This window comes from Hymenobacter psychrotolerans DSM 18569, from assembly GCF_900142395.1.
Lineage (GTDB): Bacteria > Bacteroidota > Bacteroidia > Cytophagales > Hymenobacteraceae > Hymenobacter > Hymenobacter psychrotolerans.
Genome location: NZ_FRAS01000012.1, coordinates 1 through 57,671 on the forward strand (window position 1 = coordinate 1; position 57,671 = coordinate 57,671).

The following is a 57,671-nucleotide window of genomic DNA, read 5'->3' on the forward strand; positions in this document are numbered from 1 at the left end:
GAGGCCGATATCACCGGGCTCAAAGCACTGGATCCGCAAGTGCCGGAAGGCAGCGTCTTGTATGCCGATGCCGCCTACACCGACTACGCGCTGGAAGAGGCCTGGTTCGAAGCCGAGCAGGTGGCGCTAACGGTAGACCGTCGCAAGAACAGCAAACGAGCCCATGAGCCGTGGCAAAACTTTCTGATTCAGCACTTTCGCAAAGGCATCGAAACGACCATCCGCCAGATTACCGAGCAGTTCCCCAAGTCTATTCATGCCGTGACAGCGCAGGGATTCGCCCTCAAACTGCTGCTGTTCATCTTCACCCACACCCTCGCTCAACTAGGCGCATAGACCGCAACTTGGGTTAAAAAGTGACAGGTGACAGGTGACAGGCAGTGAAAGGACACAAGGTCCACGTCATTACTTGTCACCTGTCACTTTTTACCATTCACTATTTACCTCATCACCATTCACTTCATTACCGATAATGGTCGAAGATGGGCAAGTGGCTGAACTTGACGGCCAGCAGCGTGAAGGCGGCGCCCCAGAAGGCAGCACTCCAGAGCATGTGCACCACAATGCGCCAGCGCGGCACGTGCAACTGCGTAGCAATAACAGCTCCTCCGATGGGGCTGAACAGAATCGGGGTCAGGAAGGCAATGCCGGCCATGCCGAAACGCCGGAAAATGCCCACAATACGACGGCTCTTGCGGCTGAACAACGGTTTGCCTTTTTCCTCACGCTTGCGGCGCTGGTGCAGCGCCCACATCTTGCCCACGCTCGAAATCAGCAGCACGGTCGTCATCATACCCGCCACCGACAGCACCCAGATCAGGCCCATCGGCAGCCCGGCCGCTATGCCGGCAATGGGCGCGGCCACGAACTTGAACATGCCCAGCAGAAAGACAGACGCGTATTTGAGGAGTTGAGGCAGCACGATTGACAACAGCGGGGGTGGAAACGGCAACAGGGTGGTGCCTAAAATTACGAAAACCCAGCGGCCAGCCAGATGCTCAGATAAGGCTGGCCCACTTAAATGCGTTCCAAACCGAGGTGCGGGTGCTACAGCTTACTCCCGTACGACAGGTCGCCGGCGTCGCCGAGGCCGGGCACGATGTAGGCCTGCTCGTTGAGCTTTTCGTCGATGGCGGCCACCCAGAGCGTGGCTTCCGGAATTTCGCGCGTAACGTGGGCCACACCTTCCGGCGAGGCAATAACGGCGGCAATGTGCACCTGCCGCGGCATCCCGAAGCGCAGCATGGCCCGGTAGGTCTGCACCAGGGATTTGCCGGAGGCCAGCATCGGGTCCACCAGAATCAGCACCCGCTCATCCAGGCTCGGGGCCGACAGATAATCGACCTGCACCTGCACCTGCGACGTGCCCTCGATGCGGTAGGCGGCCACAAACGCACTCGGCGACTGGTCGAAGTAGTTGAGAAAGCCCTGGTGAAACGGGAGGCCGGCACGCAACACCGTCGCCAGCACCGGAAAATCGTGCAGATGCAGGCTCCGCGATTCACCCAGCGGCGTTTTCACCGTTTTTTCCACGTAGCTGAGTTGGGAGCTGATGCGGTAGGCAATGATTTCGCCGAGGCGCTGCAGGTTGCGGCGGAAGCGCAGCGAGTCGCGCTGCACATCTACGTCGCGCAGCTCGGCGAGGAAGTGGTTGGCTACCGAAGGCTCGGCGCATACAACCTGCACGCGGCTTTCGGGAGCGGCGGCAGAGGTAGTGGAGGAGGAAGTCAGCGCATCCATTGCAGAAACCAGGGGCGTTGGGTGAAGGAAAGGGCCGCGTAGGGTACGGGCGTGGCCCCGAAATTGGCAAAAAAACGGGCAATAGACGGTATCATCCCGCCTTCGAAGTCGAGAACCAGCCCCACCGTGCCCGCGTGCTGCCGGATAGCGTGGTCGAGGAGCAGCAACGGGGCCCCGGCTTTTTTGCCCGCCGGTGAGGCTGCCGCGAACAGATAAATCAGCCTGGTGCGGAACAACACAAATAGCGCCCCAGCCAGCAGCTCGCCGGTTTCGGGCTGGCGCACTTCCAGCGGCAGCGCCTGCCCATGCTGCTCCAGCGCGGCATATAAGTTGCGCAGCTGCTCGTAATGCTTGTCTTTGAGGCCGGCCGCCTCGCCGCTGTGCTGCCGGAACAGCGCCAGCAACTCATCCAGGGAAGTCAGCGGCTCCACCCTGAGCGGTACGGCTGCCTGGGCATTCAGGCGCAGGCGGCGGCGGTAGTCGGCCGCAAAACCGGCGTGCAGGGTGGCGTAGCTGGGGGCCAGTGGCAGCTGGTAAGTAATCCGCGCGGCCAGTCCGTACCCAGCCGGCGCGGCGGCCAGCTCCTGCCCGGTGTGCAGCTGCAGATAGAGGCGGGCGTAGCGGCGGCGCGGCAGCACCAGAAAATCCAGCAGTTCGGTGTGGCGGCTAGCGGCCGTGGTCAGCAGGCCCAGCTGCTGCGTGAACGGCGGCTGCTGCACCTCGCGGCCCCAGGGCCGGCGCTGCACGGGCAGCGGCAGCACCGCCCGGTACTCGCCCGGCGCACCGGGCTCCACCACGGCATCCCAGCGGCCGGCCGTGGCGGCCAGCCACCAGCTTTGCGCGTAGGGCACCACCTGCCGGGCCTGCGCCACGCAGGCATCCCAGGCAGCCAGATCAAGTTGATGATGACGGAGCAGCAGCAATAACATGGGCTAAAGGTACGGGGACGGCAGTGCAGGACGCATATTCCGGCCCGGCAGCGCCGCCCGCCGCCCCCAAACTCTCCTCTGTAGCACCCGGAGCCGCCGCCCTACCTCCCGAACCGGCTGCTGCCCCACCCGAAGTCCCGCCCCTGGCACCCGAAGCTCTTCTGGCCGCTCCCGAAGCCGCGCCGCTAGCTCCAGAAACCGTTTCCGTAGGTCCCGAAGCCGTTTCCACTAGCTATTTAGGTGCTTCGGGCATGACACAGACTGTTTGGGGGCAGTAGGGCAGATTTCGGGCATAACAGGGACTGTTCCGGGTGGGGCGGGGCTTGGGGGGCGGCAGCCACCCGATCCGACGGCGGTAGCCGTCCGACCGGGTGGCTTCGTGCTGACGTAGGCACGGTGTCGTTTGGGCGGCGCGGGCGGCGACCGGTCGGACGGCTGGCTCCAGCGGACCGGGGCGAGCCCGGAAGGGCGAGTGTTGCGCCAACTGCGTAGGTTTGCGACCCTGCCGCTGGTTTTGCGTATGCGGCCTTATCCTTATGAAAAAAATTCTCCTCCCGCTGGCGCTGAGTGCGTTGCTAGGTAGCACTGCTTTCGGGCAGAGCATGTCGCTGAAATTCGACGGGCCGGTGCCGCCGCCTGCGCCTGAATCCGGCGAGCCGGCCATTTCGCCGGACTATACGCAGGGCACCACTATGGTGCCGCTCGATGCCGACGTGTACCGCCTGATTGACCGATACGCCATCCTCTACGGCACCGATTCCATCTATCAGCTGCACACCTCAGTTCGGCCCTACCCGCGCGCCGCCGTGGCCCGGCTGGCCGAGCGGATGCTGGCCGATAGCGCGAATCTGTCGGCGGAGGACCGGTTCAACGCCGAGTATCTGCTGCGCGACAACTGGAACTACTCTTCCCGCGCCACGGCCCCCAACCAGCGCGCCCAGCCGATAGTGAAGCATTTCTACAAGCGCAAGTCGGACCTCTACAGCGTTTCGACGCCCGACTTTACGCTGCGCGTGAATCCGGTACTGGGTTTGAGCCTGGGCAACTCCGACGGCTCGAAGAGCTACGCGTTTCTGAACACGCGCGGCGTGCAGCTGGAAGGCACCATCGATAAGCGACTGGGCTTCTACACCTTCCTGGCCGACAACCAGATGGCCGTGCCCGAGTACATCGAGCAGCGCATTGGGCGGGACCTGGCCGTGCCGCACGAGGGCTTCTGGAAACCGTTTAAGAACACGCCCGGCCAGTACGATTTTCTGTCGGCGCGGGGCTACCTCACGTATGCGGCCGGCCGCCACGTCAACATCCAGCTGGGCCACGACCGGAACCAGATTGGCAACGGCTACCGCAGCCTGATTTTGTCGGATTACTCGGCGCCTTACCTGTTTCTGAAGCTGAACACGCGCATCTGGAAGTTCAACTACCAGAACCTGTTTGCGCAGCTGGTGTCCGATGCGCCCAACGTGGATGCCTCCTACGAGCGGAAGTATCTGGCCATGCACCACCTCAGCTTCGATGTGCTGCCCAACCTGAACGTGGGCGTGTTTGAAAGCGTGGTGTACAGCGGCTACTCCAGCACCGTAGACACGATACTCGTGACGCAGGGCGGCCGGCAGCAGCAGGTGGTGCGCCCCCGCCGCCGCGGCTTCGAGCTGCAGTATCTCAATCCCATCATCTTCTACCGCGCCGTGGAGCAGGGCATCGGCTCCGAGGACAACGCACTGCTGGGCCTGGATTTCAAGTGGAACATCAGGCAGCGGGTGCAGCTGTACGGGCAGGTGATTCTGGACGAGTTTGTGCTGAGCCAGATCCGGAGCGGCAACGGCTGGTGGGCCAACAAGCAGGGCGTGCAGCTGGGCGCCAAATACGTGAACGTGGCCGGCATCCGCACCCTCGATGTGCAGGGCGAGTTCAACTACATCCGCCCCTACCTCTACCAGCACGAAGACAAGTACCGCAACTACCAGCACTACCAGCAGCCGCTGGCTCACCCGATGGGCGCCAACCTCTGGGAGCTGATTGGCATTGTGAGCTACCAGCCGCTGCCTCGCCTGAACGTGGTGGCCAAGGGCTTCTACGTGAAGCAGGGCCTCGACCCGGCCGGGGAAAACTACGGCTCCAACCCCAATTTGCCCTATACCAACCGCCCCCTCGGCCCCGACGGCCAGATCCGGCAGTACGATTTCCGCGTCGGCGACGGGGCTACCTCCTACCTGTTTCACGGCGACTTCACGGCCAGCTGGCAGGCGGCGCACAACCTCTGGCTTGATGGTAAGCTGATTGTGCGCCACCGCACCCTCGACCAGCCGGTTTCCTACGCCACCGCCGGCACCAGCGCCCTGGCCTCGGTGGGTCTGCGCTGGAACATCGCCCAGCGCCTGCACGAGTTATAAGCCGAGCCACAATCCAGAACGTCATTCCGAGCGAAGCCGAGGAATCTCGCGTGCTGACGCAAGAATAGTAATCCAGCGTCAGCACGCGAGATGCTTCGGCTTCGCTCAGCATGACGTTCCTGTGTATCGTTTTATCTCCCCTACCATTACCCATGCGCCACGAGCCCGAAGCGTTGCTGTTGTACCGGCCCGTCAATCAGCAGGAGCTGGATTTGATTGCGGCGTCGGGGTGGCTGCGGTTTCCGCCGCGCTTACCGGAGCAGCCCATCTTCTATCCGGTGCTGCATGAGGACCACGCCGCCCGCATTGCCCGCAACTGGAACGTGCCCTACTACGGCGTAGGCTACGTGCTGCGCTTTGCCATAGACGCCGATTATGCCGATACATTCCCGGTGCAGAACGTGGGGCTGCCCGGGCACAACGAGCTGTGGGTACCGGCCGAGGAGCTGGCAGAATTCAACCGCCACATCATCGGCCAGATTGAGGTAGTTTCAGTTTTCAAGGCCGGGTAGGCTATCCAGGCTCATGAAGCGGGCTTCCGTAGCGGCTGGCTGAATGCGCTACCTTTGCGGCTACCCATGAAGACCTACCTCCGCATTCTACAATACGCCCGGCCCTACGCCGACTTCCTGCCGCTGTACCTGCTGTACACCGTGCTGGGCATCTTCTTTGGCATTGGCAACCTCGCCCTGGTGATTCCGATGCTGAATGTGCTGTTTGAGACGACCAATAAGCTGCAGGCGCCGGAGCAGCTGCCCGCCTTCGCGCTTTCCCTCGACTACATCACGGGCACGTTCAACTACTTCTTCGCGCAGGTAATTGCGGAGCACGGCAAGCTCGGGGCGCTGCTGTTTGTGTGCCTGGTGCTGGTATCGTCGGTGTTTTTCAGCAACGTGTTCCGCTACCTGAGCCTGCGCATTGCGGCCCGCGTCCGGTCGCGCGTTATCCGCAACCTGCGCCGCCACCTCTACCACCGCGTGCTGAAGCTGCAGCTGGGCTACTTCTCCACCGGCCGCAAAGGCGACATGATGTCGCGCTTCACCAACGACGTGCAGGAAGTGGAAATTTCGGTGGTGAATACGCTGCAGGGCGTCATCCGCGACCCGCTTTACATCGTGGCCTATTTCGTGGTGCTGTTTTATATGTCCACGAAGCTCACGCTGTTTTCGCTGGTGTTGCTGCCGGTTTCGGGCGGCATTATTGCGGCGCTGGCCAAGCGGCTGCGCACCCAGGCCAAAACCAGCCAGGGCACGCTGGGCTCCATGCTGTCGGTGATTGACGAAACGCTGGGCGGCATCCGCGTCATCAAGGCGTTTAATGCGCAGGAGTACATCACGGGCAAGTTTGAGGACCAGAACGACCTGTACGCCCGCACCTCGCGCCGCATCGACAACACCCGGGACCTGGCCTCGCCCTTCTCCGAGTTTGCCGGGGTGCTGGTAGTGGCCGGGCTGCTGTATTTCGGCGGCACGCTCATTCTGGGCGGTACTTCCGATTTGCAGGCGGCGGCGTTTATCACCTACATCATCATGTTTTCGCAGGTGCTGACGCCGGCCAAGTCGCTGTCGTCGTCGTTCGGCAACATTCAGCGCGGGCTGGTGGCCGGCGAGCGGGTGCTGAGCATCATCGACACCGAGCCGGTCATCCGCGACAAGCCCGACGCGAAGCTGCTCCCCGAGTTCCGGCAGCAGATTGAGCTGCGCAACCTGCAGTTTGCCTACGGCGAGGTGCCGGTGCTCCAGGACATCAATCTGGTTATCGAGAAGGGCAAAACTGTGGCGCTGGTAGGCCCCAGCGGTTCCGGCAAAAGCACCCTGGCCGACCTGCTGCCCCGCTTCTACGACCCCACCGGCGGCCAGATCCTCATCGACGGCCACGACGTGCGCGACTGCACCATTCATTCGGTGCGGGAGCAGATGGGCATCGTAACGCAGGAAAGCATTCTGTTCAACGACACCATCTTCAACAACATCCGCTTCAACACGCAGGCCACCGAGGCCGAGGTGATGGAAGCGGCCCGCATTGCCAACGCCCACGACTTCATCATGGCCACGCCCGAAGGCTACCAGACGCTGATTGGCGACCGGGGCGGGCGGCTGTCGGGCGGGCAGCGGCAGCGCCTGAGCATTGCGCGCGCCATTCTGCGCAATCCGCCCATCCTCATTCTCGACGAAGCCACCTCCGCCCTCGATACGGAAAGCGAAAAGCTGGTGCAGGAAGCCCTGACCCGCCTCATGCAGAGCCGCACCTCGCTGGTAATTGCGCACCGTCTCAGCACCGTGCAGCACGCCGACGAAATCATTGTGCTGAACGAAGGCCGCATTGCGGAGCGTGGCACCCACGAGGAGTTGCTGCGCCAGCCCGGCGGCCTCTACCAGCGCCTGAGCCAGATGCAGGCCAGCAACGCCGCCCTGGCTTAACAGCAGATTTGCCGGCCCGTTAGCTGCTTGTCCCGTTAGAGAGCTACTATTGAGGCCTCATTCACCCGTAGCTTACGTTATTCCATGACTACTCCTGCCCCCAAAGTTCCGTGGTTTAAGTCGCAAGGGTTTTGGGCACTGGCTCTGCTGATGATTGGCCTGCGCTTCGGCTACAAGTACTGGAAGCAGGAGCAGCAGCCCGACTCAGCCACCCGCATGGAGCAGCTAACGGAACGAAGTAAGGCACTGGAGGAGCAGATCCGGGCCAGCCAGGCCGGCAGCACCGCGCCCGTGGTAGTAGCAGATTCTGCCGTGCTGGCCGCCGATACGGCCGCCGCGCGCTAACCCGCTTGGCTGTATGGCTACTTCTCCTGATTCTACTGACTCTACGCGCCGCTGGGTAGCAACGCTCATTGTAGCGCTGCTGCTGGCGCAGGCCGGCCTGTGGGCCTGGCGCAAAATCAGGCCGCCGGAGCAGTCAGTCGCTCAGGCCGGGCTGCAGCACAAAATAGCCGCCAGCATGGCCTACGACACCGCCCTGCTACGCGCCGACTCGCTCCTGACCGCCGCCGATACCGTGGCAGCCTCCCGCCTGCTGGATTCGCTGAGCCGGCAGCCTACGGCCGGCCTGTTCCCGATTGAGCGCCAGAAGCTGCAGCAGCTGCAACAGCGGCTTTCCGGCGGGCGTCCCGTATCGGCAGCGGCACGGCGCGCGCGCAGCAGCGGAAGCCCGGCAGAATGAGAGAAACCCTATATTTAACCCGCCCACCGCTTTTTCGCGTACAGGGGGCCATTGCTTTCTTCACTTAGCTCCGCCGATTCCATGCTTGTTCTGAAACGTCTGGTCACCATTCTGGTGATGCTATATGTCCTGCTGGCGCTGTTGCTTATCCTCAGTCCCGGCTCCCGCGACGGGCTGATGGCCGTCACGACCGGCACCAACGCGGCCGGCTTCTACTACGCCCTCTTCATTACGGGCGCGGTACTGCTGGCCCTGCAGCTCATCACCGAAAACCTCGACAGCACCCTGCTACGCCGCGACATTACGGCCCGCGAAAGCAAAATCAACGAGCTGAAGGCTCGCCTCTACGACCAGCAGCTGGAAATGCGCAGCCCCGCGGCCGGCACGCCCCGCACCGGCACTACGGTGCATCCGGAAGGTTACATCACGCCGACGCCCGTGCCGCCCCCGGCCCCGCGCCGCGACGATGCGCCGCTGGTGTAGCCCGCGTATCTTTGCCGCGTGACTACCACTTCCCCCCTCACCGACCTCATCCGGGCGGAGCTGACTGAAGCCCGCACCGTGCTGGACCGTTTCCTGGCTGATCCGGCCAACCTCGCGGCCATTGAGCAGGCGGCCCGGCTTATGGCGGCCAGTCTGCGTGGCAACGGCAAAATCCTGACCTGCGGCAACGGCGGCAGCCTCTGCGACGCGCAGCATTTTGCCGAAGAGCTGACCGGCCGCTACCGCCAGAACCGCCCGGCCCTCGGTGCCATTGCCCTTACCGAGGCGTCGCATATGAGCTGCGTGGCCAATGACTTCGGCTACGAGTACGTCTTCAGCCGCTACGTGGAAGCCCTGGGCCGCCCCGGCGACGTGCTGCTGGCCATCAGTACCAGCGGCAACTCGCCCAATGTGCTGCGCGCTGCCGAAGCCGCCAAAGCCGCTGGCATGCAGGTTGTAGGCCTCACCGGCAAGGATGGCGGCCAGCTGGCCGCCCTCTGCGATGCAGAAATCAGGGCCCCGCACCAAGGCTACGCCGACCGGGTTCAGGAAATCCACATCAAGGCCATCCACATCATGATTATGCTTATCGAGCAGCTGGTGGCGGAGTAGCCGCTTCCAGCTCAATAAAATAAGGTCCGGCGCTGCGTCCGGGCCTTATTTCGTTAGTAGATTTCCTATATCTTCGTTTCCTACTCTACTATCCTTTTCAGTCGTTATATGCTTACCAAAACCTTCGGCTCGGCCGTGCAGGGCGTCAACGCGTATACTATTACTATTGAAGTAGTTGTGTCGCAGGGTACCAATTTTTACGTGGTAGGCCTGCCCGACAACGCCATCAAGGAAAGCCAGCAGCGCATAGAGGCGGCCCTGAAATTCCGGGGTTACCGGATGCCGCGCACTAAGGTGGTCGTGAACATGGCCCCGGCTGATATCCGCAAGGAAGGCTCCGCCTACGACCTGCCCATTGCGCTGGGCATTCTACACGGCTCCCAACAGCTGAATACGGAAAAGCTGGGCGAGTACATCATCATGGGCGAGCTGGCGCTGGATGGCGGCCTGCGGCCCGTTCGGGGGGTGCTGCCCATTGCCATTCAGGCCCGTAAGGAAGGTTTCAAGGGTTTTATTCTGCCTCGCGAAAACGCCCGCGAAGCCGCCATCGTCAACAACCTCGACATCATCCCGGTCGAGACGATGCAGGAGGCCATCGACTTCTTTGAAGGCCGCCTCGCCATTGAGCCGCTCGTAATTGACACGCGTGACGTCTTTCAGCATGATGCCAACCAGTACGCCGCCGATTTTGCCGATGTGCAAGGCCAGGAAAACATCAAGCGCGCCTTGGAAATTGCGGCGGCCGGTGGGCATAATGTCATTATGATCGGGCCACCGGGCGCGGGCAAAACTATGTTGGCCAAGCGCCTGCCCACTATTCTGCCGCCTCTCACGATACAGGAAGCGCTGGAAACTACCAAGATCCATTCGGTGGCGGGCAAGCTGGGCGCCAACGCCTCGCTGCTGGGCACGCGGCCTTTTCGGGCGCCGCACCATACTATTTCGGACGTGGCGCTGGTGGGGGGCGGCGGCAATCCACAGCCCGGCGAAATCTCACTGGCCCACAACGGAGTGCTGTTTCTGGACGAATTGCCGGAATTCAAGCGCACCGTGCTGGAGGTGATGCGCCAGCCGCTGGAAGAGCGCCGCGTCACGATTTCGCGGGCCAAGGTCAGCATTGATTTTCCGGCCAACTTCATGCTCATAGCGAGCATGAACCCCTGTCCCTGTGGCTATTACAACCACCCTGAGAAAGAATGCGTGTGCGGGCCGGGCGTGGTGCAGCGCTACCTCAACAAGGTCAGCGGCCCGCTCCTGGACCGCATCGACCTGCACGTGGAAGTGACGCCCGTGACGTTTGACCAGATGACGGAAACGCGCAAAGCCGAGAGCAGCCAGCAGATTCAGCAGCGCGTAGATGGGGCCCGGCAGGTACAGGCCCGGCGCTTCACTGACTTCCCCGATATCCATTCCAATGCCATGATGCCGCCGCAGATGGTGAAGGACATCTGCCAGATCAACGATGCCGGCCGCACGCTGCTCAAGACGGCCATGGAGCGCCTCGGCCTCTCCGCCCGCGCCTACGACCGTATTCTGAAGGTGGCCCGTACCATTGCCGACCTGGGCGGTGCTGACGATATCCGTATCGAGCATCTGGCCGAAGCCATTCAGTACCGCAGCCTCGACAGGGAAGGCTGGGCAGGCTAGCTACTCTCTCTGACCCGGACTGCAGGAGACTTGCAGTGGAGCCACCACAGCAATGCGCAAAGAAAAACCCTCACTTGCAGGCTGCAAATGAGGGTTTTGGTGATCCCGCTGGGATTCGAACCCAGGACCCATACATTAAAAGTGTATTGCTCTACCAGCTGAGCTACAGAATCGGTTCCCGTGGCGCTGAAAGTGCTTTCTGCGGAAGGGATTGCAAAAGTACTAGCCGCATTCGTTTTCTCCAAACACTTTCGCTTTCCTGAGGCCATCTATACACTTTTCCCACAGCAACTAAGCTGCTTATCAAGCATATATAAATCAAAATAAATTTCCTGCACAAAGAATGAGACGGCCGTTTTGCCTAACAGAATAAGTAGGAGCTTTGCGCTCGAGAACTTTCGAGGTGCGTTATGTACAAAGCCCTGCTCAAACCCCTGCTCTTCCAGCTCAATCCGGAAAACGCGCATCATCTGGTATTCGATGCTTTGCGGCGGGCACACGGGCTGCCTGGTGCTGCGGCGCTGCTGCGCGGCCTCTACGATTTTCAGGATGCGGGTCTGGAGCGGGAAGTGTTTGGCCTGCGGTTTCGCAATCCGGTGGGGCTGGCCGCCGGCCTCGACAAGAACGCCGAGTTTACCACTGAGTTGGCAGCGCTGGGCTTTGGATTTGTGGAAATAGGAACCGTGACGCCGCGGCCGCAGCCCGGCAACCCGGCCCCGCGCCTGTTCCGGCTCCCGCAGGATGAGGCGCTGCTCAATCGGATGGGGTTCAACAACGACGGCGCTTCTGCCGCCGCCGAGCGGCTGCGCCAGGCCAGGCCCGCCGGCCTTATCATTGGCGGCAACATTGGCAAAAACAAGGACACGCCCAATGAACGGGCCGCGCACGACTACGTGGCCTGCGTGGAGGCGCTGCACGCGGTAGTCGATTATTTCGTGGTGAATGTGTCGTCGCCGAATACGCCGGGGCTGCGGCAGCTACAGGAGCGGGAGCCGCTGATCAGGCTGCTGCAGCAGGTGCAGGAACGCAACGCTATGCTTCCGGTACCGCGGCCGCTGCTGCTCAAGATAGCGCCCGACCTCACCGACTCTCAGCTCGACGATATTCTGCTGATTGCCCGCGAAACCCGGCTCAGCGGCCTCGTAGCCACCAATACAACCATCAGCCGCGACGGACTCCGGACGCCGGCCGGGCACGTGAGCAGCCTCGGGGCCGGAGGCCTGAGCGGCCGGCCGCTGCGGCAGCGGGCCACTGAGGTTATCCGCTATCTGCACCGCCACAGCGAAGGAATGCTGCCCATTATCGGGGTGGGCGGGATACACTCAGCCGCCGATGCGCAGGAAAAGCTGGCGGCCGGCGCTTCGCTGCTGCAGCTGTATACCGGCTTTGTGTACGAAGGTCCGGGGCTGGTTAAGAGCATCAATCGGCAGCTGGCGGGCCGGTAGCGAGCCTGCACTTCTAGGCGGCCTCCGGCTGGATTCTTACTTCTACCATGTCGGTGGGGCGCTGGCTCTGCCGGAATCTGGCTTTGTAGCGGCTCTGCACCCAAACCAGGGGAGGCACCATGACCAGCGTGGGCCACAGGAAATTCCAGGGACCGGGAATGAAGTGCAGGCTGGTGGCGGAAAAGGCGGAAACAGCTGCAATGTAGGAGCCGACAAAGCCTGACATGTGGTTCAGCAGCCACTGGCCCGGCGCGGGCGGTGTGGTGCGCACATACGACCAGAGTTGCCGGCCGGTAGTCAGCAGCCCAATGGCCCCGAATACCAGTGACGGCACGACGCCAGTTCTCAGACCATAGGCCAGCGTACCGCCGAACACCAGCAGCCCGGCTCCCACTCCTGCCCAATCGATAAATGCCGGGCGCTGGCCCTGGCTGAGCTTCTTGAGATACAACGACCGGTAGCCGAACCACGCCAGGTAGAGGCTGAAAACGCCCGTCAGCAACAGAAACGTGAGCCCATTAGCCCAGGCCGACAGGATGGCGGTGCACCCGGCTACCACCATTGCCCAGAAAAACACCCGCCCCCATAGCCGGTGCGCGGGGCCGCCTTTGCGCACGTACAGCGCCACCGGCGCGACAAAAAAGCCCAGAAAGCCTGCGGCAATATGCAGCCAGCGGTTGTAGAGCAGGAAGGTTTCCATAGCGAAGGCGGAAGAAGTGAAAGCGGCGCGTGACCTACACGACGACGGGGGAAATTCCGCGTACAGCCCGCCAGTCGCAACTTTTCCTTTCCCAACCGGCAGTTAAGCCGCCCGAAGCGCTGCAGGGCGCTGCCGAAGTTTTCCGGCGGCTACAGCTTCACGCCCACTTTCCACTCTATCACATCGGCGGAGCCGCGGTGCACTTTCAGGTCTACGGCCCCAAACAGCCGGTCGGTGGCATGGTATTTCAGCCCGATTCGCTCGTAGTAGAAGTTGTTGGACTTGTACGGGTTGTAGAGGTAGAAGCCGAAGTGCGTGACAACGGCCAGCCGCCCGAACAGCAGCTCGTGGCCTACCAGCACGCCCGCCTTTTTCACGTCGGGCAGGTTGTCGGTTGTGCGGGCTGTGTCGCGCTGCTCCTGCAGCAGGCTCCGGTCGTAGAAGCCCTCCAGCCCGACCAGCAGGTTGCTTTTGCGGCCCACGCGCCGCCCGCCCAGCACCGACACCGACTGCACCAGATACTTTTCCCGGTCGATGGGGCTGCGCTGCTTCAGGCCGAAGCTGGTGCTGATATTCAGAAAGTTGCGACCCAAATCGGCGGGCGTATCGTTGGCGGGCCGCACGGCCGGCACAAAGGGGCGCTGCTGGTGGTAGTTGAAGCCCAGGAATACGGTGGGCAGGTTGATGCCGAAGTTGGGCTTGGTGGTTGCGCCGTTGGAATAGTGGTTCAGGCCCAGCCCGACCAGCATGCCCAGATGCTCAGCCACGGCCACATCGTACTCCAGCCGCAGCTGCAGCGTGGCGTTCAGCTTCGAGCTGACGATGGTGTTCTTGTGGTTGGATTCGAGGCTGAACGGATTGGTGAAGTAGGCCAGGCCGGTACCCACCCGGAAGTTCAGCTCGTGCCGGGGCCGGCGCAGAAAGCTCTTGTTGATGTAGGTAGTGGCCGCGTAGGAGCGCCCCAGCACCGGGTTGTGGTAATCGTAGTAGACCAGCGCCACGCCCAGCTTGGGGTAGCGGTACCAGGCGTGCCAGGGCTCCGAGCCATTGGTCTGGCGCTGCAGGTTCAGCTCGAACCCGGTGGGGTGCGACACGGCCAGATGCCGGATGGCCGGAGTATGCGCAATGATGAAGCTGCCCTGCGCGTAAGCCCCCAATACCAAAGGCCCCTTCTGCTGCTTGGCCGGCTCCTCGCCCTGCGCCTGCACCGCGCCAACCTGCCCGACTGCCGGGGCAGACAGGAGCAGCAAACCTAAACCGTATCGAATCATCATAGTGCTACATGCCCACTCTCCAAAAGTAGCAAAAGCCGCCCGATGCCGCACCCGGACTGGGCCGGATGCCTGGGCTCCGGGCACAAAAATCCACTAAAAAAGCCCCGGAAACTTATCCTTGGGCAGAGGCAGGTAAGCCACTAGTACTGACAGGCTTCGCGGAAACGGCTGGAGGCCAGACGTGTAATTCTGCTCGATTCTGGCACTATTCCACAACCTAACCCCCTGATTTCCCGATATGAGTCCCTGAAAACCTTGCCGAACGCGGCTCAGGTGTGCTGCCGGATCAGGTGTTTACCTCACTCCCCCCTCCCTTATGAAAAAGTACATTGCTCTCACGCTGGCGCTGGCGTCAGCGGCTTCTATTGCGCAGGCTCAAGATGCCGGCGGCTTCCGCATCGGCGTAAAAGTTGGCGGTACGTATTCCAACGTTTCCGGCGACAACGTAAGCCAGATTACCGGCCCCAACTACAGCACCGACCTCGGCGACTACAAGCTGGGCTACAATGCGGGTATCGGCGCTATTATTCCGCTGAGCAGCGACGGGTTCTTCTCGTTTGCGCCGGAACTGCTCTACAACCGCAAGGGCTACGAAATCCAGTCGAAGCAGACCACGGGCCTGGCAGCAGGGATTAAATCGGTAGAGCAAGAGCAGCAGCGCGTGCTGCACTACCTGGATGTGCCGTTGCTGGCCCGCATCAACGCGGGTGGGTTGTTCTTCGAGCTTGGCCCCCAGGTAAGCTACCTGTTCGGGTCGAAAAACAAATCGGAAACGACCACCAAGTTTGCTGACGGCACCAAAGACAAGGTGGAAAACAACGGCGGCTTCCTCGACTACACCGGCATCAGCCGCGACGACGCCTACAAGTCCGACCTGGCCCAGTTCGATATCAGCGGGGTGGCCGGCGTGGGCTACATGACCGATGGCGGCCTCAGCCTGGGTCTGCGCTACGCCCGCGGCTTCAACTCGCTCATCGACACCAAAGACACCGACAACGAGCCGAAAGCATTCAACAATGCCTTCACGCTGCAGCTCGGCTACCTGATTCCGACCCGCTAAGCCTCTTACGCACAGCCAAACGGCTCCTCCCATACTTTGGGAGGAGCCGTTTCCTTTTGGGATTGGCCTGGCCCTACGTCTCATGTAGCCTATACCGATGCTGCGCGGGCTTGAAGAGTGCTATACTCCTGGCTGCCACAGCACAACAGTATTAAGTTTATAAAATGATTCATCTGGCATACTGAATTTTTAATAAAACAAATAGTATTTTCAGGCGTTGCGAGGCGTCTCGCACTTCCTCTTTTCCACGCTTAACGGTATCCCGATTATGAAGAAGCTAGTTCTCACTTTGGCCTTGGTCGCCGGCGCGGCCTCCCTTAGCCACGCGCAGGGCGTGAAGCTGGGCGTAAAAGCAGGAGCCTCGTACGCCAACGTCACCGGCGACGACACGGAAGATGCCAAATACAAATTCGGGTTCAACGCGGGTCTGACGGCCAACTTCGGCTTCTCCGACTTGCTGTCTTTCCAGCCCGAACTGCTGTACTCGCAGAAAGGCTTCCAGTTTGAAGACGATGCGATTGACCTGAAAGTAAAGCAGACCTACCACTACGTAGATGTGCCGCTACTGCTCAGAATCAATGCTGATGGTCCGTTCTTCGAATTGGGCCCGCAGGTGGGGGTACTGCTCGGCCAGAAGTCGAAGGTGACAGTTGACGGCGACGACGTTGACTCCGATTCGGACTCTGACCTCGACGGCTACAACCGTGTTGATTTCGGCTACATTGCCGGCCTGGGCTACCAGCTGGAAAGCGGCCTGAGCGTGGGCGTGCGCTACAACGGCGGCATCGGCAGCATCTTCGAAAACAACGACGACTCCGGCAAGGTGCGCAACTCCGTGTTCCAGCTGCAGCTTGGCTACCTGTTCGGCGGCAAGTAAGCCACTTCGCTCCTGCCTGAAAAGCGGCTCTCCTGTTCCGGGAGAGCCGCTTTTTTGCTTCTCAAGAAACAAATACCGCCCTTTGCGCAGATATTTTTGCACTGTAGCAAGCCAGAATATAGAAACAACGCTACCTTTGCGCGCTGCAAAAAAGCAGCACTGTTCTATTCCACACTTTTCAAGAGTATGAAAAAAGTAATTCTTACCCTCGCTATGGCCGCTGGTGTAGCTTCGTTCAGCCACGCTCAGGGTGTAAAAGTTGGCCTGAAAGGCGGTATCAACCTGTCTACGTATGCCGGCGACGACGCTGATGGCTCTGCTCTCAAAGTTGGCCCTCTGGCCGGCGTTGCCCTCAACCTGGGCATCAACGACATGCTTTCTGTGCAGCCGGAAGTACTGTACTCCGTAAAAGGCGCTCAGGACGAGGAAGACAGCAAGTTCAAGCAAAATCTGAGCTACATCGATATTCCGGTGCTGCTGAAGTTCAACGCCGATGGCCTGTTCTTCGAGTTGGGTCCGCAGCTGGGCATCCTGGCTTCGGCCAAAGCCAAGTACGACGACGACGACATGGACATCAAAGACGGCTTCAACACGGTTGATTTCGGCTACGTAGCCGGCGTGGGCTACCAGCTCGATGGTGGCTTCAACCTGGGCCTGCGCTACAACGGGGGCATCACCAACGTAGCCAAGGAAGTTGAGATTCTTGGCGACAAGTATCAGGCTAAAGTGCGCAACAGCGCCTTCCAATTCTATGTAGGCTACATGTTCGGCGGCAAATAAGCTACCCGGCATTCCTGCCAAAAGGCCCGCTTCTCTCCGGAAGCGGGCCTTTTTTGTAGCCGGCGGTTCGGGCACCCGGAGTTTTCCGCGTAGCTTTGGCCGCTTATATTCTCTTACACTTTCGTGGTTTTCACGCATGAAAAAGCTTATTCTTTCCCTGGCGCTGGTCGGATTTAGTACCCTGGGGGCGCAGGCGCAGAGCGCCCGCCTCGGCCTGAAGGCCGGTGGCTCGCTCACTACTTTCACCGGCGACGCGGCCGATGGCGAAGACCAGAAATTTGGGTTCCATGCGGGTCTGTTCGCCAATCTGGGCATCAACAGCACCTTCTCTATTCAGCCCGAGCTACTCTACTCGCAGAAAGGCTCCAAGGAAAGCTTCGGCAACACGGACGTCGTCAACCGCTTCAGCTATATTGACGTGCCGGTGCTGCTGCACATCAACGCGCGGGGGCTGTTTTTCGAGGTGGGCCCGCAGGTGGGCTTTCTGGTGGCGGCCAAAACCGAGCTGGGCAATCTTTCGCAGGACATCAAGAACGACTTCAACACCGTGGATTTCGGCTACGTGGCCGGCCTGGGCTATCAGCTGTCCAACGGCCCCGGCATTGGGCTGCGCTACAACGGCGGCTTCACCAAGCTGCCCAAGGCCGTACCCGTTGGCAATACCACTTACCAGGCTGACCTGCGCAACAGTGCTATTCAGCTCTATGTGACTTATATTGTGGGTAAATAGCCGTTGGTTACAGCTACCCCCCTATTCCTTAAAATACTTGATTTATGAAGAGCGTTTTTCTCGCACTATGCCTGCTGGCAGGCTTAGGCACCGCGGCGCAGGCGCAACAGTCGGCGCTGGGGCTGCGGGGCGGCCTTAACCTGGCCCGCTATGCCGGGCCCAATTCCCGGGGCGGCTCCACGCTGGCCGGCGGGCTGCTGGGCCTCACCGTGACGTCTACGTTCAGCAAGGCGGGCACTACGGCGCTGGAGTTTGAGCTGCTGTATTCGGGCAAGGGCACGAAAGCGGAAGAAGGCAATCAGCAACTCACGCAACGCCTACACTATCTCGATATGCCCGTGCTGCTACAGTTTCGGCCGGGCAAGATGGAGCTGGAGCTGGGGCCACAGTTTGGGTTGCTGGTGGCCCATAGCACCAACTACTCGGATGGGCGCGGCAACCGCCTCCGAAGTGTAGGCACCGGCGGCTTCCGGTCGTTTCAGGTTGGCTACGTGGCGGGCATCGGCTACCGCGCCCCCACCGGCGTTGGATTTGGCTTCCGCTATAACGGGGCCGTCAGCGACATTGGCGCCGGTAGCGGCCTGCGCAATTCGGTGTTTCAGTTGCAGCTGAGCTACCTGCTTCAGTCGCTGCAGCCGGAGCCCGAGTTCAGCAACTAGTAGTAGTGCTGAAATCCGTTGGACTTTATCTAACTTTGCAGTATCATTTTACTATTTAAATATGAAAAAAGCTCTCCTTTCTTTGGTCCTGTTGGGGGGCCTTTCTTCTGTAGCTTCTGCACAATCTGTGCGCTTCGGCCTGAAGGCAGGAGCCACTTTGGCTAATTTCCGCGGCGACGACATCGAAGACACTAAGTCCATTTATGGCTACCACGCAGGATTTGCAGCCAACTTGGGCATCACTGAGCACCTGTCGCTACAACCTGAACTTCTGTATTCGCAGAAGGGTACCAAGCTCGAAGAGGATAATGTGAAGCTAGTACAGCGCCTGCATTACATCGACATTCCGTTGTTGGTGAAATACAATTTTGGTGGCGCTTTCGTGGAGGCAGGCCCGCAATTCGGTTTGCTGGTATCTTACTCTTCCAAGCTCAAGGACGACAACGACGAGTTGGACCTTTCAGACCTGGAGTATAACCCCTACACCCCTTCTGATGTGGGTTTCGTGGTAGGCGCCGGGTATCAGCTAGGAAACGGCCTGACGGCCGGAGTACGTTATAACGGCGGCCTGTCGCGCATAGCGGCCCCCGACTATAACAACAAGCTTAAAGTGCATAACTCGGCATTTCAGGTGCAGATTGGCTATATGTTTGGCAGCGGCGAATAGCCTACCTCCACCCAAACTTTAGTAAAAAGGCCCGCTTCTCTCAATAGAAGCGGGCCTTTTTACTAAAAGCGAGGCTCTTTACTCCTTATGCCTTCATGGCGGCCGCATAGTTGCGGTAGAAGTGCGGAATGGTTTCGATGCCTTTCAGGAAGTTGAATACGCCGTAGTGCTCGTTGGGCGAGTGAATAGCGTCAGAGTCGAGGCCGAAGCCGAGCAGCACGGTATCGAGGCCCAGCTCCGATTTGAACATGGCTACAATCGGGATGGAGCCGCCGCCGCGCGTAGGAATGGGGCGCTTGCCGAAGGTGGTTTCCATGGCATCGGCAGCAGCTTTGTAGGCCACCGAATCAGTTGGCGTCACGACTGGCTCGCCGCCGTGGTGGGGCTTCACGACTACCGTTACGCCGGCCGGCGCAATGCTTTCAAAGTGCTGCTGAAACAGGGCCGTAATTTCTTCGGAGGTTTGGTTGGGCACGAGGCGCATTGAAATTTTGGCGAAGGCCTTGGAGGCAATAACCGTTTTGGCACCTTCGCCGGTGTAGCCGCCCCAGATGCCGTTCACGTCCAGCGTGGGCCGGATTCCGATGCGCTCCACGGTGGTATAGCCCTTTTCGCCGTAGATGTCTTTCAGGCCGATGCTTTGCTTGAACTCGTCGTCGGAGTGCGGCACGCGGTTCAGCTCGGCGCGCTCTTCGGCCGAAAGCACGGCTACGTTGTCGTAGAAGGCGGGGATGGTGATGTGGTTGTTTTCGTCGTGCAGCGAGGCAATCATCTTGCAGAGCACATTGATGGGGTTGGGCACGGCACCGCCGTAGAGGCCGGAGTGCAGGTCGCGGTTGGGGCCCGTCACTTCCACCTCGTGGTAGCTCAGGCCGCGCAGGCCCACTTCGATGCTGGGCACGTCGTTGGCGAGCATGCCGGTATCCGAAATCAGAATCACGTCGGCGGCCAGCTTCTCTTTGTTGGCGCGCACGAAGATGCCCAGGTTGCTGGAGCCGATTTCCTCTTCGCCCTCAATCATCACTTTGATATTGCAGGGCAGGCCGCCTTCCTGGTTCATTACTTCCAGCGCCTTCACGTGCATGTACACCTGGCCTTTGTCGTCGCAGGCGCCGCGGGCGTAGATTTTGCCGTCCTTGATAACGGGCTCAAACGGCGGCGAGGTCCACAGCTCGTAGGGGTCGGCGGGCTGCACGTCGTAGTGGCCGTACACGAGCACCGTGGGCAGGCTGGGGTCGATGATTTTCTCGCCGTAGACGATGGGGTTGCCGGCGGTCTGGCACAGCTCCACGTTGTCGAGGCCTACTTCTTCTAGGCGGGCTTTGAGAAACTCAGCGGCGCGCAGCACGTCGCCGTGAAACTTGGGGTCGGCGGAAACCGAGGGAATACGGAGCCAGTCCAGTAGCTCACTCAGAAAACGGTCCTGGTTCTGTTCGAGGGTAGCAGCCATGCGGGCACGGGGGTTAGTGGGGAATGCGGGGGTAAAGGTAGGAAAGGGCAAGGTAGCGTAGAACTCAGCGCGTACGCTATTCTCCGGGCCGAGAAACGGGCGGCGCGGCTGCTTCAGCCAGCAGGCTTTCCAACAAAGCGGCTTCATGGTCCAAGGCTGAAATACGGGCCTCCAACAGCCGCTGCGGCCCGGCCCCATAGTGCTGGGCAAGGGCCTCCATGGCTTCAGCTTCGAACGTGGCCAGCCACCGTGCTTCCCGCGCCGGGTCGCTGACCGGGCCGGTCCAGGCCCTGAGGGCCGGCACCGCTGCCAGCCGCGCCTCGTAGGGGGCGGCATGGCGGCGCAGCTGCCGTAGCTGGTAGCGCAGCCGGTCGGCATGATGCCGGCAGTAGTCCAGTCGCGCTTCAACAGGCTCCCGCTCGATGGGTGGCGGCGGCAGCGGGGCAATTGCCCGCGACCCGCTGGTGAGGTCCAGCGTACGGCCCGCCATAGCCATAGCCAGCCGGGCATCCTGCACGCCCCGGCCTTGGGGTAGTGCCCGCCGCCCCGTTTCTACCAGCGCCAGGGTAGTACGGTCGATGCCTAGCCAAGCCGCCAGACGCTCCTGAGTGAGGGCAAAAAACTTACGAAGTGAAGCATCCATGGTCTTGGCTTACAGATGCAACACTTTACCAAACAACTCTAGTAATTGTTGCATATAGGCATGCAACACCTGTGGGTGCAACAATTTAAAATTGTTGCACCCACAGGTGTTGCAGAGTGATTTAACCGTTTTCAGCGGCAGCAAACGCTGCTTATTTCCGTTTCCACGGCAGCGGCACACGGCTTTCGGTGCCGGCGCGGAGGCGGCCGATATTAGCGCGGTGGGTGTAGATGAGCAGCCCGGCGACGATGAAGCCGAACCACAGCAGCAGCGGATTCTGCGGGCGGAACGCGGGCAGCAGCTGGAGTAGCGCAAACGTGACGCCAGCCGTCATGGAAGAGAGAGAAACGTACTGCGTGGTGGCCAGCACCGCCAGAAACACCAGAATGCAGACGCCCACCGTGGCCGGAGCAATAGCCAGCATCACACCCAGAATGGTGGCCACGCCTTTGCCGCCCCGGAAGCCCGCAAACACCGGGTAGATGTGCCCCACCACGGCCAGAACACCGCAGGCCAGTTGAAAATACAGTAGCTGCCCGGCCTCAATGGCGCCCTGATTGAGCATCACGGCAGCCAGCGAGGTGGCGGCCCAGCCTTTCAGCACATCAATGGCCATGACGAAGGAGCCGGGCTTTTTGCCCAGCACCCGGAAGGTATTGGTGGCGCCCGCGTTGCCGGAGCCATGCTCCCGGATATCGAGGCCGAAGAAGCGCTGGCCCACCCATAGGGCCGTGGGGATGGAACCGAGCAGGTAGGCCAGCAGCAGCAGACCGAGGATGAGGGGAATATTCATGGGGGCGAGGTCAGGAGCCAAAGATAGAAGTATGCCCCGGTTGGAGACGCCGCACAGTTTCGTGCTGGTCCGCCGCCGTAGGCGTCCGGCCGGTCGTCGTATGCTGCCGTTGTTTCGGGTTGGGGTGTTGCGCGGGTGGCACGCACGTCGACCGGTCGGACGCCTACGGCGGCGGACCGGGGCAACAAAAAACTGCCCCGACCTAAGTGGCCGGGGCAGTTGCGTGGGGGCTTAGGAGCCGCCGAAGGGGTCGTTTTCGTTGGCCTTTTTCTTCTTCTCTTCTTCCTTGGCCTTCTTCTCTTCCTCTTTCTTCAGCTTCTCCGCTTCTTTGGCTTTGCGCTCTTCCTCCTTCTTAGCCTGCTTGGGGTCTACGGCGGGCTCGGTGGCCGCGGGCTCGGGAGTGGCTGGTTTGGCGGGAGCGGGTTCAGTGGCTTTTTCCTTGCTTTTCTTAGGCGCATCGGCCGCTGGCTCGTCGGCTACAGGATCAGCCTTCTTCTCCTTTTTCTTGGTGGTTTCTACCGGTGCGGCCCCGGCATCTCCCCCACCGAAGGGGTCGTTGGGGTCGGCGGCGGCTTCCTTCTTGTTCTTTTTCTTCTTGTCTACCGGTGCTTCCTCTATCGGCATGCCATCAGCATCGAAGGCGGGCTCGTTGCCTTTCTTCTTTTTCTTCTTGGTATCCTGATCGAAGTCGAAGTTGCCGGTGCTCTGCGAGGCGGCCGAAACCGGGGCGGCGCGCTTCTGCTTGGGGTCTTCCCTGAGGTAGTCGCGGCGGAAGCGCACCAGGTACTGCTGCACCTCCTGGTCGTCGCCGAGGTAGAAGCCGTACTGCGTGGCCGTGTTGTAGTCACCCTTGGCGGCACGCCCGATGATTTCGTCGAACGAGCCGTGCTGCGCCTTGGCCAGCATGGCCGTGCCCGAGTACTTCAGGAAATACCACGTCTGGGGCTCGGCCTCCAGGTACAGGTTCACCTCGTCGGTGTTGTTGTCGCCTTTATGGATTTCGATGTGGCCGTCGATGAGCACGTTCAGGTCTTTCTTGCCGATGCTCACGAGGCCAATCTTACCCACCGAGTACCACGCCTTGAACTTCTCGCTCCAGCGCAGGTCCACTTTGTTGAGCACTACGGTGTGCAGCATCTTGGGCGAGAGTTTCTGCAGCGGCTCATACTTGCCACGCCGCGCCGAATACGCCTGCACGGCTTTGTTGCCCATCATTTCGCCCAGCTTATACAACTCTTCCTGCGAGCCATTGAGCGCTTCGGGCGAGCCTTTGGTGTTGGTGGCCATATCCGTAGCCATGGCTTCCACGGCCTTCTCCGGCATGTTGATGTCGAAGGCCATGAAGGTGTCGAGATTATAACGGTTGCTGTCGGGCTTGGCCGTGCCTACCCCGGCCGCCGTGATGCCGTAGTCCTTGTTGGAGTTGATCAGGTTGAGCTTGCCCCGGAAGCTCAGGCCGCCGGTCGAGTCGGTGAAGGTCAGCACCGAGCCCTCGTAGATGTTGGGGTCGGTGAGGTCGTGGTTGGCAATGGTGTAGAGCCCTTTCTTCTGATCAAACGACAGGTAGCCGCCTACCTGGAACAGGTTCCGGTCGATGATGTCCTGCTTGGGGCCCGCGTAAAGCGGATATACCTTGCCGGTGCCTTCCGACATAAACAGGCCCGTAAACAGCGCGCTGGCGTCGCCTACTTCATCGGCCTTACTGCGGGTGGGCGGTGCTACCGGGTCGGGGATGCGCAGCCGGATGGCTTTGGGGTCGATGGAGTCCTGCACCGCAAACCAGTCGGCGGAAGTGGGAAGCTTGCTGAACTCAAGGCGGCCCTGCCCGTCGAAGATGAAGCCGCGCCGCTTGGAGTTCATGTTCACGCCACCGCGGTAGGCAATGCGCGGCGCCAGATGAAACTTGTCCTTGGCATCAATAGAGGCCACGGCCATCGTAGCGGGCGAAGGCGGCGCATCTTCCAGCACGTTGCCTTTCTTCAGCAACCCGCTCTTCTTGCCGCCTTTGGCGCTGGCCAGCATAGCCGTCGAATCGACCTGGAAGTTGGCGAACTTGATGGCGAAGGAGTCGGCGGAAGCATTTTTGTAGCTATACAGCGCGTTGCCGGTGAAAGCCGTGCGCGACAACACCTTGATTTCGCCTTTGTACAGGCTGTGGAACTTGGCCAGCGTATCCATCACGATACCGGCATTCTGGAAGGTGCGCATCTGGGCGTTGGCCAGGATGTACACCTTGTTCGAGTCGGGCTCAATCCAGGCGTCGGCGGCGGCAATGCGCGGCACGCCACCCGCAATCAGGCGGTAGCGGGTGAGGTCGTACTGGCCGGTAGCGGCCCGGAATTTCAGGCCTTTCTGGTCCGGTTTGGTCGAGTAGAAGTAGGAGCGCGTCGAGTCGGCGCCGGGCGCTACTTTCAGCTGCACCAGCTTCTTCTTGAAGTCCCACTTGCCGCCCGACAGCGTGGTTTTGTAGTCGGAGTACGGCAGGTCGATGCTGGACTTGGAGTCGCCCTCTTCGCGGGCAAACGACGTGTTGCCGTTCTTCACGTCGTAGGAGAAGGCCACGTTGTTGGCCGTGAGGGCCGGCTTGTTGGGCTCCGCCGACTTGATGCTAAGCGTGGACTTTTTGCCGGTGTAGCTGGTGGGCTTGAAGGCAATCTGGGTGGAGCGGATGAAGGACTGCGGGCCATCCATGCCCCCGTCGCCGTAGAGGCCGCCGGGCGTGAGCGTGGCCGTGCCCTTGAAGCCGTACTGGTCGCCGTACATCTTCATGGCCAGGCCCTGCGGCTGGGTGCTCAGGTACATCGAGTCCTGCTTCACGGCCCACTTCATCTGGTAGCCGGCCGGCAGCGTCACTTTCGTAAACTCGGTGCCATTGAGCGGCCCGGGCAGAATAACGCCCGATTTGCCTACCGTCACGACGGAGTCTTTGTAGAAGATGAACTGGTCGCTTTGCAGCGTGCTGGTGAGGTACTTGATGTCGCCGACGCCCTGAATACCGCGGTTGCTCATCTTCACTTTGTTGAAGAGGCGGCCCTTGCCGCCGTATACCGGCACGCCTTCCTTGGGCAGGTCGTAGGTGAAGCCCAGCGAGCCATCTTCCTGCAGAATCAGCTTGGTTTTCAGGTCCGGAATGATGCCGCCCGACACAAACGTGCCCTTGAAGCCCACCGCCGAGCGGTTTTTGTTGTTGAGCGAGTCGAGTTTGAACGGCGGAATGTCGAAGTAGACGGTGGTATCGTAGGCGCCGCCCAGCACTTCCGGCTTGTCGAAGTACACGTAGGCACCGGTGGTAGCATCAAACGACGGATACGCGCCCATCTTCTTGCGCCCCGACTTGTTGTTGGGGTGGTTGATGTAGAGCTTGCCGGTGGAGGTTTTCTTCTTGTTGGTGAGCGTGAAGTCGGTGTCCTTGCGGGCCTTCATGACGGAGCCTTTCGAGCCCTTGCCCTTCACGATGATGGAGTCAATCTGGGCCAGGTCGATGAAGAACCCATCATAATCAAACTTGAACTCCTTGCCCTTGAACACGAACGACGAGGCCACCACCGTCCCGTTGAACAGGATTCCCCGGTTCTTCTGAATGCGGATGATGCTGGAGTCCGGCTTTACGAACACCGTCACGGAGTCGTCGGAGAAGTTGAAGCGGTCCACGCCCCGTACAATCAGGTCGTTGGTGTTCAGGTTGAGCGTGGCGTTCTTGCCCGAGGGCGAGAGGCTCTTGATGGCAATATGGTCGTAGTCTTTCTTGCCGCGGCTCGAATTCACGTAGTGCGTGGCCTTGGGGCGCAGCGTAATCTGCTGGGTCTGGGGGTTCCAGTCCACGTAGCCGTCGCGGGCGAGGCCGGCGGCGGCGGAGCGCACGTTTTCGGGCTTGAGCTTGCGGAAATCAGCCACTTCCTGCACCGTGAAGCGCCGCTTGTTGCCGTTTTCAGCGCTGTAGCCCACCACCATCTGCAACGGGTGCAGCTTGTTGATGGCCTTGATCTGCTGGTAGCGGGTGTTGGTGTAGAATTCCTTGCTCTCGAAGTTGGCCGTCACCTGGTTTTTGGCCGTGAGCATGGAGAAGTTGATGTCGGGCGTGCGGATGGGCCAGGTGAGCATCTCCGCCGTAATTTCCATCTGGTGGTAGCTGTCGAAGTAGGGCGTGGCCTTGTAGAGGCCAGCCTCGCGGGCCAGCTGCAGCACCTGGCTTTTCTTCGTGTATTTCAGCTTCACCCCGGGGTGCGTGAGCGAGTCAATCTTGTCCTCGAAAATGGTAACAGCCGCCCGCTCCGCCGTAATCAGCGAATCGCCGAGCACGTAGGCCCGCGACGAAGCCCGGAACTTGGGCTTGCCGTCCAGGTCCACGAAAATGCGCGACAACGACCCATCCAGCGCCGCCGACAGCATGCGGCTGCCCGCCAGCGAGAAGCCGCCGTAGTAGCGGATATTGTCGCCGATGTTCTTGATGCGGGCGTCGTTGGTGAGGGAGATGAAGCGCGGATAGCCGGAGTCGGTGGCGCCGGGCTTTTTCTTCAGGCTTTTGTAGGAAAGGGCCCCTTTCACGGGCGCTTCCAGCACCGCCGGATAGGTCAGCGTCACGGGCTCAGCCGTAAATTCGGCTTTGCTCAGGTCGAAGTCGTAGGTAGTGAGGTCGGCGGTGGCGGGGTTGCCGTTCACCTGCCAGCCGTACTGGCCGCCATAGCCCACAAACTTGCCGGTCTGGGGCACCACGGCGCCACTGGTTTTCTTGATGGTGATGGAGTCGCCGCCGGTCGACATGAACAGGTCGGCATCCTTCAGCACCAGCACCGGCCCGCGGGTAGGCGGCGCCACGTAGTTGTCGAAGTAGGGTGCGGGCTCGAAGGCGGGGGCAGGCTCCGGAGCCTGGGCTGCGGGAGTTGTACCGGCCTTGGCGGGCGTGGTTTTGGCGGGTGTTTTCTTGGCCGGCGTGCCCCAGCCGTCGTTGCTGTCGCCCCAGCCGCCACCGCCGCTGCTCCACAGGTCGGCCGTGTCCCAGCCGTCGGACTTGCGCTTTTTGGGCGCGGCTTTCTTGGCAGCCGGCTTGGCGCCGGGCTTGGTGTTGAGAGGTTGCGTAACTACCGCCGCCGCCGCCGGAGCCGGGGCTGGTGCCACTGCGGCCGGCGCCATGCTGGGCATGTCCTGGTCGTTGTAGGCAAACGAGAACGTGCCGCCGATGACGCGCAGCGTGTTGTAGCGGGAGCTGAACAGCACCTTAGTGTCGAGGAACTGCGCGGCCGAGCTCAGAAACTTGGCGGCTTCAGGACCCGGGTCGGTGCGCACGGTTTTGGTGGCTACCGCCAGAAACTCCGTCATCTGCGCGTCCGAGAAGTTCTGGACCGTAGCGCCGGCCACCACCGCGTTGAACAGCGCCTCCAGGTGTGGGCGCGGCTTGTAGCCCAGCGTCAGCATCTGCTGCGAGAGAGTCACGATGGTGCTCTGGTGCGTAGCGGTGAGCTTGTTGCTGGCCCACAGCTGCTGCAACTTGGCTGCCGTGTTTTTGGCCGCCGCGTTGTTGGTAGCCGCCATCATCAGCTGCACATCCTGCATGAACTGGGCAGGATCAGTGGATAGCTTACCGGTAAAGCGGGCTGCCGGTGCCGGCGTACCGGCGGGCTGAGTTTTAGCTGGTTGTTGCGGCTTGGTCTGCTGGGCCAGCGCTGGCGCACTGAGCGTCAGCACCATGGCGCAAAGCCACCCGAAAGCGTATTGCTTCATAGAAAATTCCGTCGGAACCTGATTAGTCGCCTACAATTTCGGTAAAACGAACGGTATTCTCATGGCAAGGCGCTCCGACTGAGCGTATTCGTCGTTTTAGCCAGTTTCGGGTGAATCCTGTCCAACAATCCCGGGCCGATAGGCAGCTACTTAGTGTCAATGTGCCGCCACAGTATTGGCTGAAGCTGCATACGCGCAGCGCGCATAAAGCCCGCAGAACAGCCTGGCAGCTCATGATGCTTTTGTAAATTTATTGGTGGCGTGGCCTCGTGCTGTGCCGAAAAAGGTATCTTTCCGAACCGCATCTGCGTATCTTCTAAGCAGAACTCTTATAGTGTACTTGTCCCATGCTCAACGCTGCTTCCCGGCTTTCTGCCCTCGCCCCGAACGCGCTGCTGCGCGCAGTCCAGACCTTGCGCGACGATATCACCCAACGTCTGGGCAAGTCTTCGGCCACTGTGGCCGAATGGAAAGACATTCTGCTGCTCGTCGACCCGGAAGTGCAGGTCCGGCCTGAGTGCGGCACCATCATCGTGCGCCGTGGCAAGGCGGCCCTCGACCGGCTGGCCCGCCACTACCTGGTGCCGCCGCATGACGTTCTGCCCAAGCTCAGCCGCAAGTCGCTGGTTCACGAAAACCCCGTCGATTATGGTCTTTCGGATGAAGAATGGCTGGCTCTGTGCCTCTAGTTCTTCTCAGGTAAATTTCATCAAAAAGCCCGATCTGCTAAGCAGACCGGGCTTTTTGATGGGTACAGGTTGTACGTGTCAGGGCTTGCGGAACACGGCCGACACCCAATGGTTCTGCATACGGTGGCTTTCGTAGCGCAGGCCTTCCTTCTCAGCGGCAGCCCGGATCAGCGCCAGGTCTTCCTCGTAGAAACCAGAGAACAGAATGGGGCAGCCGGGCTTCAGGTACTGGCCGTAGGCGCCCATGTCTTCGAGTAGCACGTTGCGGTTGATGTTGGCCAGAATGATGTCGAAGGGTGCCTCGCCTTCCAGCGCCGTGATGTCGCCGAGGCGGGCTTCCACTTTGTCCTGCACGTTGTTTTCGGCGGCGTTGTCGGCGGCATTTTCGGCGGTCCAGGGCTCCACGTCCACGGCCAGCACGTAGCTGGCACCCAGATGCACGGCCATTACGGCCAGAATACCGGTGCCGCAGCCCATGTCCAGCACCCGCTTGCCCTGGTGGTCGATGTCGAGCTGGTTGGTAATCATCAGGGCCGTGGTGTCGTGGTGGCCGGTGCCGAACGACATGCGGGGCATGATGACAATTTCGTACTGCAGGTCGGGGCGGGCCTCGTGGAACGGCGCGCGCACCGACACCTTATCGGCAATTACGAGCGGCTGGAAGTTCTTTTCCCACTCGGCGTTCCAGTTCTGGCGCGTAATCACGCGGTGCTCGTAGGTCAGTTCGCCCAGGCCTTCGTAGCGGCTCATTACCTCCGCAATGGCATCGGCCGAGAACTTGTCCTCGTCGATGTAGGCGCAGAAGCCTTCGTCGTTGTCTTCGAAGGTGTCGTAGCCAACTTCGGCCAGCTCAGCAACCAGAATATCAGACAGCTCGGCGGGAGCCTGCACGCGCACTTCAACAAAATCCATAGTCAGCAGAAAACAGTTCGGGGAAACCGGCCGGGCCGGAAGGCAAAGGTCGCAGGAAAAACCGGGCGCGCCAATGCCCGCCCCAAATCGAAGCGCGCCTTGGCCGGGCACACATCATTGTATCTAACTATTACTTCCTTTGAGCCGGCAATCAGTCCAACTCTCCCTAACCACTGTTCTATGAAAACAACGATTCGCCTCGTAGCTTCCTGCACGTTGCTGGGCCTGCTGGCCGCCTGCGGCTCCAAGGACAAGCCCGCCGAAACGGCTGCCACCGAAACGGCGTCCACCACTACCTAGGTTGCTACGACCACCGAAACGCCTGCCCCAACCACCGAAGCCGCTGCTCCCGCCGCCACCGCCGACGCAACCTTCGACATCAACTCGGTGCCGGTCACCTCAGCCGACCTGGGCTCGTTTCCCTATCTGAGCGGGTTGCAGACCTACGAAGTGAGCACCAGCAACAGCGAGGACTACGATTTCGAAATGGCCTACGTGTATGATGGGAAGAATCTGGTTCCTATCGAAGGCAAAGTGTCGCAGCGCTATTTCAGGCCTAAAAATGGCGAGAAGCAGGCCTCTGAGCTGATGATCCACCGCAACTACGAAGACCTGCTCAAGACGCTGGGCGCCACCAAAGTATCGGACGGAAAACCAGCCAAAGAATCCATCGACAAGATCGGGTACGACAAGATATACAAGCACGGCAAGTGGAGCGTCAGCTCCGACCACGAAACCGACACCTACGTTATCCGGCAGAAAGACAAGGAAGTATGGGTGCAGGTAACCGCGCTGGGCAGCGACGCCAACTACAACCTGACCGTGACGGAACGGGCCGCAATGCCGCAGCAGGCGGGCATCATCAAGGCCGACGAATTAAAAAAAAACTAGAAGCCACAGGCCAGGCCACGCTCTACGTCAACTTCGATACCGACAAAACCAGCATCCGGCCTGAGTCGGCGCCGACGGTAGCGGAAGTCGTGACGCTGCTCCGGCAGAACCCGGCGCTGCGCCTGAGCGTGCAGGGCCACACCGACAACGCCGGCACGCCGGCCCACAATCAGCAGCTTTCGGAGGGCCGGGCGCAGGCGGTAGTAGCCGCGCTTACGCAGGCGGGCATTGCCACCGGCCGCTTGCAGGCCACCGGCTTCGGCCAGACCAAACCCCTGGCCGACAACACCACCGAAGAAGGCAAAGCCCAGAACCGGCGCGTGGAACTCGTGAAGCTGTAAGCTGACCTGTAACGCACAGAAAAGGGCCGTTTCTCTGCAGAGGAACGGCCCTTTTCTGTGCAGCACTATGGCACCTAGTTTTTGCGGCAGCCGGCGAAGGAGCGCACCTTGGTGAAATGCATGCTGAAGTCGGCCAAAGAGCGGTTTTCGGACACGAACAGCACGTAGTCGGCAAAGTCGCGGGCCTCGGTGAGGTACCACAGGCCGGCTTTGTCGGCGAAGAGCTTGTTGTTTTCGGTGAACACCAGCACATCGGCAAAGGCTTCCTCCGGCTCCTCATACACTGCCCCGAAGCAGAAGCCACGGCGGCGCGGGTCCCGCTCCAGGTATACCGAGCCATAGATGCGGCAGGGCTCCAGCGAACCGGCCGGCGCGGCCGCCACAAACGGCACCCGCGGCTGGGGCTGCACCGGGCTCAGGGCCAGCATACCGGAAAGGAGAAGCGTAGAAAGCATAGGATGAGAACCTGGATTGGAGAGCTTAGAACTTAGAAAAACTGCTGAGAGCAAAGAGCTTGCCTGAGTAGCTAAACCTTCAGCAACCTGCTCTAAGTTCTAACTTCTCCTTTCTCGGTTCTGATTTAGAACGACTTGATGATTTCGGTGAAGTCGCGCGACTTGAGGGCCGCCCCGCCGATGAGGCCACCGTCTACGTCGGGCTGGCTGAACAGCTCCCGGGCGTTCTGGGCATTGGCCGAGCCGCCGTAGAGGATGGTGGTGTTTTCGGCCGCTTCGGCGTCGTAGGCACGGGCAATCTGCTCCCGAATGAAGGCATGTACTTCCTGCGCCTGCGCGCTGGTGGCTGTTTTGCCCGTTCCGATGGCCCAGATGGGCTCGTAGGCTACTACCACTTGGTCGAACTCCTCGTTGGACAAGTGAAACAGGCCCTCTTTCAGCTGCTGGCTGATAAAGTTGAAAGTATCGTCGGCTTCGCGGGTTTCCAGGCTTTCGCCCACGCAGAAAATCGGCTTCAGGCCGGCTGCCAGCGCAGCTTTCAGCTTCTGGCTCAGCAGCTCGTTGTCTTCGCGGAAATACTGGCGGCGCTCCGAGTGGCCCAGAATCACATACTCCGCTCCTACCGACTGCAGCATCCTGGCCGATACCTCGCCGGTGTAGGCGCCGCTTTCCTTCTGATGGCAGTTCTGGGCGCCGAGGTGGAACCGTCCACCTTCGGGCAGCTGCTTGCCAATGGCCGACAGGAACGGGAACGGCGGGCAGATAACCACCTGCACGTCGGAGCCGGTTACTTCGTCCTGCACCATGTTGGTGATTTCCGATACCAGCGCCAGGCCGTCCTGGAGCGTCATGTTCATCTTCCAGTTGCCGGCAACGAGGTTTTTACGCATAATGAGGGGGGTAGAGTGGGAATGAATGGGCCGCAAAATACAGACAATTCAGACGCCGAGGCTGCGACGACGACGGCGCGAAGCCAGCACGAAGCTGCCCCCTGCCGCCAGCACCGCCCCAATCAGCGCGGCCCAGGCCAGTTCCGGATACTCGGCCCGGCGGGCCACCCAGATGGCCACCAGCGCCCACGCCACCACCAGCGCAATGGTTTCTTCCTGAAACCGGCGGCTCAGCAGCAGCGCCAGCACCACCACCACGGCCAGCAGCACCAGCGTCAGGAGCACCGTCAGGTTTTCGCCGGTTTGCCAGCCCAGCTGCCGCAACCCAATGGTGACGTTGATGGTGGAGGCCACCGAAATCCAGCCCAGGTACAAGCCAAACGGCAGGCTGATCCAGCGCGGGGCCTTGTGGTCGATGGTGCGGCGCCGGGCCCGCCCGTATACCACGATGAGGCTGCCCAGAATCACCAGCATAGTCGCCACGCTCGGAATAATCAGCTCGTAGGCAAACAGCACCACCCAGCCGGCCGTGGCCAGGCTGGCCAGCGTGAGCGGCCTGGCTACGGCGTCGGGCAGCCCAACCGTGCGCTGGGCCGGCAGTAGCTGCCACATGGCATAAATGGACAGGCTCAGAAAAATCAGCCCCCAGATGCTGAACGCGTAGCCCGCCGGCGTGAGCAGCGTCGGGTATTTGGCCGATACCTCGCCCATGTTCTGCCCGTTGAACGGGAAGGCGTTGGAGTAGTAGTTGAGGAAGATGTTGCCGAAGATGGCGGCGGCGGCCAGCCAGCGCCAAAGGCGGCCGGCAGCAGGGGTTCGGTAGGAATTGTAACTTGAAGACATATGGTGGAATTGTAGTTCCTTCCTACGGGTCAGATTCGGCAGATGTTAGCTCCGGACCGGAAAGGAAATACAGCAGCTGGTGCCACTCGGATGGGGTGCAAACGGGCAGAGTCCCGACAAACTCTGGACCTGGCTATGGTCATACACTACTCTATCACTACGCGCTTAGACAGCATTTCGGCTCCAGCCTGCAGCTGCAGTACGTAGACACCGGCTGCAACGCCCTGCACCTCAAAATCCAGCTTGGTACCCGCAGCGGGCAGCGGTGCCGTTTGATGACGCATCACCTGCCCCAGTGTGTTGCGCAACGTAGCGTGCACCTGCTTAGCTCCAGGCACTGCCGGTAGCAATATTATGAAATGCTGCCGAGCGGGATTGGGATAAATCTGCACGCTGGCAGCACTTAGAGCAGCCACACTGGCAGCCGGGCGCATGGACTCGAAGCGCAACGCGAATCGGCCGGTCAGTGGGCCGGCTGTGGCGGAGAATGTGTAGCGCGGCTGCTGGCTCAACAGGATACTCTGTCCGGTCAGAGAATCGTGCAGATACACGGTAGCCGTGCCTAGGTGGAGCAGTTGGGCAGCTTCCAGCGTATAGTCGTCGGCTTGCGGTAGGCTTACACGCAAAGGCACTACTACGGAGCCGGTCAGGCTCGGCAGGCCGTTGATGGCCTGTTCGGTGCCCGCTGCCAGGGTGCATATCGTAGGCGCCCCACTGACACTCTGTGGAATCTTTAGTGCATCATAGCGCGCATCTGCGCCGGCAGTGGCACCGGCTTCGAAGTACACATAAGTCTCATCAGCAGCGGCGTTGCCTGCACGCGCCAGCGTCAGCTGCAACAGCGGACGATTTTCTGTATTCCGCTGCACCGTGGGCTCCTGCCCAAACGTGGCGACCCGTGCCGCATTGGGTAAGGTAAGACTCACAACCGAATTAGGCTGGCTTACGCGCACGAAAAACCCCTGACCCAGAGGTATTACAGGGTTGCCAATACCGTTGACATAGCTACGGTACCGACCAGTATACTGCCCGGTGCTCTGGTACACGTAGAGCGCCGCATCGAGGCCAGCGGGCACGGCTACTTGGCGCCAGTCCAGCGGCGCAGGAAACGGGTTGCCCAGCAGCTGCCAGCCCGCGTCGGCGTCAGCCCCGCGGCTCAACGTCCGCGTTACGTTACGCTGGTTCGGCACGCCTTGGAAGCTGATGACACTACTGGCGGGCAGATTCACGGTATAGCCTTGGCCTACTGCCAGCGAGTCGGTGAGAGAAGCGGGTGAAACCCACCCCTTATCGAACGGACTCAAGCTCACGGCCGGGCTGTTGGCCAGCCGGGCTTGGTCGTAGCCGAATACCGTGGGAAAAGGTGAAACACTGCCCGGATTGGCGGCCATATTGTAAACCTGATTCACTACCGGCGTGAAGCCTCCTACTGTCAGCATGCTGACGGTAGCACTCCGTACCGGGGCCGACAAGTGGCGGTAGCCAAGGCCTGCGTTCAGATTCGGGTCGATACTGCGCTGGATGATGATGGGCCGGGTGATGAGCGGCCCCGGTGGCACCCCATTCCCTGACCGGTCCACTAGCAGAGCGGTTCCGCGCACGGGGTCAGAAAGCAGCGTAATTGTGCGGGCGGGCCCCGGGACAAGAAGAAAATTCGGGTCGATGATCGTGCTGTTGTTGGTTCTCAGCACTTCCGCAACGCTCACGTCGCTTTGCAGCGCCAGAATGTTGTTTCCTGGAGTCCCTTGTATGTTCACCACATTTGCTATCAGACTACGCACCCGGGAAGGCAGCCCCGAACCCGTGTATTGTACTACGGGCACGGCCTGGAAGCGTATTGCCGCATTGTACACGTAGTTAGCATCGGGGCTATACGAGCGACTGGAAGAGCGGATGCTGCCGCCGTTGGGCGAGGTGCTGCCCGCTGCCATAATGCCGAATGAGTCCCCGATATGCAGTGTCCCGCCCGCCTGCAGCTCAAACGCGCCTCCGCCTACCAGCCATTCATTGGTAATCAGGGTGCCTCCGTCTTCCACGCGCAACAGGCCGGTTACAGCCACGTTGGCACGCATCGTGGCAATGCCGCCCCTGGCAATGGTTAGGTTGGTATAAATGCCCCCAATATTCTGGGCTGAGGAGATGGTCACGGTCTGCGCTGAAGCCGCCGAGGCCAGCAACAGCAGACTCAGCATCAGCAGGACACTCCTCAGCTGCGGACGGCAATGAGTAAGTAGTGGTGTAGTCATACAGCAGTGAAGATAAGGGAGTGGGAAATACCAGCGGCCCCCGGCTATTAAGGGATGGGCGGGCAGGCTGCCGCCAGAGTTGTCTATTTAAATTACTGAATTTATCGTCGCCAGCCTAATGTGGTCAGCATCCTTCTGGCTAAGACGCTATGGGTTAGATTCCAGCCAACTGCTTTATGGTCTGTGCCAAATAAACCACTACAGCTTCTCGGCCAGGAAACGCGCCGTGTGGTTGCTGTCCCGGAGTTTCACCATTTCCTCGGGCGTACCCTCGAAGAGCAGATGGCCGCCGTTCAAGCCGCCTTCGGGGCCCAGATCGATAACCCAGTCGGCGCACTTGATGATGTCCATGTTGTGCTCGATGATGAGCACCGAGTTGCCCTGCTCCACCAGCGCGTTCATGGCCGTCATCAGCTTGTTGATGTCGTGGAAGTGCAGGCCGGTGCTGGGCTCGTCGAAGATGAACAGGATTTTATCGTTCTGCAGGGTGTTGCCCTTGGTCAGGAACGAGGCCAGCTTCACGCGCTGGGCCTCGCCGCCGCTCAGCGTGTTGGCCGACTGCCCCAGGCGGATGTAGCCCAGCCCCACATCATCCAACGGCTTGAGGCGCTCCACGATTTTGGGCTGGTCCTTGAAGAACTCGATGCTGTCCTCAATGGTCATTTCCAGCACCTCGTTGATGCTTTTCTCCTTGTACTGCACGTCCAGCACGTCCTGCTTGAACTTGCGGCCCTCGCAGGCTTCGCAGGTCAGGTAGATGTCGGCCATGAACTGCATTTCAATCTTCACCTGGCCTTCGCCCTGGCACACTTCGCAGCGGCCCCCGTCAATGTTGAACGAGAAGTGCGACGGTTTGAAGCCCCGGGCCTTGGCTAGCTGCTGGTCGGCAAACAGGCTCCGGATGGCGTCGTAGGCTTTCACGTAGGTTACGGGGTTGGAGCGGCTGCTTTTGCCGATGGGATTCTGATCCACGAACTCCACGTGCGTTACCTGGCCGTTCACGCCGGTAAGGCGGTCGAACTTGCCGGTGGCTTCGCCCGCGCCGCCGCCGAGCTGCTTGAGCAGGGCCGGGGCCAGAATCCGCCGAATCAGCGTGGATTTGCCGGAGCCGGACACGCCCGTTACCACCGTCATCACGTTCAGCGGAAACTTTACCGACACGTTTTTGAGGTTGTTTTCGCGGGCGCCGGTCAGCTCCAGGGCGTTGCGCCAGGGGCGGCGCGTTTTGGGCACGGCCACCTCGCGGCGGCCACTCAGGTACTCGCCGGTGTAGGTATCCGACTTCAATACCTCAGCATAGGTGCCCTGGAACTGCAGGATGCCGCCCCCGCTACCCGCCTCGGGCCCGATGTCGATAATCTGGTCGGCCTGCTCCATCATCTTGTCTTCGTGCTCCACCACAATCACGGTGTTGCCGAGCTGCTGCAAGGAGCGTAGCACGCCAATCAGCTGCTCGGCGTCTTTGGGGTGCAGGCCAATGCTGGGCTCATCGAGAATATACATGGAGCCTACCAGTGCCGAACCCAACGACGTAGCCAACGAAATCCGCTGGCTCTCGCCGCCCGACAGTGTGCTGCTGAGGCGGTTGAGCGTGAGGTAGCCCAGGCCCACCCGGTTCAGGTACTCCAGCCGATTCGTGACTTCCGTGACGAGGCGCTCGGCTACTTTGGCTTCGTGCTCGGGCAGGTCGAGGGTCTGAAAAAACTCCAGCGCCCGGCTCACCGGTAGCAGCACCAAATCGGTGATGCTCTGGCCGGAGATTTTCACGTACTGGGCGTCTTTGCGCAGGCGGGTGCCGCGGCAGTCGGGGCAGGTGGTGCGGCCCCGGTAGCGGCTTTGCAGCACGCGGTACTGGATTTTGTGGGTCTGGGTAGCCACCCACTTGAAGTACTCGTCCAGTCCATCGAAATACTTGTTGCCTTTCCAGAGCAGCTGGCGCTCGGCCTCGCTCAGCTCGTTGTAGGGCCGGTGAATCGGGAAATCGAAGCGGATACCGTTTTTGAGCAGGGGCTTGAGCCACTCGCTCTGCTTGTCGGTGCGCCAGGGGGCAATGGCGCCCTCGTACACGGTCATGCTCTTGTCCGGAATCACCAGGTCTTCATCAATGCCCAGCACCGAGCCGAATCCTTCGCAGGTCTGGCAGGCGCCGTAGGGGTTGTTGAAGGAAAAGAAGTTGACGCTCGGCTCCTCGAACACCAGCCCGTCCAGCTCAAACTTATCTGAGAAGTATTGAGTAGTGGGTATTGAGTAGTTAGTATCGCCATTACTAGTCTCACTACTCACTACTGAGTACTCAATACTCAACGTGCCGTGGCCCTCGAAAAAGGCGGTCTGCACCGAGTCGGCGAGGCGGAAGGTCAGGTCTTCGTCGCCGGGGATGATGACGGCGCGGTCAATCATGATGAAGACTTCGCCCTTCACTTCGGGCTGGCCCTCAGTTAGCAGCTCCTCGATGAAGGCGGTTTGGCCGTTCACCACCACGCGGCTGTAGCCTTTCTGCAGCAGCAGATCCAGCTCCTTGCTCATGGGGCGGTCGTCCTGGGCGGGCTGCAGCGGCGCGAGTAGCATCACGCGGGTGCCTTCGGGCAGGTGCATGAGGTAGTCCACCACGTCGGCCACGTTGTCCTTCTTCACCTGCTCGCCGCTCACGGGCGAATAGGTGCGGCCCACCCGCGCAAACAGCAGCTTCAGGTAGTCGTAGATTTCGGTGCTGGTGCCCACGGTGGAGCGGTTGTTCTTGATGCTGACCTTCTGCTCGATGGCAATGGCCGGCGAAATGCCCCGGATGTAGTCCACGTCGGGCTTGTCCATGCGGCCCAGAAACTGGCGGGCATAACTGCTGAGGCTCTCCACGTACATGCGCTGGCCCTCGGCATACAGCGTATCGAACGCCAGACTCGACTTACCCGAGCCCGACAGGCCGGTCACGACGATGAACTTGTTGCGCGGCAACGCCACGCTCAGGTTCTTGAGGTTGTGGACGCGGGCGTTTTTGATGAGGATAAACTCGCGCGGGTCGAGCTGGTCAATGGGGTCGGCCGCGGGGGCAGCCAGTTGCAGAACGGAGTTGTCGGCCATAGAACGGGTAAACAGCCGCAGCCCGGGGTTTGGTTTCCTGCTGCTGCGGTTTGGAGTAGCGAAGGTACGCCGGGGGCGGCTGGGTTGCTTTACGTAGCATGCGCAAAGACGCCAAGTAGCCTGAAGCGTGTTACCGTCGGTATGCTTCACGCTTCTATCTTGCGCATACAGGGCCGGCTCCCGCTATCTGGAGAAGCGGCTATCTAAATGCTATTGCTGGTTTAAAAATGAACGAATCGAGAATTGACAAAATAGACTATGCAGTCGTTTCTCTATATCTGCTTATCGGAAGTTTTATATGGGTTTCATATAAATTCTCCTTCTTAAAGCAAGATAATATAAACAGCATGCTGCTTGCATTGACTTTTACAGGACCCCTATCTTTATTTCTAATGTATTACCAAAGGCTCCGTATTCCGGCGGTCTCAACTATTTGGTTTGTAATAGGAGCCGCGCAATGGTATTTGGTAGACAAGCTCAAAAGCAACCCAGATTTTAACTCCAAGGTGGGGACTTACGCCGACTATGACCTGAATCTATTGGCAATGCTTATAATCTTTACAGTCTTTAGAATTTTAAGCCTGCTAATCATGAAACAGGAATTTATGATGGCAACTCATTTCTCTCCAAAGGATAATAGAGAATTGAATTTTCTCGATTATATCCTGACCAGTACAGGGTGCATTTTACTGACAATCGTAATACCGAAATATAGATAACCAGCCATTGCAGCCCCACCCCGCACTCGCTCGGCTACCGGCGGGTAAGACCTACGCCGGAGCGGCTATGCCCCGCGTCCGGCCGCACCCCATCTGGCGCGAGTTTAGCGAAGCGTAACTCATGACCAGCCCCTGACGTGGAGGCTGCGCCTCCACTGCCGCAACCGCGCCGTCTGGAGCATCCCGGGCGGCGCGGTTGCCGTTCGATGGGGGAAGCCCGGCCCCCGACGCAGCCCCCGCCCTCCCCGGCCCCGCTCCCACCCTCCCCAAAGCCCCCGGCCCGGAACCCGAAACAGCGCCCGGCACGCCCGAAGCCCTGCCGCTGGTGCCCGAAGCCCTGAAAACATCTGTTGAAAGACCTTCGGTTGCTATTGAAAGAGCTTCGGTTGCTGTTGGAAGAGCTTCGGTTGTTGTTGCCAGACCTTCAGGTACTGTTGCGGAACCTTCAGGTAGGGTGTTTGGACCTTCGGGTACTGTTGCGGGATGTTTGGTTGTTGTTGCCGGAACTTCTGGTGTAGTGGATGGAGGTTGGAGGAACGTTGGTTGGGGTGGAGAAAATGCAGCTGGGAGTGGTTGCGGCGTGTACTGAGATTTAGTAGTTTACCAGCTGCCGGAGCCGCGCTGGCTGCGGATTATGGTATTTCTTTTTCTTCTTATCAGTATGCTGGACAAACACCCGATTGCCGAGTACCCGTCTACCCAGGCCGCGCTGTGGCAGCGAAGCCTGGACCTGCACCCGGCTTTGCTCCGCGACGCGGCGCTGCTGGCTACCCGGGGCGTGACGGCCGCCCGCATTCAGACTTTTATTGACGACACCGCCGAATTTGGCGAAATGGACCCCGATACGGTTCTGCAGCAGGAAGGTGCTACCGTTACGGCGGAGAAAGACGCTGTGCGCTCCTCGCTCGAAACGGCCATGCAGCAGGTGTTGGGCATTATTGGGGCGCAGGACCCACCCCGCACAGCCCGCTACAAGCGGTTTGGGGCCAGCAACGTGGAGAATCTTTCCGATGCCAAGCTGCATCTGGCTGCTACCATGCTGGTGAAGCAGGGGCGCAAGTACCTGGCCGAGTATGCGGGCGTGGGCCTCACCGAGCAGATGCTGAAGGGCATCGAAACCCAGAACGCCGACTTCGTGGAGCACCTCACCGACCGCAAGGAGGCCGAAAGCACCCGCGCCGGGGCCACGCGGGCGCGCATTCTGTTCGCCAACGGCCTCTACCGGCAGCTGGTGCAGCTGTGCGCCATCGGGGAGGCCTACTGGAAGCTCACGGATGCCACCAAAGCGGCCGAGTACGTGGTGCACCCCACCGTGGCCCCGGCCGTGCCCGCGCAGTAGCGGGCTGGCCGGCCCCGCGCCGGTGAGGCCGCCCCCACAAAAAGCCCGGCCGCTTCCTGCGGGCCGGGCTTTTTACTTTCTCCTGACCCGCCCAGGCGGCGGGCAGCTATCTGTAGCAGCCTCACGCCGCCACCTCGTACAGACAACCAAATGCCTCCCCCGTAGTATTCTCACCACCCTGACCTCCTCACCGACAGTCTGAACAAGCCCTATGGACTCATCTGCCCCTAACGATATCGACCTGCTTTTGCAGAAAGCCAAAAGCTCCGGCAACACCGAAGACCTTTCGGCCTTGTGGAAAGCGGTCCTCAGTTTGCCGCAATGGCATTTTATAACGCGCCAAACGGCGAATATCGAAGACCGGAAGCCGTTTGTGGGCGTGCTGGATGGCAAGCCCTGGGCGTTTGTGTTTACGGACCGGCAGCGCGCCCAGGAGTACGCCAGGACTATTCCCGGCGGTGAGTTTGTGGATGCCAGCGGCAACGTGCTGGTGATTTCCACGGAGACGCCGCGCGCGGTGGATTACCTGCTGGCGCTGGCCGCGCAGGGCGTGCATGGCGTGCGGTTCAATGAGCTGAATGGCTGGTTTTCGCCTCTGGCCAACCTGCCGGCCATTATCCGGCACGTGCACAAGGGGTAGCTGGTTTGCCTCGCGGGCACTGGCCGAGTCACACAAGATTCCTATCGTACTTATCAGCAGCATGGCAGTTATTCCTGAACCGGGCTTGCAGCCGCTCTACCACGGCACCAAAGCCGATTTGAAGCCGGGCGACCTGATTGCCCCGGGCTTCGCGTCGAACTACGGCAGCCGGAAAAAAGCCGCCTACGTGTACCTGACGGCCACCCTTGACGCCGCCACCCGGGGAGCAGAGCTGACGGTGGGCCAGGGGCGCGGCCGGATTTATAGAGTGGAGCCCACCGGCCCGATAGAGGATGACCCGACTCTGACGGACAAGAAGTTTCCGGGCAACCCCACCAAATCGTACCGGTCGCGCAACCCGCTGCGGGTTGTGGGTGAGGTGATGGAGTGGCCGGGGCACGCGCCGGAGCAGCTCCGGGCCATGCAGGAGCATCTGGCGCGACTCAAACAGCTCGGAATTGAGACCATTGAGGACTAACCGGCGCCACTCCTGACCTCAGCTTCCCCTTGCAGCAGCCCGGCGAGGCCGCAGTTCCTGAACCAGTCACGCAAAACGGCTCTAACTTGCCGCCACAGAATCGGTGCGCCGGCTGCCGCCCGGGCGTGCCGGCAGCCCGCTTCTGCTGCTACTTATGAGTTTGTTGCGCGTTTCGGAAATATCACTGCAGGAAAGAGGCGACTTTGCGCTGCAGCACATCAGCTTTCAGCAGCAGGAGTTTGAGAAGCTGGCCATAGCCGGCGAAACCGGAGCCGGCAAAAGCACGCTACTGCAGGCGGTGGCCGGGCTGGCGCAGCCCCAGGCCGGCACCATCACGTTTGATGGCCGCCGCGTGAAAGGCCCGCAGGAAGTGCTGGTGCCGGGGCATCCGGGGGTGGCCTATTTGTCGCAGCACTCCGAGCTGCCCCATTCCTTGCGTGTGGAGCAGGTGCTGCGCTATGCCAGCAAGCTGCCCGCCGCCGAAAGCCAGAAGCTGTACGAGGTGTGCCGCATCAGCCATTTGCTGGAGCGCCGCACCGACCAGGTGTCGGGCGGCGAGCGGCAGCGCATTGCGCTGGCCCGGCTGCTGCTGTCGTCGCCGAAGCTACTGCTGCTGGATGAGCCGTTTTCCAACCTGGACCGCGGGCACAAGCAGCTGCTCAAAGCCGTGATTGACGACATCGGGGAAGAGCTGCGCCTGACGTGCATCCTGGTGTCGCACGACCCGGCCGATACGCTTTCCTGGGCCGATACGCTGCTGGTGCTGGAGCGGGGCCGGCTGGTGCAGCAGGGCCCTCCCCGGCAGGTGTACGCGCAGCCCGCCACCGAATACGTAGCCGGACTTTTCGGCGACTACAACCTGCTGCGCGGGGCGGCGGCTACGGCATTGGCGGACCTGGCGGGCCTGCCGCCCCGGCGCAAGCCGCTGCTCATCCGGCCCGAAAACCTGCTCCTGACCACAGAATCTGCCCCCCATACCCTGCCCGCCACGGTGCGGGCCGTGCGGTTTTTCGGGAGCTACTCCGAAGTAGACGTAGCGCTGCTCCGCACCCGCCTGACCGTGAAAACCGCTTCCACCGACCTCATGCCGGGCCGGGCCGTGGGCGTGGCGCTGGCACCGGCGGGCGCCTGGTATCTGTAGAAAGCCGGCAGGCCCGGCGTAGCCACACAACAAAAGAGCGGCCCCCTTTCGGAGGCCGCTCTTTTGCGTAAAAGCCGGAAGACCACTAGTAGGCCGAGCCGCTGGTAGAAGTCGATTTCATCTTCTTCTTATCGCGCGGCTTCTTCATTTCTTTGGTGCGGCGGGTTTGCTGGTCGTTGCCGGGCGTCAGCGTGGATTGCTCGCTGGCTGGCTGGGTGTTGCTGGAAGGCAGCGTACCCAACGACCCCGGAGGTTGCGCCGGCGGCGACGACTGCGGGCTTACGCTGCCGCTGGGGGTGGGGGTACTTTGGGGAGTAGTCTGGGCGGAGGCAGCCGTAACGCTCAGAGCGAAGGCAGCTGCGAAGGCAAGGAAAGTTTTCATGAAATCAGAATTGGATAAGAGGAAACTAATGCCCTCTCATACGCAGGTCTGGCGGGCCGCGTTGAAAATCATTGGTCTATATCGGGTATAAGGTTATGGCATTCCTGCGTACGGATGAGCTTGAAAACAAACACCCTACAGCAGATTCACTGGCTATATTCTCAGCTTTCCGCCGGGCCCAGGACAGGGGCTGCCAGTGCCACAAGCAGCCGCACCGGAGAGGCGGCAGTCGTCCCGGAAACTGCCCCGCAATACCTGTATACTTGTACTAGTCTATCCCTTACTGCGTCCTGTCCTATGAACTATCAGCGCCCGTTTTGGGCTGCGGCGGCCTGTGCCGCGCTTGTTTCTTTCACGTCGCCGGCCGACGACTTTACCCGGCGGGTAGCGGCTCAGCTGGAGCGGTTCTATGCCCTTACAAGTCCCGAAAAAGTATACCTGCAGTTTGATAAAGAAGTCTACAACGCCGGAGAAACGCTCTGGTTCAAAGGCTACGTGGTAGACGCGGCCCGCCACCGGCCCGACAGCGTAAGCCAGGTGCTCTACGTTGACCTGATTGGCCCCGACCAGAAGCTGCTGACGCGCCAGGCGCTGGCCGTGCAGGCCGGCGGAGCCCCCGGCAGCTATTCGCTGCCCGACAACCTGCCCCAGGGCCTGTACACGGTGCGCGCCTACACCAACTGGATGCGCAACACCCCCGACTACTTCTTTAGCCGGACGCTACCCGTGCTGGCCGCTGCGGCCGCGGCTCCCGGGCAAGCCGAAAAAACAGCCGGTGCAGCTCCCGCTCAGGTTCAGTTCTTCCCGGAAGGTGGCGAGCTGGTGGCCGACTTGCCCGGGGTAGTAGCGTTCAAGGCTACCGGCCCCGATGGGCGCGGCATCAGCGTGAGCGGCATGGTGCATGACGAGCAGGGCACCGTGGTAGCGCAGCTGCGCAGCCACCATCTGGGCATGGGGCGCTTTGAGCTGCAGCCCGTGGCCGGACGCCGCTACACAGCCACCGTGCGCTACGCCAACGGCCAGGAAGCCTCTTACAACCTGCCCGCTGCACTGCCGGCCGGCTATACGCTTCAGGTGCAGGAGAAACCGGACGCGTTTCGGGTGCTGATCCGGCGGAAGGCGGGCACCGGAGTAGTCCCTCCCGAACGCATTACGTTGGTTGCGCACGTGCGCGGCACGCTGGTGCATACCGAGCAGGCCGAAATCAACAGCGCCGGTCTGCTTACTGTATCGGTTCCGAAAGCGCAGCTGCCGGCCGGCCTTCTGCATTTCACCGTGTTTGATGGGCAGCAGGTACCCCGCTGCGAGCGGCTGGCGTTCAGCGCGCCCGGTGCCGGTGCCCGGCTTACGGTGCAGCCTACCCGGAAAGCGTACGGCCCTCAGGAAACCATCACGCTGCAAGTTGCCGCGCAGGACGCAGCCGGCAAACCGCTGGCGGGCCGCTTTTCGCTGGCTGTTACGGCTGTAGCCGGGGCACCGCAGCTACGCAACACCTCCGATATCCGGACCAGCCTCCTACTGACCTCCGATTTGCAAGGGGAAGTAGAGCAGCCGGGCTATTATTTCGCTGCTACCACCCCGGCCACCACCCGCGCCCTCGATGATTTGCTGCTCACGCAGGGCTGGCGCCGATTTGTGTGGAAAACGCTGCTGGCCGACCAGTGGAGCCCGCAGCCTTACGGACGCGAGCAAAGCCCGAGCATGAGTGGCCAGGTGGTGGGCAAGCAACTGGAGCCGCTGCCCGACGCGGCCGTGGTGCTCACCAGCTTCCAGCCGGCCAGATCCTACCAGACCCTGACCGATGCGGACGGCCGCTTCACTTTTTCCGGCTTTTCCGGGCAGGATTCGGCGGCGGTGCGGATAGTGGCGCTGCCTGCGAAAGGCGTCAAACGTCCGCAGGTGGTCCTGGATGAAAAGCTGCCCACCATTGCCCCTGCCGGGGCCGCCCTGTGGCCCTGGTCACCGGACAGCACGGCGCAGAAGCTGCAGGCAGTAGCCGGCCGCAACCCGGCAAGCATGCGCGACAAAAGCATTCTGCTGAACGAAGTAACCGTGCAGCAAAACGCGCCGCAGGTAACCCGGCCCGATAACCGGCGCATCTACGGCCGGCCCGATGCCACCATCCTGACCAGAAATATTGCCGGTATCGGTACTTACAAAGACATTGTGCAGGTGCTGCAGGGGCGCGTGGCGGGCCTCACCGTCATTGCCAACCAGGACAACGTGCGGATAACGATGCGCGGCAAAAGCAGCGCCAGCCAGACGCAGCTGGGGCCGGCCATCCAGCAGGGTATCAACTCCCGCAACCGGCCGGTGGTCAACGAAACACCGGCTATACCCACGGCCACACCGCTGTTTCTGCTCGATGGCGTTCCGACGGACATCAACATGATCAACTCGATACCGGTAGTAGACATTGAGGCTATTGAAGTGCTGAAACCGGGGTCGGCGGCTATTTTTGGGGAGCGGGGCGCTTCGGGTGCTATTGCGTTTCTCACGAAGCGCGGCAACCCCAATTACCGGCCCGGCGAAGAACCCGCCCCTACTCTGCTGGCGCCGATGTATGCCCCGCCCCGCCTGCAGCGGGTACGCGAGTTCTACACCCCGGCTGCTGGTGCCACCACCCCACCCGATGCCCCGGCGGCCCGCCCGAGCGCCACGCTTTACTGGAACCCCACCGTGCAGACCGATGCCAGCGGAACAGCCACCGTTTCGTTTGGCAGCGCAGCAAAATCCGGCTCGTTCCGGGTGGTTGCCGAGGGCCTGACGCGCACCAACGAACCGGTGCGCGCAACCGAATTCTTTCGGGTAGAAGCGGCGAAATAGCCGCTGGGGCCGGCTGAGGTAGCGCCGAGCCTGATCATATAATTTTCATTATATTCAACAGACAAACTACTGCATGTGGCGGCAAGCATGAACTGATGAAGAAGGTACTGGTGGCGGTGTGGGGGCTGTGGCTGATGGCATCGATGGCGCAGGGCCAGACGACACCTGCCGATATGGTCCTGCTAAACGGCCGCATCTTCACTGCTGACCCGGCCCGGCCCCGGGCGGAGGCGCTGGCTATCCGGGGGGAGCGGATTGTGGCGGTGGGCACCACGGCGGAAATAACCAGGCTGGCCGGCCCCAACACGCGCCGCCTCGATGTGCAGGGCCGCACCATCACGCCGGGCTTCAACGACGCGCACAACCATTTCAGCCCCGATGCGCCCGGCGTGCACCTGGCGTTCAAAACCCTGGAGCCGAGCTGGGCAGAAACTGCCCCGGCCCTCACGGCGGCCGCGGCCAAGGCCCCGGCCGGCACTTGGCTGTTTGGCACGGTGGGCGCCACGGTGGTGCTGAATGAGCAGGTAACCCGCGCCGCCCTCGACCAGCTGGCCCCGCGCCACCCCGTGCTGCTGCGCGCCTACTACGGCCACGGCTTCATTGCTAACTCGCTGGCGCTGCAGAAACTCAACCTCACCGACCAGCAGCCCGACCCGTTGGGCGGCTACTTCGAGCGCACGGCCACTACCCCGCCCCAGCTCAACGGGCGCTTCTGGGAATACGCGCAGTGGCAGCCCAGCCGCACCCTCACGGCCCAGGTGCCCGATTCGGCGGCCGTGGCGGAGCTGCGGCAGCTGTCTGATGAGGCGGTGCGGCTGGGTATTACGTCCATGCAGCTGTTTTCGTCGTTGCCCTTCGAGCGGTTTGTGCGGCTGCTGCATCAGGCTAAGCTGCCGATTCGGGTGCGGGCCATTCCGTTTTCGCCGACCACGCCCCAGCAGCGCGACTTGTCTGAGGTGCGGCGGCTGCCGAAGCCAGCGGCGGCCAATGCCAAAGTGACGGCCAGCGGCATGAAGTGGGTGCTGGATGGCACGCCCTACGAGCGGGGCGCGGCCCTGCGCCAGCCCTACCTCGACAGGCCCGACTGGAAAGGCACGCTGAACTTCACGGAGGCCGAAGTGGCGCGCATGGTGCAGGAAGCAGTGGAGATGCAGCAGCAGCTACTGGTGCATTGCGCCGGCGACCGAAGCGCGGAAGTGGTGCTGCAGGCGCTGGAAAACAACGGCCCGGCCGCCGGCTGGCCTGCGCGGCGCATGCGCATCGAGCACGGCGACGGAGTGGTGGCCGACCTGCTGCCGCGGGCCAAAAAGCTGGGCGTGGTGGTGGTGCAGAACCCCATGCACTTCTCGGAGCCGCAGCTGTTCCAGCAGCGCTGGGGCCGGGGCATGCAGCCGCTGGGCTCGCTGCTGGCGGCGGGGGTGCCGGTGGCGCTGGGCTCCGATGGGCCTTTGAATCCGTTTCTGAATATACTGATGGCCAGCCTCACGCCGGCCAATCCGAAGGAGGCCATTACGCGGGAGCAGGCGGTGCAGGCCTATACTTACGGCTCGGCTTTCGCCGAATTTGCGGAAAAGGACAAGGGCCGGATTGCGGTGGGGCAGCTGGCCGACGTGGTGGTACTGTCGCAGGACATTTTTGCGGTGCCGCCGCCGGAGCTGCCCAAAACGACCAGTCTGCTGACGCTGATTGGCGGGCAGGTGGCCTACGATGCCAAGGTGCTGAAGTAGCCGGGCTGCGCCGCCGGCTTCGCTTCTGCTCCAGGCCGTGTGGACAGTAGCCTATCAGGCCGTCATGCTGAGCGAAGCCGAAGCATCTCTCCCGCCAAAGTAATTTCTGGTTACCACTGCGGGAGAGATGCTTCGGCTTCGCTCAGCATGACAGTGTGGAATGTAGTTAACTCACCCTTTCCGGCTACTGCGCACAGACTTTGGCCGCGTTGCAGCGGCATCCCTCTCCCCTGCTTTCCTACCCCACGCAAACGGCCGCCCCTGGGCTGGGGCGGCCGTGGTGGTACTGCGCGGGACACCGTGCTTATACGGCCGGCTTCTGGCGGCGCTGGGCGGTGTTGATGGTTTGGCGGGCCGACTGGTAGGCGGTGTAGAACTGGGGCTGGGGGCGCTGGTAGCGCACCAGAAACTTGTCGAGGCGGTTGCGGAGCAGGGCCATGGCGGCGCGCAGGGTGGTGGCCAGGACTTTGTTCTGGGCCTTGGCGTCGGCGGTGGCGGCGCGGGGCGCGACCTGCTCGGCCTGGAAGGCGTCGAGGGCGGCTTTCAGTTCAGTGAGTTCCTGCTGCGTGACGCCCTGCTCCTGGAGGGCGGTGAAGTGGGCGGTGGCCTGGGTATGGATGTTTTTGGCGATGCGGGCCAGGTCGTTGTCGGTGGAGCGGCGGAGCTGGCGCTCGGTGTAGTCGGCGTCGGTGTGGAGGCGGATGTCCTGCTGCTCGTCGGCGTAGGCGAGCAGGGCGGCGGCTACTTCGGTGGCGCGCTGGGCCAGCAGCTGCTTGGTGGCCTTTTTCACGGCCCCGGCGCTGTGGGGGTTGGCGGCCCCCTGCTGGGTTTCGGCGGTGGGGTCGAGGTTCTGGACCAGGGCGGCCAGCCCGGCGCGGGCAGTGCCAAGGGCTTTGTTGGTGGCATAGAGCTCGGCGTGCTGGTCGAGGACGGCGAGGGTGGCCTGCATCATGGTGAGGCGGGCGCGTTGCTTATCAGTCATAAAAACATAAGGGTTAAGTACCTGCGGAAGATAGGCGGTGGCGGGGAGCATCCGCTAAGCTGAACTGTACTTTATTTTGGCAGGGGTGGCAACGGCCGCTGCCGGCGTGGCAAGCGCCCCTGCCCTGGTGGCAACGCCCGCTGCCCTCGTGACAAGCGCCTCTGACCACGTGGCAAGACCTGCTGCCCTCGTGACAAAGCCCGCTGACGAGGTGGCAACGCCTGCTACCCTCGTGACAAGAGCCGCTGACCAGGTGGCAACGCCCACTGGCGAGGTGACAAGCCGTTCTGACCGGGTGACAAGGGATAGTGGCGGAGGCGCAACGCCCGCCGCCCGCCGAAACTTCAGCCCCTTTCTGGCGCAAGCTGGTAGCGCGTGCCTGCCCTTGACGTGAGGCGGTGCCTCACCCGATAGGCCCAGATGGCACAACCCCAGTTTGCCGCGTTGCGGTAGATAAGGTGCAACCTCAGCATCAGAAGTAGGCACGAGCTACAAGCTCGCGCTAATTTGGGGCTAGTTGGGGGCTTATCTAAACGATTAGCGTGGAAACGGTTTACTGCGTTGTAGCAAATGAGGACATTTAGGATTAATAGTCATATTATTGCTAAAGGGTAAAACTACTAACTCAAACAAGATGAATCAAGACAATAATTTTTCGGATCTGGAAGATGAGTTTGAATACGTTGGTACTGATAATGAAGAGATTATTAGTAATATAGGTAATTATGACTTGTCAGGTGTTACTGTGTATTCTAGAGATTGGACAGTGCAAACCATTGTCAGCCAAATAGAGCAAGAGAATATAGATTTAAATCCAGCATTTCAAAGAAGAAACGCATGGAATGATATAAAAAGAAGCTTGCTTATTGAATCTCTTGTGACTGGTTATCCTGTTCCTGAAATTGTTTTAGCAGAAGATCCAGAAAATCCAAGAAGGTATATTGTTATCGATGGAAAACAAAGACTTCTGACAATAGCTGGATTTATTAATAACGATAAATATAATTATTGGGTAAATGATAAATTGGTAGGATTGCATGTTCGGCCTCAATTGAATGGGTTGAAATTCTCTGATTTTGGTAGTGGGCGGGCATCTGATGAATTAAGGTTTTTTCAAAATGCGGCTATGCGTTGTACTATTATATCTAATTTTAAGCAGGATGATATTTTGTATGATATTTTTTACAGATTAAATACTGGATCGGTTTCTTTGTCCACGCAGGAGTTGAGAAATGTAATTAACAGAGGTTCTTTTACAAATTTTTTACTTTCTATCACTAATACACAGCAGCCTTTGCATAAAGTTTTAGGTATGAATGGGCCTGATAATAGATTGCGCGATGTTGAAATTCTGCTAAGGGTTATATCAATGATGCTTTATTCTCAGTCGTATCGAGGCAATCTGAAAGTTTTTTTAGATGAATCTATGAAGCTGACAAATAGAAAATGGATTCAAATAGGAGATAGGGTAATAGATACATATGATCAAATAAACCGTGCTATAGATAAGTTGGTTAAAGTGTTTGGTGACTACAAACGGATAGGTAGAAAGGCAGAAGGTGATAGAAGATTTAATAGAGTGATATTCGAAGCGGAAATACTTTTATTCGTTTTCGTAAATGATGATAAGCTGATTCCAAGAGCTATTGATGCGTTTTTGCTTGGGTATCGTGAATTGAGCAATAATTCAGAGTTTTTAAGAACAATTGAATCTACAACGAAAAGTGTAGATAACTATATAGCGAGGTTTGATATGTTGAAAAATCTGATTGAGAAATCATTTGAAATAAATATTGATCATAAATATTTTATGATAAAATAGATATGAGTAAGCTGGTTGTTGTTCCGAAAAGAATGGTTAATCTTGAACAGGCCTATGCTTATCTTTGTATGGCTGTTGATGAAGTGTATGATAAATTTTTATTAAAGTATGAGTCTATGCCACTTGCTGGCCCTAATCTGTTTAGATTAGATGTAAAAGCATATTGCGTTCTTTGTCATGCAGCCTTTGAAGAGTATATAGAGAGAATTTCGCTAATTGTTTTGAACTGTGTGGTTGATGATTATATTTACACTAGGCGTGTAAATGATAGTACTATGATGTTTATTCATAGTCAAATTAATTTTCAATCTTTATATAATGAAGATAAGGATGAAATAATTCAAGTTTTTGATTATGTGAGAAAAAAACTTGAATTGGCTAAAGATATATTCTCTAGAAGTGTAAACACTAATCATGGGTTTGGGTTAAAGTATATGAGTAAAGTATTGACGCCATTTGCTATTGATATATCAAAGGATGCTAATTTAATGAATTCGTTAGTGATGTTAACTGGAGAGCGTGGATTTCATGCTCACAAAACTTTGGAAAGAGGTAATGTTAAGGATACCATTGGGCCAGAAATAGCATTTGATATTGTATTTGATTGCTTGGTATTATGTGAGGATATTTTAAATAAAGCAAAATATAAAGTTAAACCTCATTAGTTATTTCATGTGCAACGGCTAATTGTGAGCGGTTGCACATGAAATAACCAATGGGGCTTAACTCTACACCCCCACCGTTTCCTCACTGCCCAGCTCGCTCAGAATGCGCTTGGCGGCTTGGACGTTCTTCACGTCTTCGATGCTGAGGATGAGCTGTTCCTTGCGCTCCTTCATGGAGGCGGAGCGGGGGTGGGTTTGCACGTAGCTGAGGATGTTGCCGAAGGTGTCGCCCTGGAAGTAGGCCTCGTTGTTGGTGGCCGGGATGTAGCCTTTCAGCAGGTTCTTCTTCAGCGTCAGCTTCTCGAAGCCCACCTGGCAGGCCTGCCAGCGCAGGCGCACAATGTCGGCCAGCTGCTCGACCTCCTGGGGCAGCGGCCCGAACCGGTCTATCATGCCGGTGAGCACCTTGCGCAGCTCCTCGGGGTTTTTGGCCCGATCGAGCTTGCTGTAGAGCTGCAGGCGCTCCGAGACGCTGCTCACGTAGTGGTCGGGGATGAGGATTTGCAAATCGGTTTCGATGTTGCACTCCTTGGGGCGGCCGGTGCCGGCGGCTTCCTGGAGGCGCTGGGTGGGGTCGCCGAGGAACAGGTCGCGGAACTCGGTTTCCTTGAGCTCCTGCACGGCTTCGTCGAGAATCTGGTGGTAGGTTTCGAAGCCCAGGTCGTTGATGAAGCCCGACTGCTCGCCGCCCAGCAGGTTGCCCGCGCCCCGGATGTCGAGGTCGCGCATGGCCACGTTGAAGCCCGCGCCGAGGTCGGAGAATTCTTCGAGGGTGCTCAGGCGCTTGCGGGCATCGGAGGGCAGGCCGGCCACGGGGGGCGTGAGCAGGTAGCAGTAGGCCTTTTTGTTGGAGCGGCCCACGCGGCCCCGCATCTGGTGCAGGTCGGAGAGGCCGTGCATGTGGGCGCGGTTGATGATGATGGTGTTGGCGTTGGCAATGTCGAGGCCCGACTCGATGAGGGTGGTGGCCACCAGCACGTCGTAGTCGCCGTCCACGAACTTCATCATGCGCTTTTCCAGCAGGTCGCCGTCCATCTGGCCGTGCACGTAGGTGACGCGGGCATCGGGCACGAGGCGCAGAATCATGCTGGCCTGCTCCTCGATGTCCTTGATGCGGTTGTGCACGAAAAACACCTGCCCGCCGCGCTTCAACTCGCGGGAAACGGCGTCGCGGATCAGCAGCTCATCGAACACGTGCAGCTCCGTTTGCACCGGCTGGCGGTTGGGCGGGGGCGTGGCAATGACCGATAGGTCGCGGGCCCCCATGAGGGAGAAGTGCAGGGTGCGCGGAATGGGCGTGGCCGAGAGCGTGAGCGTGTCCACGTTTACCTTGATTTCCTTGAGCTTGTCCTTGGTTTTCACCCCGAACTTCTGCTCCTCGTCAATCACCAGCAGGCCCAGGTCCTTGAACTGCACGTCCTTGTTGGTGAGGCGGTGGGTGCCGATGAGGATGTCGGTTTTGCCCTCGGCCACCCGGCTCAGGGTTTCCTTGATTTGCTTGGTGGTCTTGAAGCGGTTGACGTACTCCACGGTCACGGGCAGGTTGCCGAGCCGCTCGCGGAAGGTTTTGTAGTGCTGCATGGCCAGGATGGTGGTGGGCACCAGCACGGCCACCTGCTTGCCATCGGCCACGGCCTTGAAGGCGGCCCGGATGGCTACTTCCGTCTTGCCGAAGCCCACGTCGCCGCACACGAGGCGGTCCATGGGGTGGGGTACCTCCATGTCGCGCTTCACGTCCTCGGTGGCCTTGGCCTGGTCGGGGGTATCCTCGTAGATAAAGCTGGATTCCAGCTCGGCCTGCATGAAGGAGTCGTGGGCGAAGGCGTGGCCGGGCGCGGTTTTGCGCTTGGCGTACAGCCGGATCAGCTCGGCCGCAATGTCCTTCACCTTCTTCTTAACCGACTTTTTCTTGTTTTCCCACTCCGGCGAGCCCAGCTTGCTCATGGTGGGCGGCGTGCCCTCGGCCCCGCTGTACTTGGCAATCTTGTGCAGGGCGTGGATGCTGACCGTCAGCACGTCGTCGTCGCGGTACACCAGCCGGATGGCCTCCTGCAGCCGGTCGTTGATTTCCACCTGCGTGAGGCCGGCGAAGCGGGCAATGCCGTAGTCCTGGTGCACCACGTAGTCGCCGGGCACGAGGGTGCGCAGCTCCTTGAGCGTGAGGGCCTTTTTCTTGCTGAATTTGCGGGTTTCCTGGGCCCGGTAATAGCGCTCGAACAGCTGGTGGTCGGTGTACACCACCAGCTTCAGCGTCTCGTCAATGAACCCTTCGCGCAGGCCCAGCAGCAGGTGCTGAAACTGCACGTTGTTGTCCAGCTCGTCGAAGATGGTGCGGAGGCGGTCGGCCTGGCGCACCTGCTCGGCGGCAATGATGTTGGTGTAGCCCTTCTTCTGGTTGTCGTGCAGGTTCTTGACGATGCGGTTGAAGTCCTTGCCGAAGCTGGGCTGTGGTTTGGCGCTGAACTGGAACTCCTCGGCTCCGGTCTTGTAGTGAAACCGTTTGCCGAACTCCACTACCGCAAAGCCGTCGAGCAGCTTCTTCAGCGACTTCGCCGACTCGAACAGGTCCTCGGGGCTGCTCACCACCTGCGTGCCGCCCGAAGCCGCCAGCAGCTCCTTGAAGCCGTGCTCTGCCTTGTCGAAGTACTCGTCTACCACGTCCAGGGTCTGGCGCACGTCCTTGGCCCAGATGGCGGTGTTCTGCGGAATGAAGTCGAGGAAGGCCTCCCGCTTTTCCTGGAGCAGCTTGGTTTGCACGTTCGGGATGATGCTCACCTGCTGGCGCTTCTCCACGGAAAGCTGCGTTTCGGGGTCGAAGGTGCGAATCGTCTCCACCTCATCCCCGAACAGCTCGATGCGGTACGGCAGCTCGTTGGCATAGCTGAAAATGTCCACGATACCCCCGCGCACGGCAAACTGCCCGGCCTCGTATACAAAGTCGCTCCGCTCGAAGTCGTACTCCGCCAGCATGTCACTCACGAAGTTCACGTCCAGCTTGTCGCCCACCTTCACCAGAAACGTGTTGGCGACAAGGCTTTTCTTGTTGATGACCTTCTCGAACAGGGCTTCCGGGTAGGTGACGATGAGCACGCCGGCGGTTTCCTTGGCCGTGGCTTTCGTGCGCTTCCTGCCCTTGGGCTGGCCGTCGGTTTCGGTGGCGTCGGCTGCGTCGTCGGCTGCCTGCTCGGCGGTGGTTTTGGGGCCGCGGTGCGAGTTGAGCTTGTTGAGCACTTCGGCCCGCATCAGCACGTTGGCGTTTTCCGTCTCGTCGAAGGAGTAGGGGCGCTTGTAGGAGGTGGGGAACAGGAGCGGCTCCTCGTTGGGCACCAGGTGCTGGAGGTCGGCCAGGAAATAGGCCGCCTCGTCCCGGTCGTGCAGAATAAAGAGGTGGTGCTGGTCGGGATACTCCTGGTGCAGCGCGGCCGCTACTACGGCATCCTGCGAGCCTACCAGCCCGCGCAGGTGCAGGCGCACCGGGGCTTCTGCTTTTGCGGCGGGCTTCAGCGAGTGGCGCGTGGCCGGATTCAGGCGGGCACCCACCGTCATGCCCGTCGGGTCGAGGGTGTAGAGCTTAAGTAAATCGGAAACCTTCAAAACGAGTAGCGGCTAGAGAGGAAGCAAAGGTAGAAGCCCGGCCGAATGAAAATCCGGTCGGGCAAGGCGGGCTGACAGGCACCGGGGAAGTGCGCTAGTCAATACTACGGGCACGCCCCGAAAGTTTCCCGGCATTTCCCTGTTTGCCGTCGTATCTTCCGGGTTCATGCAGCAGAAGCCGCCTCGTGCGGCCATATAGCAATGGAGAATAAGCACAGCGGACCGGGAAACGAAGAGTGGGACGATATTCTGCAGCATCTGCGGCAAGTGCGGCAGCAGATAAAGGAGCAAGGTCCCCTACCCGAAGCCGAGAAAGCCAAGGTGACCATGGCTTTCCATCGGGGCCTGGCGCTGCTGGAGGGGCAGGCCCGCGACATGCGGGGCCACCTCAAGGGCAGCTCCGGCAAGTGGTAGCAACGCGGCCCTAGCGCCGGGCGGGCAGAAAAGGCGGGTTTTCTGCGGGGCCGGCGGGCTATTGTTGCACCTTTGCAGATAGTTTTCTTACCCCCTATCCTATCTTCTTTTGCGCGGCTCTTCTCATCTGGCCATTGGCCTCATTACCGGCGTAGCGGTGGCGGGCCTCGTGCCCGGCGTTCCTTTCTCCGTGGCCGGCATTGCGCTGGCCGGTTTCTCCTCCCTGGCTCCCGACCTCGACCACCCCGGCTCCCGCCTGAGCAAGCGCCTGGGCTTCATGCAGGGATATGTGCGGTGGGCCTTTGTGGTCGTAGCGCTGCTGCTGGCTGCGTACACACATTTTCAGGTGCCCCTCGGCCCCGATCGGCGCATGGGGTTCACGGCGGCGCTGGCCTTCGGGCTCATCGGCGCAGCCATGCAGGGCGACTCCACCCGCAAGCTGGCCTTGATGTTTACCGGGCTTTGCACGGTGGTGGCTGGCCTCTACACGGGGTTTCTATGGCTGAGCATGCTGGGCTGCTTTGTGGCCGTGGCCCCGTTCACCTCGCACCGCTCCTGGACGCACACCATCTGGGCCGCCGGGCTCTGGACCTACATCGGGCACCTGGCCAATCAGGCGCTGGGCTGGCACGGTGTGGCGCTGTTTGCGGGCGGCGGCTACGTCTCGCACCTGCTCGCCGACTCCCTGACCAAAGCTGGCGTGAAGTGGCTGATGCCTCTGCTCGACTACTCCTTCAAGCTTCCCCTGATTCGAACCGGCTCGGCCAGCGGCAACGTGCTGGAGGTGGCCATCTGTATCGGCTATGGCCTGCTAGTGCTGGGCCTGGTGATAGGTAAAATTGGATTTTAGAGTTTTAATATTTACTTACTAGGAGTAAATCAAAATTCATCGAACCTTCATCTGCCAAAAGCCGTAATAGGACGTTTTTCTCTAAGCTCAACCATGAACTATCGTGGTCAGCAAGGGTGAATCTTTTTAAAAGATGCCTTCCCAGCTAACTACAAGGCTTACCCTTATTTACTAGCCCTCTCGACCGAAACTTGTTCGGCAAGCCTAACTGTATTTCTCCGCCCTTCTGCACTAATTGCAGATAATTCTTGCAGCCTTTTTTTTTGTCGCTTAGCTTAGCGGCGAACTGTACTTAACAAAGACCGCTAAAACCCGGGTTGGAATCCTATGTAAAATATATTTTATTTAATATTGATACTTCGTCCATGCGGCGCCCGTCCAGGCCGGAATGGCATTGTTTTCTGTCGGCTACTTCGCCTGCCCTGAGCGAACAGGCCGTTTCTCACACTCTCACCGGCTTTTCGGCTTTCCTGCGGTATTCAGACAGGGCATACTAAACGGGACGGACTACGGGCCTGCGCTTCTCACACTCTCCCCCGAGATAATGAGTTCTTCAGGCAGCCAAACACCTGAGTATTGTATCTTTGGCTTAAGACTGCGTCTTACCAGCCGCAGCCGAACCAATTTATCTGCCCCTTTACTCCCTGCACACCTCTTGCTTACCCTCAAACTCTTTTTGTATGAACCAGATAAATAGCCCTCTGATTAGGATAGGCGTCTTTTATGACGGCAATTATTTCCTGAAAATCAGTGATTACTACTACTTTCAGCATGACCGCAAAGCGCGCATCAGTCTGGAAGGCCTACACGAATTTATCCGCCATCAGGTAGCCGAAGAAGAAGATGTTGATGTGCGCCTGAGCCGCATCATTGACGCGCATTTCTTCCGGGGCCGCCTTTCCGCTACCGAAGCCCGCGACAAAGACCGCCTGTTCCATGACCGGCTGCTGGACGATATCCTCATGAACATGAGCATCGCCACGCACTACATGCCCCTGAAAACGCGCGACGGCCGTCTGCAGGAAAAGGGCATTGATGTATGGCTCTCGCTGGAAGCGCTGGAGCTGGCCCTGCACAAAAGCTATGATGTTGTCGTGCTGATTGCCGGCGACTCCGACTACGTTCCGCTGATTAAGAAGCTCAACACCATCGGCACCCGCGTGATGCTGCTGAACTGGGACTTCAAATACGTTGACTTCAAAGGAGAGGCCCGCGTAACCCGCGCGTCCCAGCTGCTGCTGGAGCAGGCCACCTACCCAATACAGATGCACGAAATCATCGATCAGGGCCTCGCCGACACGGACGAGCTGATCGAGAGCATGTTCGTGAACACGCCCGACCCGGCGCCGTTCCCGGCTATTGCCAAGCCGGTGCGCCCCACGGGTCCCACGGCGGCTGGTCCGGTTGGCACGGTAGGCATCAGCACCATCAAAAACCTGAAAAATGGCTTCGGGTTTGTTGTGATGCCCCCCAACAACCTGTTCTTCAGCTACGCCGACATGGCGGAAGGCGACTTCAACGAGCTGCGCGAAGGCGACTGGGTGGAATTCACCGTGGGCCGCAACCACCGCGACGAGGACTGCGCCCGTAACGTCCGCAAAGTGCCGGCTCCGCAACTGGAGGAAGGCGACGAGTACGAAGAAGAAGACGAAGATCCGCGCGAGCATGAGTCGGCTGACTCGCACGAGCACCTGTAAGATTTCTGCCTTGGTTCGGCTGTAAAAAGCCGCCGGCTGCTTCCCTGAGCGCCGGCGGCTTTTTGCTTTCCGGGGTGGTGCTACTCAGCGGGTTCCGTGTCGGGAAACAGCAGGCGGTGGAAGTCGCGCTTGTCGGCGGGGTAGCGGTTGAAAGTGCCCATCCCGCGGGCCACTACCACGCCCCGGGTGGTGCACTCGATGGCCGCACTACTGACGACCAGGGTTTTGCCCGTGTGCTCCACGTGGGCCCGGGCCAGCAGGTGGTCGTGCAGCCGCACCGGGTGCAGG

At 60.2% G+C, this 57,671-nt stretch carries 48 protein-coding genes, 1 tRNA gene and 1 pseudogene (1 of these 50 running past the window's edge); 30 read left to right on the forward strand and 20 right to left on the reverse strand.

From position 1 onward, the window contains the following. Positions 1-336 (forward strand): annotated as a pseudogene (locus BUE15_RS21960) (IS982 family transposase); the annotation flags it as partial. 127 nt (positions 337-463) lie between these two features. Here the strand turns inward: BUE15_RS21960 and BUE15_RS11760 are convergent. The 3 genes from BUE15_RS11760 to BUE15_RS11770 form a co-directional block, all read right to left on the reverse strand. Then, positions 464-922, reverse strand: coding sequence for a hypothetical protein (locus BUE15_RS11760; protein ID WP_139252243.1), 459 nt, complete (start codon positions 920-922; stop codon positions 464-466). A 125-nt stretch (positions 923-1,047) separates the two neighbouring features. Then, a complete protein-coding gene (upp, locus tag BUE15_RS11765; RefSeq protein ID WP_084549000.1) occupies positions 1,048-1,740 on the reverse strand; it encodes a uracil phosphoribosyltransferase in 693 nt (230 codons plus the stop codon). After that, the gene (locus BUE15_RS11770) at positions 1,728-2,669 is read right to left on the reverse strand and encodes a GNAT family N-acetyltransferase (RefSeq protein WP_139252244.1); all 942 of its coding nucleotides are present in this window, start codon (positions 2,667-2,669) and stop codon (positions 1,728-1,730) included. The genes upp and BUE15_RS11770 overlap by 13 nt, the downstream gene beginning before the upstream one ends. A gap of 536 nt (positions 2,670-3,205) precedes the next feature. Between BUE15_RS11770 and BUE15_RS11775 the strand changes: the two genes are divergently transcribed. The 8 genes from BUE15_RS11775 to BUE15_RS11810 all read left to right on the forward strand — a co-directional run bounded on the left by BUE15_RS11775 (position 3,206) and on the right by BUE15_RS11810 (position 10,966). Continuing rightward, positions 3,206-5,062 carry a hypothetical protein gene (locus BUE15_RS11775; RefSeq protein ID WP_084549001.1) on the forward strand — a complete coding sequence of 619 codons (1,857 nt, stop codon included), beginning with the start codon at positions 3,206-3,208 and terminating at the stop codon, positions 5,060-5,062. A gap of 152 nt (positions 5,063-5,214) precedes the next feature. After that, positions 5,215-5,574, forward strand: a complete 360-nt coding sequence (locus BUE15_RS11780; RefSeq protein WP_073285015.1) for a hypothetical protein — start codon at positions 5,215-5,217, stop codon at positions 5,572-5,574. Between the two features lie 66 nt (positions 5,575-5,640). Then, a complete protein-coding gene (locus BUE15_RS11785) occupies positions 5,641-7,482 on the forward strand; it encodes an ABC transporter ATP-binding protein (protein ID WP_073285018.1) in 1,842 nt (613 codons plus the stop codon). Between the two features lie 84 nt (positions 7,483-7,566). After that, complete coding sequence (locus BUE15_RS11790; protein ID WP_139252245.1) at positions 7,567-7,827, forward strand: hypothetical protein; 261 nt, start codon at positions 7,567-7,569, stop codon at positions 7,825-7,827. A gap of 13 nt (positions 7,828-7,840) precedes the next feature. Beyond that, a complete protein-coding gene (locus BUE15_RS11795) occupies positions 7,841-8,224 on the forward strand; it encodes a hypothetical protein (protein ID WP_073285024.1) in 384 nt (127 codons plus the stop codon). 81 nt (positions 8,225-8,305) lie between these two features. Next, on the forward strand, positions 8,306-8,707 hold the full coding sequence (locus BUE15_RS11800; protein ID WP_073285026.1) for a hypothetical protein: 402 nt from the start codon (positions 8,306-8,308) through the stop codon (positions 8,705-8,707). A gap of 18 nt (positions 8,708-8,725) precedes the next feature. Then, positions 8,726-9,319, forward strand: coding sequence for a D-sedoheptulose 7-phosphate isomerase (gene lpcA / locus BUE15_RS11805; RefSeq protein ID WP_073285029.1), 594 nt, complete (start codon positions 8,726-8,728; stop codon positions 9,317-9,319). 108 nt (positions 9,320-9,427) lie between these two features. Then, the gene (locus BUE15_RS11810) at positions 9,428-10,966 is read left to right on the forward strand and encodes a YifB family Mg chelatase-like AAA ATPase (RefSeq protein ID WP_073285032.1); all 1,539 of its coding nucleotides are present in this window, start codon (positions 9,428-9,430) and stop codon (positions 10,964-10,966) included. 97 nt (positions 10,967-11,063) lie between these two features. On the opposite strand, the gene BUE15_RS11815 is transcribed toward BUE15_RS11810, so the two are convergent. Continuing rightward, a tRNA-Lys gene (locus tag BUE15_RS11815) sits at positions 11,064-11,139 on the reverse strand. A 237-nt stretch (positions 11,140-11,376) separates the two neighbouring features. Between BUE15_RS11815 and BUE15_RS11820 the strand changes: the two genes are divergently transcribed. Next, on the forward strand, positions 11,377-12,411 hold the full coding sequence (locus BUE15_RS11820) for a quinone-dependent dihydroorotate dehydrogenase (RefSeq protein WP_073285035.1): 1,035 nt from the start codon (positions 11,377-11,379) through the stop codon (positions 12,409-12,411). 13 nt (positions 12,412-12,424) lie between these two features. Here the strand turns inward: BUE15_RS11820 and BUE15_RS11825 are convergent, their stop codons facing one another. Together BUE15_RS11825 and BUE15_RS11830 are read right to left on the reverse strand one after the other, a co-directional pair. Next, positions 12,425-13,111: a DUF2306 domain-containing protein gene (locus BUE15_RS11825; protein ID WP_073285037.1), complete on the reverse strand. Its 687-nt coding sequence runs from the start codon at positions 13,109-13,111 to the stop codon at positions 12,425-12,427. 149 nt (positions 13,112-13,260) lie between these two features. After that, on the reverse strand, positions 13,261-14,361 hold the full coding sequence (locus BUE15_RS11830; protein ID WP_170865244.1) for an acyloxyacyl hydrolase: 1,101 nt from the start codon (positions 14,359-14,361) through the stop codon (positions 13,261-13,263). Positions 14,362-14,701: 340 nt separating this feature from the next. On the opposite strand from BUE15_RS11830, the gene BUE15_RS11835 reads away from it, so the two are divergent. The 6 genes from BUE15_RS11835 (at position 14,702) to BUE15_RS11860 (ending at position 19,158) form a co-directional block, all read left to right on the forward strand. Then, on the forward strand, positions 14,702-15,445 hold the full coding sequence (locus tag BUE15_RS11835) for a porin family protein (protein ID WP_073285043.1): 744 nt from the start codon (positions 14,702-14,704) through the stop codon (positions 15,443-15,445). 268 nt (positions 15,446-15,713) lie between these two features. Next, positions 15,714-16,322 carry a porin family protein gene (locus BUE15_RS11840; protein WP_073285046.1) on the forward strand — a complete coding sequence of 203 codons (609 nt, stop codon included), beginning with the start codon at positions 15,714-15,716 and terminating at the stop codon, positions 16,320-16,322. Between the two features lie 186 nt (positions 16,323-16,508). After that, positions 16,509-17,102, forward strand: coding sequence for a porin family protein (locus BUE15_RS11845; protein WP_073285049.1), 594 nt, complete (start codon positions 16,509-16,511; stop codon positions 17,100-17,102). Between the two features lie 136 nt (positions 17,103-17,238). Next, the gene (locus BUE15_RS11850; RefSeq protein ID WP_073285052.1) at positions 17,239-17,832 is read left to right on the forward strand and encodes a porin family protein; all 594 of its coding nucleotides are present in this window, start codon (positions 17,239-17,241) and stop codon (positions 17,830-17,832) included. A 44-nt stretch (positions 17,833-17,876) separates the two neighbouring features. Next, complete coding sequence (locus BUE15_RS11855) at positions 17,877-18,491, forward strand: porin family protein (protein ID WP_073285070.1); 615 nt, start codon at positions 17,877-17,879, stop codon at positions 18,489-18,491. A gap of 61 nt (positions 18,492-18,552) precedes the next feature. After that, entirely contained in the window at positions 18,553-19,158 is a 606-nt protein-coding gene (locus tag BUE15_RS11860; RefSeq protein WP_073285073.1) for a porin family protein, read from the forward strand. An 85-nt stretch (positions 19,159-19,243) separates the two neighbouring features. Here BUE15_RS11860 and BUE15_RS11865 read toward each other — a convergent pair whose 3' ends face one another. From BUE15_RS11865 to BUE15_RS11880, 4 genes are all read right to left on the reverse strand, one after another. Next, the gene (locus BUE15_RS11865; RefSeq protein WP_073285076.1) at positions 19,244-20,608 is read right to left on the reverse strand and encodes a dipeptidase; all 1,365 of its coding nucleotides are present in this window, start codon (positions 20,606-20,608) and stop codon (positions 19,244-19,246) included. Between the two features lie 76 nt (positions 20,609-20,684). Further along, entirely contained in the window at positions 20,685-21,251 is a 567-nt protein-coding gene (locus BUE15_RS11870; RefSeq protein WP_073285079.1) for a hypothetical protein, read from the reverse strand. Positions 21,252-21,402: 151 nt separating this feature from the next. Continuing rightward, on the reverse strand, positions 21,403-22,044 hold the full coding sequence (gene plsY / locus BUE15_RS11875) for a glycerol-3-phosphate 1-O-acyltransferase PlsY (RefSeq protein WP_073285083.1): 642 nt from the start codon (positions 22,042-22,044) through the stop codon (positions 21,403-21,405). 231 nt (positions 22,045-22,275) lie between these two features. Then, entirely contained in the window at positions 22,276-27,762 is a 5,487-nt protein-coding gene (locus tag BUE15_RS11880) for a hypothetical protein (protein WP_139252246.1), read from the reverse strand. Between the two features lie 347 nt (positions 27,763-28,109). On the opposite strand from BUE15_RS11880, the gene BUE15_RS11885 reads away from it, so the two are divergent. Beyond that, complete coding sequence (locus BUE15_RS11885; protein ID WP_073285089.1) at positions 28,110-28,451, forward strand: hypothetical protein; 342 nt, start codon at positions 28,110-28,112, stop codon at positions 28,449-28,451. 78 nt (positions 28,452-28,529) lie between these two features. On the opposite strand, the gene prmA is transcribed toward BUE15_RS11885, so the two are convergent. Further along, positions 28,530-29,363 carry a 50S ribosomal protein L11 methyltransferase gene (gene prmA / locus BUE15_RS11890; RefSeq protein ID WP_073285092.1) on the reverse strand — a complete coding sequence of 278 codons (834 nt, stop codon included), beginning with the start codon at positions 29,361-29,363 and terminating at the stop codon, positions 28,530-28,532. A 387-nt stretch (positions 29,364-29,750) separates the two neighbouring features. Here prmA and BUE15_RS21560 point away from each other — a divergent pair, with 387 nt between their 5' ends. Next, positions 29,751-30,254 (forward strand): hypothetical protein, encoded by a 504-nt coding sequence (locus tag BUE15_RS21560; RefSeq protein WP_139252247.1) that lies wholly within the window; start codon positions 29,751-29,753, stop codon positions 30,252-30,254. Then, positions 30,137-30,595 carry an OmpA family protein gene (locus tag BUE15_RS22490; RefSeq protein ID WP_073285095.1) on the forward strand — a complete coding sequence of 153 codons (459 nt, stop codon included), beginning with the start codon at positions 30,137-30,139 and terminating at the stop codon, positions 30,593-30,595. The genes BUE15_RS21560 and BUE15_RS22490 overlap by 118 nt, the downstream gene beginning before the upstream one ends. Positions 30,596-30,669: 74 nt before the next feature. On the opposite strand, the gene BUE15_RS11900 is transcribed toward BUE15_RS22490, so the two are convergent. The 5 genes from BUE15_RS11900 to uvrA all read right to left on the reverse strand — a co-directional run bounded on the left by BUE15_RS11900 (position 30,670) and on the right by uvrA (position 38,107). Beyond that, complete coding sequence (locus tag BUE15_RS11900; protein ID WP_244535943.1) at positions 30,670-31,050, reverse strand: 7(1) septoil knot domain-containing protein; 381 nt, start codon at positions 31,048-31,050, stop codon at positions 30,670-30,672. Between the two features lie 125 nt (positions 31,051-31,175). Next, the gene (gene tpiA, locus BUE15_RS11905) at positions 31,176-31,940 is read right to left on the reverse strand and encodes a triose-phosphate isomerase (RefSeq protein ID WP_073285100.1); all 765 of its coding nucleotides are present in this window, start codon (positions 31,938-31,940) and stop codon (positions 31,176-31,178) included. Between the two features lie 48 nt (positions 31,941-31,988). Beyond that, a complete protein-coding gene (locus BUE15_RS11910; protein WP_073285103.1) occupies positions 31,989-32,783 on the reverse strand; it encodes a hypothetical protein in 795 nt (264 codons plus the stop codon). Between the two features lie 146 nt (positions 32,784-32,929). After that, positions 32,930-34,975, reverse strand: coding sequence for a T9SS type A sorting domain-containing protein (locus BUE15_RS11915; protein ID WP_073285106.1), 2,046 nt, complete (start codon positions 34,973-34,975; stop codon positions 32,930-32,932). 252 nt (positions 34,976-35,227) lie between these two features. Continuing rightward, complete coding sequence (gene uvrA, locus BUE15_RS11920) at positions 35,228-38,107, reverse strand: excinuclease ABC subunit UvrA (RefSeq protein WP_073285109.1); 2,880 nt, start codon at positions 38,105-38,107, stop codon at positions 35,228-35,230. Positions 38,108-39,487: 1,380 nt separating this feature from the next. Here uvrA and BUE15_RS11930 point away from each other — a divergent pair. The 4 genes from BUE15_RS11930 to BUE15_RS11945 all read left to right on the forward strand — a co-directional run bounded on the left by BUE15_RS11930 (position 39,488) and on the right by BUE15_RS11945 (position 42,424). Further along, complete coding sequence (locus BUE15_RS11930; RefSeq protein WP_073285115.1) at positions 39,488-40,165, forward strand: hypothetical protein; 678 nt, start codon at positions 39,488-39,490, stop codon at positions 40,163-40,165. Between the two features lie 211 nt (positions 40,166-40,376). Further along, positions 40,377-40,805: a hypothetical protein gene (locus BUE15_RS11935; RefSeq protein WP_139252248.1), complete on the forward strand. Its 429-nt coding sequence runs from the start codon at positions 40,377-40,379 to the stop codon at positions 40,803-40,805. Positions 40,806-40,866: 61 nt separating this feature from the next. After that, entirely contained in the window at positions 40,867-41,283 is a 417-nt protein-coding gene (arr, locus tag BUE15_RS11940; RefSeq protein WP_073285120.1) for an NAD(+)--rifampin ADP-ribosyltransferase, read from the forward strand. Positions 41,284-41,437: 154 nt separating this feature from the next. Then, complete coding sequence (locus tag BUE15_RS11945) at positions 41,438-42,424, forward strand: ABC transporter ATP-binding protein (RefSeq protein WP_073285123.1); 987 nt, start codon at positions 41,438-41,440, stop codon at positions 42,422-42,424. 85 nt (positions 42,425-42,509) lie between these two features. Here BUE15_RS11945 and BUE15_RS11950 read toward each other — a convergent pair whose 3' ends face one another. Beyond that, on the reverse strand, positions 42,510-42,806 hold the full coding sequence (locus BUE15_RS11950; RefSeq protein WP_073285126.1) for a hypothetical protein: 297 nt from the start codon (positions 42,804-42,806) through the stop codon (positions 42,510-42,512). Between the two features lie 297 nt (positions 42,807-43,103). On the opposite strand from BUE15_RS11950, the gene BUE15_RS11955 reads away from it, so the two are divergent. Then, complete coding sequence (locus BUE15_RS11955; protein WP_073285128.1) at positions 43,104-45,632, forward strand: MG2 domain-containing protein; 2,529 nt, start codon at positions 43,104-43,106, stop codon at positions 45,630-45,632. Between the two features lie 95 nt (positions 45,633-45,727). Continuing rightward, positions 45,728-47,359, forward strand: a complete 1,632-nt coding sequence (locus BUE15_RS11960) for an amidohydrolase (protein ID WP_073285131.1) — start codon at positions 45,728-45,730, stop codon at positions 47,357-47,359. A 304-nt stretch (positions 47,360-47,663) separates the two neighbouring features. Here the strand turns inward: BUE15_RS11960 and BUE15_RS11965 are convergent, their stop codons facing one another. Further along, complete coding sequence (locus BUE15_RS11965; protein WP_073285134.1) at positions 47,664-48,341, reverse strand: hypothetical protein; 678 nt, start codon at positions 48,339-48,341, stop codon at positions 47,664-47,666. Positions 48,342-48,975: 634 nt separating this feature from the next. Here BUE15_RS11965 and BUE15_RS11970 point away from each other — a divergent pair. Both BUE15_RS11970 and BUE15_RS21565 read left to right on the forward strand, forming a co-directional pair. Beyond that, the gene (locus BUE15_RS11970) at positions 48,976-50,163 is read left to right on the forward strand and encodes a DUF262 domain-containing protein (RefSeq protein WP_073285136.1); all 1,188 of its coding nucleotides are present in this window, start codon (positions 48,976-48,978) and stop codon (positions 50,161-50,163) included. Between the two features lie 2 nt (positions 50,164-50,165). Next, a complete protein-coding gene (locus BUE15_RS21565) occupies positions 50,166-50,828 on the forward strand; it encodes a HEPN domain-containing protein (RefSeq protein ID WP_139252249.1) in 663 nt (220 codons plus the stop codon). Between the two features lie 63 nt (positions 50,829-50,891). On the opposite strand, the gene mfd is transcribed toward BUE15_RS21565, so the two are convergent. Then, on the reverse strand, positions 50,892-54,422 hold the full coding sequence (gene mfd / locus BUE15_RS11975; protein WP_073285139.1) for a transcription-repair coupling factor: 3,531 nt from the start codon (positions 54,420-54,422) through the stop codon (positions 50,892-50,894). Between the two features lie 201 nt (positions 54,423-54,623). On the opposite strand from mfd, the gene BUE15_RS11980 reads away from it, so the two are divergent. From BUE15_RS11980 to BUE15_RS11990, 3 genes are all read left to right on the forward strand, one after another. Beyond that, complete coding sequence (locus BUE15_RS11980) at positions 54,624-54,836, forward strand: hypothetical protein (protein ID WP_073285142.1); 213 nt, start codon at positions 54,624-54,626, stop codon at positions 54,834-54,836. Positions 54,837-54,945: 109 nt separating this feature from the next. Then, complete coding sequence (locus tag BUE15_RS11985; protein WP_073285145.1) at positions 54,946-55,686, forward strand: metal-dependent hydrolase; 741 nt, start codon at positions 54,946-54,948, stop codon at positions 55,684-55,686. Positions 55,687-56,366: 680 nt separating this feature from the next. Beyond that, positions 56,367-57,383: an NYN domain-containing protein gene (locus BUE15_RS11990; RefSeq protein ID WP_073285149.1), complete on the forward strand. Its 1,017-nt coding sequence runs from the start codon at positions 56,367-56,369 to the stop codon at positions 57,381-57,383. Between the two features lie 80 nt (positions 57,384-57,463). Here BUE15_RS11990 and BUE15_RS11995 read toward each other — a convergent pair whose 3' ends face one another. After that, positions 57,464-57,671, reverse strand: the final stretch of a protein-coding gene (locus BUE15_RS11995; protein ID WP_073285152.1) for a PaaI family thioesterase. 269 nt of this gene lie beyond the right edge of the window; the window shows 208 of its 477 coding nt (coding positions 270-477); the start codon falls outside the window, past its right edge; its stop codon occupies positions 57,464-57,466.

Excerpts from the sequence above, each read along its gene's own strand:
- upp (WP_084549000.1), bottom strand. The coding sequence starts at position 1,740 with ATGGATGCGCTGACTTCCTCCTCCACTACCTCTGCCGCCGCTCCCGAA.
- BUE15_RS11770 (WP_139252244.1), bottom strand. The coding sequence starts at position 2,669 with ATGTTATTGCTGCTGCTCCGTCATCATCAACTTGATCTGGCTGCCTGG.
- BUE15_RS11775 (WP_084549001.1), top strand. The coding sequence starts at position 3,206 with ATGAAAAAAATTCTCCTCCCGCTGGCGCTGAGTGCGTTGCTAGGTAGC.
- BUE15_RS11780 (WP_073285015.1), top strand. The coding sequence starts at position 5,215 with ATGCGCCACGAGCCCGAAGCGTTGCTGTTGTACCGGCCCGTCAATCAG.
- BUE15_RS11785 (WP_073285018.1), top strand. The coding sequence starts at position 5,641 with ATGAAGACCTACCTCCGCATTCTACAATACGCCCGGCCCTACGCCGAC.
- BUE15_RS11790 (WP_139252245.1), top strand. The coding sequence starts at position 7,567 with ATGACTACTCCTGCCCCCAAAGTTCCGTGGTTTAAGTCGCAAGGGTTT.
- BUE15_RS11795 (WP_073285024.1), top strand. The coding sequence starts at position 7,841 with ATGGCTACTTCTCCTGATTCTACTGACTCTACGCGCCGCTGGGTAGCA.
- BUE15_RS11800 (WP_073285026.1), top strand. The coding sequence starts at position 8,306 with ATGCTTGTTCTGAAACGTCTGGTCACCATTCTGGTGATGCTATATGTC.
- BUE15_RS11810 (WP_073285032.1), top strand. The coding sequence starts at position 9,428 with ATGCTTACCAAAACCTTCGGCTCGGCCGTGCAGGGCGTCAACGCGTAT.
- BUE15_RS11820 (WP_073285035.1), top strand. The coding sequence starts at position 11,377 with ATGTACAAAGCCCTGCTCAAACCCCTGCTCTTCCAGCTCAATCCGGAA.
- BUE15_RS11825 (WP_073285037.1), bottom strand. The coding sequence starts at position 13,111 with ATGGAAACCTTCCTGCTCTACAACCGCTGGCTGCATATTGCCGCAGGC.
- BUE15_RS11835 (WP_073285043.1), top strand. The coding sequence starts at position 14,702 with ATGAAAAAGTACATTGCTCTCACGCTGGCGCTGGCGTCAGCGGCTTCT.
- BUE15_RS11840 (WP_073285046.1), top strand. The coding sequence starts at position 15,714 with ATGAAGAAGCTAGTTCTCACTTTGGCCTTGGTCGCCGGCGCGGCCTCC.
- BUE15_RS11845 (WP_073285049.1), top strand. The coding sequence starts at position 16,509 with ATGAAAAAAGTAATTCTTACCCTCGCTATGGCCGCTGGTGTAGCTTCG.
- BUE15_RS11850 (WP_073285052.1), top strand. The coding sequence starts at position 17,239 with ATGAAAAAGCTTATTCTTTCCCTGGCGCTGGTCGGATTTAGTACCCTG.
- BUE15_RS11855 (WP_073285070.1), top strand. The coding sequence starts at position 17,877 with ATGAAGAGCGTTTTTCTCGCACTATGCCTGCTGGCAGGCTTAGGCACC.
- BUE15_RS11860 (WP_073285073.1), top strand. The coding sequence starts at position 18,553 with ATGAAAAAAGCTCTCCTTTCTTTGGTCCTGTTGGGGGGCCTTTCTTCT.
- BUE15_RS11865 (WP_073285076.1), bottom strand. The coding sequence starts at position 20,608 with ATGGCTGCTACCCTCGAACAGAACCAGGACCGTTTTCTGAGTGAGCTA.
- BUE15_RS11870 (WP_073285079.1), bottom strand. The coding sequence starts at position 21,251 with ATGGATGCTTCACTTCGTAAGTTTTTTGCCCTCACTCAGGAGCGTCTG.
- plsY (WP_073285083.1), bottom strand. The coding sequence starts at position 22,044 with ATGAATATTCCCCTCATCCTCGGTCTGCTGCTGCTGGCCTACCTGCTC.
- BUE15_RS11880 (WP_139252246.1), bottom strand. The coding sequence starts at position 27,762 with ATGAAGCAATACGCTTTCGGGTGGCTTTGCGCCATGGTGCTGACGCTC.
- BUE15_RS11885 (WP_073285089.1), top strand. The coding sequence starts at position 28,110 with ATGCTCAACGCTGCTTCCCGGCTTTCTGCCCTCGCCCCGAACGCGCTG.
- prmA (WP_073285092.1), bottom strand. The coding sequence starts at position 29,363 with ATGGATTTTGTTGAAGTGCGCGTGCAGGCTCCCGCCGAGCTGTCTGAT.
- BUE15_RS22490 (WP_073285095.1), top strand. The coding sequence starts at position 30,137 with ATGGGTGCAGGTAACCGCGCTGGGCAGCGACGCCAACTACAACCTGAC.
- BUE15_RS11900 (WP_244535943.1), bottom strand. The coding sequence starts at position 31,050 with ATGCTTTCTACGCTTCTCCTTTCCGGTATGCTGGCCCTGAGCCCGGTG.
- tpiA (WP_073285100.1), bottom strand. The coding sequence starts at position 31,940 with ATGCGTAAAAACCTCGTTGCCGGCAACTGGAAGATGAACATGACGCTC.
- BUE15_RS11910 (WP_073285103.1), bottom strand. The coding sequence starts at position 32,783 with ATGTCTTCAAGTTACAATTCCTACCGAACCCCTGCTGCCGGCCGCCTT.
- BUE15_RS11915 (WP_073285106.1), bottom strand. The coding sequence starts at position 34,975 with ATGCTGAGTCTGCTGTTGCTGGCCTCGGCGGCTTCAGCGCAGACCGTG.
- uvrA (WP_073285109.1), bottom strand. The coding sequence starts at position 38,107 with ATGGCCGACAACTCCGTTCTGCAACTGGCTGCCCCCGCGGCCGACCCC.
- BUE15_RS11930 (WP_073285115.1), top strand. The coding sequence starts at position 39,488 with ATGCTGGACAAACACCCGATTGCCGAGTACCCGTCTACCCAGGCCGCG.
- BUE15_RS11935 (WP_139252248.1), top strand. The coding sequence starts at position 40,377 with ATGGACTCATCTGCCCCTAACGATATCGACCTGCTTTTGCAGAAAGCC.
- arr (WP_073285120.1), top strand. The coding sequence starts at position 40,867 with ATGGCAGTTATTCCTGAACCGGGCTTGCAGCCGCTCTACCACGGCACC.
- BUE15_RS11945 (WP_073285123.1), top strand. The coding sequence starts at position 41,438 with ATGAGTTTGTTGCGCGTTTCGGAAATATCACTGCAGGAAAGAGGCGAC.
- BUE15_RS11950 (WP_073285126.1), bottom strand. The coding sequence starts at position 42,806 with ATGAAAACTTTCCTTGCCTTCGCAGCTGCCTTCGCTCTGAGCGTTACG.
- BUE15_RS11955 (WP_073285128.1), top strand. The coding sequence starts at position 43,104 with ATGAACTATCAGCGCCCGTTTTGGGCTGCGGCGGCCTGTGCCGCGCTT.
- BUE15_RS11960 (WP_073285131.1), top strand. The coding sequence starts at position 45,728 with ATGAAGAAGGTACTGGTGGCGGTGTGGGGGCTGTGGCTGATGGCATCG.
- BUE15_RS11965 (WP_073285134.1), bottom strand. The coding sequence starts at position 48,341 with ATGACTGATAAGCAACGCGCCCGCCTCACCATGATGCAGGCCACCCTC.
- BUE15_RS11970 (WP_073285136.1), top strand. The coding sequence starts at position 48,976 with ATGAATCAAGACAATAATTTTTCGGATCTGGAAGATGAGTTTGAATAC.
- BUE15_RS21565 (WP_139252249.1), top strand. The coding sequence starts at position 50,166 with ATGAGTAAGCTGGTTGTTGTTCCGAAAAGAATGGTTAATCTTGAACAG.
- BUE15_RS11980 (WP_073285142.1), top strand. The coding sequence starts at position 54,624 with ATGGAGAATAAGCACAGCGGACCGGGAAACGAAGAGTGGGACGATATT.
- BUE15_RS11990 (WP_073285149.1), top strand. The coding sequence starts at position 56,367 with ATGAACCAGATAAATAGCCCTCTGATTAGGATAGGCGTCTTTTATGAC.